This window comes from Micromonospora sp. NPDC003816, from assembly GCF_042874705.1.
Taxonomy (GTDB): Bacteria; Actinomycetota; Actinomycetes; order Mycobacteriales; family Micromonosporaceae; genus Micromonospora.
Window position 1 is genome coordinate 56,101 of sequence record NZ_JBIANP010000003.1, and the last position, 55,900, is coordinate 112,000.

Below are 55,900 nucleotides of genomic sequence, written 5' to 3' on the forward strand. Positions count from 1 at the left end.
GGGTTCGACCACTCCGACCCGGTGGTGTGCCGACTCTTTCCGGAGGTCTATCCGGAGGACGCGGCGGGGACGGCGGAGTTCCGCCGGTACACCGAGGGCGACCTCAAGACCGCCAAGATCGATCAGGCCGGGGCGATCCTGGCCGCGTTGCCCGACGACGGTGACGGCGGCGGTGAGGTACGCCTGGACGCCGAGGCGGCCGAGGCGTGGCTGCGGGCGCTGAACGACGCCCGGTTGGCGATGGGCGTACGGCTGGAGATCAAGGACGGGACCGATCTGGGGGCAGAACTGGACGATGCGGTCGCCGAGGACCCGTCCTCCAGCCGGGTGTTCCAGCTTTCGGTCTACGCGTATCTCGGTTATCTCCAGGAGTCCCTGCTCAACGCCTTGATCGAGTGACTGTGACCGGCGCGACCTCGCGGTCGTGGGCCGCCGGGCGCTAGTCTTGGCGACGTGCTGAGCATCGACCGGTCGATCGTTGACGCGATCGTCGCCCACGCCCGTCGGGACCACCCCGACGAGGCCTGCGGCGTGGTCGCCGGCCCGATCGGCGGCGACACTCCGACCCGGCACATCCCGATGGAGAACGCCGCCCGCTCGATGACGTTCTACGAGTTCGACTCGATGGAGCACCTGCGGGTGTGGCGCGAGATGGACGACCGCGACGAGGAACCGGTCGTGATCTACCACTCGCACACCGCCACCGAGGCGTACCCCTCGCGGACGGACATCTCCTTCGCCGGTGAGCCCGGCGCCCACTACCTGCTCGTCTCCACCCGCGAACCCGACACGGAGGAGATCCGTTCCTTCCGCATCGTGGACGGGGTGGTCACCGAGGAGCCGGTGCGGATCCTCGACGCCGGGGTGGACCCGCACGCCGTGCAGTCGTACATGTTCGGGCAGAGCCCGGCGACGGTCGACTACGAGTGTTCGGGTCGCTGATCCCCTTCAGCACCCGCACGCCCTTTCCCGTCACCGAGCACACCTGATCGAGGAGTACGACAGACATGGCCATCGAGGTTCGCATCCCCACCATCCTGCGCAGCTACACCGGCGGCGCGAAGGTCGTCGAGGGCAGCGGTGACACGCTGGCCGACCTGCTCACCGACCTGGACTCCCGGCACGCGGGGCTGCGGGGCCGGCTGGTCACCGAGGCCGGCGCGCTGCACCGCTTCGTCAACGTCTACGTCAACGACGAGGACGTCCGGTTCCTGGGCGCGCTGGACGCCAAGCTGAACGACGGCGACAGCGTCACCATCCTGCCCGCCGTGGCCGGTGGCGCGTTCGGCTTCGCGGCCGCTGCGGCGATCAGCCAGCACAGTGCGGCTGCTGCGGCGATCAGCCAGCACCGCGCGCCCGTGGCCGGGCTTCGCGCGCCCGTCGCCGCGAGCTGAGGCGGCCGCGATGACGCGGTACGACAGCCTGCTGGACGCCTGCGGCGGTACGCCCCTGGTGGGGCTGCCCCGACTGTCGCCGACGGTGCCCGACGGGGCACCGCCGGTGCGGCTGTGGGCGAAGCTCGAGGACCGCAACCCGACCGGCAGCGTCAAGGACCGGGCCGCGATGTTCATGGTGCGGGCCGCCGAGGAGTCCGGCAAACTCCGGCCCGGCGACACGATCCTTGAGCCGACCAGCGGCAACACCGGCATCTCGCTGGCCATGGTGGCGAAGCTGCGCGGCTACCGGCTGGTCTGCGTGATGCCGGAGAACGTCTCGACCGAGCGGGTGCAGCTGCTCCGGATGTACGGCGCGGAGATCATCTTCTCGCCGGCGGCGGGCGGCTCCAACCAGGCGGTGGCCACCGCGAAGCAGATCGCCGCCGAGCATCCGGACTGGGTCATGCTGTTCCAGTACGGCAACGAGGCGAACGCCCGGGCGCACTTCGAGACGACCGGCCCCGAGCTGCTGCACGACCTGCCCACGATCACCCACTTCGTGGCCGGGTTGGGCACCACCGGCACGTTGATGGGGACCGGGCGCTACCTGCGCGAGAAGGTCGAGGGCATCCAGATCGTCGCGGCCGAGCCGCGCTACGGCGAGCTGGTCTACGGCCTACGCAACATCGACGAGGGGTACGTCCCGGAGCTCTACGACGCGACCGTGCTCAACCGGCGGTTCTCCGTCGGCACCCGGGACGCGGTACTGCGTACCCGGCAGTTGGTGGAGGTGGAGGGTCTGTTCGTGGGCTTCTCCACCGGGGCGGTGCTGCACGCCGCCCTGGCCGTGGCGCACGAGGCGGTACGGGACGGCCGCCGTGCCGACGTGGCGTTCGTGGTCAGCGACGGCGGCTGGAAGTATCTCAGCACCGGGGCGTACGGCGGCACTCTCGCCGACGCGGAGGACGCCCTGGAGGGGCAGCTCTGGGCCTGAGCCCGGCGACATCGACGAGGGTCATCGGCGTGATGCCGGTGGCCCTCGTCGCGTCGGACGGTCCGGATCAGCCGGTCCGGTAACCCGGGCTCGATCGGATGGGCGGAACGGGTGTCACGTTGGTGACAACTTCCAGCGGATCATTCTTGCGTTCCGGCGCGCGGGCGTAGGCTGCGCAGCGTGGCGTACGCGTCGGTATTGATCATCTCCGGAGCGGCGACCGGCTCGATCGCTACCTATCGTGACAGCGAGACAACTCGATGCGACTGACCGTCCTGGGCTGTGCGGGCAGCTTCCCCGGACCCGAGTCCCCCTGCTCGGCCTATCTGGTCGAGGCCGAGGACTTCCGGCTCCTGGTGGACTTCGGCCCGGGCTCGTTGTCCACCCTCCAGCGGTACGCCGGGCTGCACGCGCCGGACGCCATCCTCCTGACCCACCTGCACTGCGACCACATCCTCGACGCCGCGTCGTACGTGGTGGTCCGGCGGTACGCCCCGGACGGCCCGTACCCGCCGCTGCCGGTGTACGCCCCGGCCGGTGCCCCGGACCGGCTCGCCACCGCGTACGGGCAGGAGGACAGCACGGTCGAGGACGTGTACCAGTTCTACGCGCTGGAACCCGGCACCTTCCCGATCGGCCCGTTCACCGTCACCGTCGACCGGGTGCTGCACCCGGTGGAGACGTACGGCGTGCGGTTGGAGCACGGCGGCCGGACGCTCTGCTACTCGTCGGACACCGCCCCCTGCGAGGCGTTGCTGCGGTTGGCCCAGAACGCCGACGCCTTCCTCTGCGAGGCCAGCTACCTGGACGGCGTGGACAATCCACCCGATCTGCACCTCACCGGACGGGAGGCGGGCGAGGCGGCGGCCAAGGCCAACGTGGGACGGCTGCTGCTGACCCACCTGGTGGCCGCCTGGGGCAGCGAGGCGCACACCGTCACCTCGGCGGCGGCCGCGTACAGCGGCCCGCTGGACGTGGTCCGACCGGGCGCCAGCTACGACATCTGAGCCTGCGCCGGGAGCGGGCAGCGGGGTCGTCGACCGGACTCTAGGATCGCCCGGTGACCGACCCCTCCGCCGGCCCACCCGATCCGCGTCCCGCCGACCGGCCGGCTTCTCCCGCGCCGGGCCGGCCGCCCGCAGGGCCGTACCCTCCGGCGTTCGTGCCGCACCCGCCGGGCGCCTGGGCACCCCCGCCGGGCCCCGGAGCGTACGGTCCTCCGCCACGCCCCGGACCGTTCCCACCGGCGCCGGCACCGCGTCAGCGGCCCCGCACCGGCCTGGTGGTGGGTCTCCTGATCGGTGTCGCCGCGTTGCTGCTCGCGCTCTGCTGCTGCGGCGTGTTCGCCTACCGGGGGTGGTACCAACCGCGTCAGCTTCAGGAACAGCGGGAGGAGTTGGTCGAGACGGCTGGCGTGCCGCCGGAGTCCACCGTGTCGACCGTTCGGCGAGCGACAGGCGGGTCGGCCTGGTGACCCTGGTCGTCGGTCGGCACGACCGAGTCGCCCCGACGGCACCCGGGGACGGTCCGATCGTGGCACCGCATAGGGTGCAGGCATGGCGCGACCTGACGGGCGGGAGCCCGACCGACTCCGACCGGTGACCCTGACCCGTGGCTGGAGCAGCCACCCGGAAGGCTCCGTGCTGGTGGAGTTCGGCGCAACCCGGGTGCTCTGCACGGCGAGCGTCACCGAGGGCGTGCCCCGCTGGCGCCGGGGCTCCGGGCTGGGTTGGGTCACCGCCGAGTACGCGATGCTGCCCCGTGCCACGAACACCCGTTCCGACCGGGAGAGCGTCAAGGGGCGGGTCGGTGGGCGTACCCACGAGATCTCCCGGCTGATCGGTCGGAGCCTGCGCGCGGGCATCGACCTCAAGGCGCTCGGCGAGAACTCGATCGTGCTGGACTGCGACGTCCTGCAGGCCGACGGCGGCACCCGGACCGCCGCGATCACCGGCGCGTACGTGGCGTTGCACGACGCGGTGAGCTGGCTCGCCGACCGCAAGGCCCTGGCCGGCAAGCCGGAGAAGGTGATGCACCGGTCGGTGTCGGCGGTCAGTGTCGGTGTGGTGTCCGGTGAGCCGCGCCTGGACCTGTGCTATGACGAGGACGTGGCCGCCGAGGTCGACATGAACGTGGTCTGCACCGGCACCGGGGACTTCGTCGAGGTGCAGGGCACCGGTGAGGCCGGCGTCTTCGCCCGCGAGCAACTGGACGCGCTGCTCGACCTGGCGGTCGCCGGCTGTCTGGACCTGGCCGAAGCCCAGCGCGCGGCTCTCCTGTGAGGGCCGTCGCGAGCGAACGTGAGCTTGCGAGCCCCACAGTCGCGAGCGAAGGAGAGGTCTATCCATGAACAAGGTCCTGCTCGCCACCCGGAACCGCAAGAAGCTCGTCGAGCTGCAGCGGATCCTCGACGGTGCGCTCGGCGCGCACCGGGTCGCCCTGATCGGGCTCGACGACGTCGAGGCGTACCCGGAGCTGCCGGAGACCGGGCTGACCTTCGGCGAGAACGCGCTGATCAAGGCGCGGGAGGGCTGTCGGCGTACGGGTCTGCCCACCGTCGCCGACGACTCCGGGCTGGCCGTGGACGCGCTCAACGGCATGCCGGGCGTGTTCAGCGCCCGCTGGGCCGGGCGGCACGGTGACGACCAGGCCAACCTCCAGCTCGTCCTGGACCAGATCGGCGACGTGCCGGACGAGCACCGGGGCGCCTCCTTCGTCTGCACGATCGCGTTGGTGCTGCCCGGTGGCAAGGAGCACCTCGTGGACGGCCGTCAGGCGGGTCGGGTGCTGCGTGCCCCGCGTGGTGAGGGCGGTTTCGGTTATGACCCGATCTTCCTGGGTGACGGTCAGGACCGCACCAACGCCGAGCTGACCCCGCAGGAGAAGGACGGGGTCAGCCACCGGGGCAAGGCCCTGCGCGAGCTGGCCGCCCTGATCGCGAAGGTCCTCCCCGCAACTCCCTGACCCACCACCAAGGTCGCCGCCCGGCCCGTCCGGGCCAGGGCCGGCTCTGCGCGGGCCAGCCGCACAGTCAGGTCAGGGGGCCGATCTCGGCCTCGATGGCGGTGCGCAGCGCGGGGCCGGACACCACGTCCCGGGCCGCCTCCATCAGCGGGGCGAGGAAGACGTCCGGGCCGGGTGGGCCGGCGACTCCGCCGAGGGCGGCGATCGCCGCCTGTCCGGCCGGGGACGGCGTCAGCGGGGCCCGGAGCTGGAGTCCGCGTACGGCGGCGAGCAGTTCCACCGCGAGCAGGCTGGTCAGGTTGTCCAGGACCGTCCGCAGCTTCTTGGTCGCCGCCCAGCCCATCGAGACATGGTCCTCCTGCATGCCGCTGGTGGGCAGCGAGTCCACCGAGGCGGGCGCGGCCAGCCGCCGGTTCTCCGCCACGATCCCGGCGGCGGTGTACTGGGCGATCATCAGCCCGGAGTTGACCCCCGCGTCGGGGGAGAGGAAGGCGGGCAGGTCCCGCGAGCGGGTCACGTCGAGCAGCCGGTCGACCCGACGTTCGGAGATCGCACCCACCTCGGACGCGGCGATGGCCAGGTAGTCCGCCGCGAAGCCCAGCGGGGCGCCGTGGAAGTTCCCGGTCGACTCGACCCGCCCGTCCGGCAGCACCACCGGGTTGTCCACCACGGACACCAGTTCCCGGCCGGCGACCGTCCGGACGAAGTCCAGCGTGTCCCGGGCCGCTCCGGCGACCTGAGGCGCGCACCGCATCGAGTAGGCGTCCTGCACCGCGTGGGCCAGGTCGTCGCGGTGCGAGTCCATCACCGCCGAGTTCTGCAACAAGCGGTGGATGTTGGCCGCCGAGACGGCCTGCCCGGGATGCGGGCGGATGGCGTGCAGCTCCGGGCGGAACGGCCGCTCGGAGCCGAGCATCGCCTCGATCGCCAGGGCGGCGGTCACGTCGGCCATGGTGAACAGGTGGGCGGCGTCGTGGATCGCCAGCAGCAGCATGCCGAGCATGCCGTCGGTGCCGTTGATCAGTGCCAGGCCCTCCTTGGCGGCCAGCTCCACCGGAGCGAGACCGGCCTGCCGTAACGCGTCGGCGGCGGGCCGCCGCTCCCCGGCCGGGCCGAGCACCCAACCCTCGCCGAGCAGCACCAGCGCGCAGTGCGCCAGCGGTGCCAGGTCGCCGGAGGCACCCAGCGAGCCGTGCTCCGGCACCCACGGCGTCACGTCGTGGTTGAGCAGGTCGACCAGGGCCTCGGCGACCAGCGGCCGTACCCCGGAGTGGCCCAGCGCCAGCGAACGGACCCGCAGCAGCATCATCGCCCGCACCACCTCGCGGGGCATCGCCGCGCCGACGCCCGCCGCGTGCGAGCGGATCAGCGCGTGCTGGAGTTCGGCACGTCGCTCGGGGGCGACGAACGTGTTGGCGAGCGCGCCGAAGCCGGTGGAGACGCCGTACACCGGACGACCGGCGGCCTCGATGCCGTCCACGATGGACCGGCTGGTCGCCATCGCGGCGATCGTGGCCGGGTCGAGCACGACGGTGGCGGCACCGCGCGCCACGGCGAGCACGTCGGCGGGACAGACCCCGGTGGGTTCGATGGTGACGGTCATCGTGGCACTCCGTTGCGCAGGACCTGGCGGATGAGGGGTACGCCCGGCCGGTAGGCCAGGTGCAGGTGGGACGGGGCGTCGAGGATCATCAGGTCGGCCCGTGCACCGGGCCGCAGCACGCCGACGTCGGTGCGGCGCAACGCCCGCGCGCCGCCTGCGGTGGCGGCCCACACCGCCTCCGCCGGGGTCATCCGCATCTCGCGGACGGCCAACGCGACACAGAACGGCATCGACGACGTGTACGACGAACCGGGGTTGCAGTCGGTGGCGAGGGCGACGGTGACCCCGGCGTCGAGCAGCCGACGCGCGTCCGGATACGGCGACCGGGTGGAGAACTCGGCACCCGGCAGCAGCGTGGCGACCGTGCTGCCCTCGCTGGCCGCCAGCGCGTCCACGTCGGCGTCGTCCAGGTGCGTGCAGTGGTCCACGCTGGCCGCGCCGAGTTCCACCCCCAGGCGTACCCCCGGGCCGGGGCCGAGTTGGTTGGCGTGCACCCGTACGCCGAGACCGGCCGCCTGTCCGCAGGTCAGGATCGCCCGCGCGTGGTCGGCGTCGAACGCGCCCCGCTCGCAGAACACGTCGATCCACCGGGCGTACGGCGCGGCGGCGGCCAACATCGGCCCACAGACCAGCCCCACGTACTCGTCGGGCCGGTCGGCGTACTCGGTCGGCACCACGTGCGCGCCGAGGAACGTGGTCTCCTCGGTCACCTCGGCGGCGATCCGCACCGAGCGGGCCTCGTCGGCGACGGTGAGGCCGTACCCACTCTTGATCTCGATCGTGGTGGTGCCCTGCCGCAACGCCTCGTCGTGCAGTCGGCGCACGGTGGCGCGGAGCTGCCCGTCGGTGGCCGACCGGGTGGCGCCCACGGTGGTCCGGATGCCACCACCGGTGTACGGCTGCCCGGCCATCCGGGCCGCGAACTCCGTCCCCCGGTCCCCGGCGAAGACCAGGTGCGCGTGACTGTCCACGAACCCGGGCAGCACCGCCGCGCCGTCGGCGTCGATCCGCCGGTCCGCAGCCGGCGCGTCGGCGGCCGGACCGACCCAGACCACCTCGCCCGCCTCGACCAGCAGGGCGACCCGCCGACGGAGGCCCAACGGCCCGCCCTCGCCCGCGCCGGCCTCGTTGGTGACCAGCTCGCCGATGTTGTCCACCAGCAGGCTGCCCGCGCGCCCCTTCGGCTCACTGGGCACCGGTCACCTCGGCGATGGCCGTGGCCAGCTCGCGGGGTACGTCGACCCGGACGTGCCGGCCGTCGCGGACCAGCACCCGGCCGTCGACCACCACCTGGGTCACGTCGGCGGCGCCGGCCGCGAACCACACACCCGCCGGGACCACCCCGGCCGTGCGTACGCTGTCCAGCCGCACCGTCACCAGGTCGGCGCGGTCACCGACGGCGAGCCGACCGGCGTCGGTCCAGCCCAGCGCGGCGTGCCCGGCCTCGGTGGCGGCGGTGAGCAGCTCGGCCGGGGCGAAGTGGCCGCGCCGACGGGTCCGCAGCCGCTCGTCGAGTTCCATCGCGCGGGCCTCCTCGAACGGGTCGATCACGGCGTGACTGTCGCTGCCCAGGCTCAACGGGATCCCCGCGTCGGCCATCCGGCGGGCCGGTCCGAGGCCGTCGGCGAGGTCGCGTTCGGTGGTCGGGCAGAGACACACCCCGGTCCGGCTCTCCCCGAGCAGGGTCACGTCGGCGCTGGTGGGGTGGGTGGCGTGCACCGCCGTGGTGGCCGGTCCCAGCACACCGTGCTCGGCCAGCAACCCGGTCGGCGTCAGCCCGTACACCGCCCGGCAGGCGTCGTTCTCGGCGGGCTGCTCCGACAGGTGCACGTGCAGCGGTGCGTCCCGCCGTCGCGCCCAGTCGGCCACGGTGGCGAGCTGGTCGGCCGGGACGGCCCGGACCGAGTGCACGGCCGCGCCGACGCGGGCGCGCTCCCGGTCCGTGGTGAACGCGGCGGCCCGTTCCGCCCACCGCTGCGCGTCACCGTCGCCGAAGCGCTCCTGCGGCCCGACCAACGGCGCACCGTCCACCCCGGCGGTCAGATAGCAGGTGTCCAGCAGCGTCAGCCGGATCCCGGCCTGTGCCGCCGCCTCGACCAGCGCCGCGCCCATCGCGTTCGGGTCCGCGTACGGGGTGCCGCCCGGACCGTGGTGCAGGTAGTGGAACTCGCCCACACAGGTGATCCCGGCCAGCGCCATCTCGGCGTACACCGCGCGGGCCAGCGCCAGGTACGTGTCCGGGTCCAGGCGACCGGTCACCGCGTACATCTGGTCGCGCCAGCTCCAGAAGTCGCCGCGCCCGCCGTGGGTGCGCCCGCGCAGCGCCCGGTGGAACGCGTGCGAGTGGGCGTCGGCCAACCCGGGCAGCGTCAACCCGGGCAGCCGCACCGCGTCGGCGAGCACGTCCACGCCCGCGTCCGGGTCGCCGCCGGGAGTCAGCGGCGTCACGCCGGTGATCCGGCCGTTGACCGTCTCGATCAGCACGTCCGGGGTCGGCGCGGCGTGGGCGGGCAGCCACGCGTACTCGGCGAGCCAGCGGGTGGCGGTCATCCGGCACGCTCCGCGTCGCGCCGGACCGCCCGCGTCAGCTCCGCCAGCACCGTGGCAAGGGCGGTCACCCCGGCCGCGCAGTCCGCGTCGGTGGCCGACTCGGCGGGGGAGTGCGACACACCGGTCGGGTTGCGGACGAAGAGCATCGCCGTCGGTACGTGTGCCGCCAGCACCCCCGCGTCGTGTCCGGCCCCGGTCGGCAGCACCGGCGCGGCCAGCAGCCCGGCCAGCCGGTCGGCCAACCCGCCGTCGAAGGAGACCAGCGGCGTCGCCGACTCCTCGGTCAGGGTCACCTCGGTGCCGTCGCGTCGGGCCCGTTCGGTGGCCTTGGCGCGTACCGCCTCGACCAGCCCGGTGAGGGCCTCCGGCTCGGCGGCCCGCGCGTCCAGCCAGCCGGTCACCCGGGACGGGATCGCGTTGGTGGCGTTCGGCTCCACGGTCACCCGACCCACGGTGGCGTGCGCGTCGCGCAGCCGGGCCTCCTTGTTCGCCGCGAGCACCGTGAACGCGTACGTCAACATGGGATCGCGGCGGTCGGCCATCCGGGTCGTACCGGCGTGGTTGCCCTCGCCCGTGACGTCGAAGCGCCAGCGGCCGTGCGGCCAGATGGCGCTGGCCACCGCCACCGGTGCGTCCCGGTCGACCAGCGCGCGGCCCTGCTCGACGTGCAGCTCCACGAAGGCCGCGAAGCGGCCCAGCAACGCCGGATCGGCCCCCGCCGGCGGGTGTCCCAGCGCCTCGGCGAAGCTCACCCCGGCCGCGTCCCGCAACGCGCCCGCCCGATCGGGACTGATCTGGCCGGTGAGCAGCCGCGAACCCAGGCAGGGTACGCCGAAGCGGGCGCCCTCCTCCTCGACGAAGGCGGCGACGACCAGGGGCCGGGCCGGAGTGACACCGGCCGCCCGCAGTTCGTCCACGGCGAGCCAGGCGCTGACGATGCCGAGCGGCCCGTCGTACGCCCCGCCGTGCGGCACCGAGTCGAAGTGGCTGCCGGTCAGCACCGCGCCACCGGCGTCCGGGTCACCCCACCAGGCGAAGAGGTTGCCGTTGCCGTCCTGCGCCACCGGCATGCCCCGGGCGTCGGCCTGCTCCCGGAACCACGCCCGCAGGCGCAGCTCCGGTGCGGTGAGCGCGTAGCGCAGGTAGCCGCCGCTGTCCGCGTCCCGCCCCACCGGCGCGATCTCGTCCCACAGTTCCCTGAACCTGAAAGGAAGGGACCCTTCCTCTACCGTATGCGTTAGCAAGGGACCCCTCCTCACTCGGACATCGGCACGCGGACGCCGGTGCGGGCGGCGACCTCGCGGGCCGCGTCGTAGCCGGCGTCGACGTGCCGGATCACCCCCATCGCCGGATCGTTGGTGAGCACCCGCTCGATCTTCTGCCCGGCCAGCGCGGTGCCGTCGGCCACGCACACCTGCCCGGCGTGCAGCGACCGGCCGATGCCCACCCCACCCCCGTGGTGGATCGACACCCAGGACGCCCCGCTGGCGGTGTTCACCAGCGCGTTCAGCAGCGGCCAGTCGGCGATCGCGTCGGAGCCGTCGGCCATCGCCTCGGTCTCCCGGTACGGACTCGCCACGCTGCCGCAGTCCAGATGGTCCCGCCCGATCACCACCGGGGCGCTCAGCTCACCGGCGGCGACCATCTCGTTGAACCGCACACCCGCGACGTCCCGCTCGCCGTAGCCGAGCCAGCAGATCCGCGCCGGCAGGCCCTGGAATGCGACCCGCTCACCGGCCATCCGGATCCAGCGGGCCAGCGGCTCGTTCTCCGGGAACAGCTCCAGGATCGCCCGGTCGGTGGCCGCGATGTCGGCCGGGTCGCCGGAGAGCGCCGCCCACCGGAACGGCCCCTTGCCCTCGCAGAACAACGGCCGGATGTACGCCGGCACGAAGCCGGGGAAGTCGAAGGCGCGCGGGTACCCGCCGAGCTGTGCCTCGCCCCGGATCGAGTTGCCGTAGTCGAAGACCTCCGCACCGGCGTCGAGGAAGCCCACCATCGCCTCGACGTGCTTCGCCATCGACGCCCGCGCCCGGTCGGTGAACTCGGCGGGCTTGGCCGTCGCGTAGTCCCGGGCGTCAGCCGGCTCCACCCCCTCCGGCAGGTACGACAGCGGATCGTGGGCGCTGGTCTGGTCGGTGACCACGTCGATCGGCACACCCCGGCGCAGCAGCTCGGGGAAGACCGTGGCGGCGTTGCCGACGACGCCGACGCTGAGCGCCCGCCGGTCCCGCTTCGCCGCCAGGACCCGCGCGACCGCGTCGTCCAGGTCGTCGCCGATCTCGTCCAGGTAGCGGTCGTGCACCCGCCGTTCGAGCCGGGTGCGGTCGACGTCCACGATCAGGCAGACGCCGCCGTTCATGGTGACCGCCAGCGGCTGGGCGCCACCCATCCCACCGCACCCGCCGGTGAGCGTCAGCGTGCCGGCGAGGGTGCCGCCGAACCGCTTCTCGGCGACGGCCGCGAAGGTCTCGTAGGTGCCCTGGAGGATGCCCTGGGTGCCGATGTAGATCCACGAGCCGGCGGTCATCTGGCCGTACATGGTCAGACCGAGCTGTTCCAGGCGGCGGAACTCCGGCCAGGTCGCCCAGTCACCGACCAGGTTGGAGTTGGCCAGCAGCACCCGGGGCGCCCACTCGTGGGTCCGCAGCACCCCGACGGGCCGACCCGACTGCACCAGCATCGTCTCGTCGTCGCGCAGGTCGGTCAGCGTACGCACCAGGGCGTGGTAGGACGGCCAGTCCCGCGCGGCCTTCCCGGTGCCGCCGTAGACGACCAGGTCGTCGGGGCGCTCGGCGACCTCCGGGTCGAGGTTGTTCATCAGCATCCGCAGCGCGGCCTCCTGCGGCCAGTTGCGCGCCGTACGCGTGGTGCCGCGCGCGGCCCGGATGTGTCCGGTGCCCGGCGCGGCCGGGATGGACTGCGTCATGTGCGGAACGCCTCCTAACCGAGGAACAACTGACGACGGGTGGCCGAGGCCTCGAACGCCTCCAGCCGCCGCTGGGTCTCGGCCGGCGCGGCGTCGCAGATCGCCTGGAGCAGCACCATGGCCAGGGTCATCGGAGCGGTGTGCAGGTCGAACACGAGCTGCGCGCCGACCGCGGCGGCGAGCACCACGTCGGCGTGCTCGGTCGCCGGGCTGACCGGGGAGTCGGTGATCGCGACCACGGTCAGCCCGGCGGCCCGGGCCTCGCCGAGCGCGTCCAGGGTCTCCCGGGGATAACGAGGCAGCACGAACGCCAGCAGCGCCCCGGCCCCGGCCTCGGCCGCCTGTTCCAACCGGTCGGTGAGCAGGCTGCCGCCGTCGTCGAGCACCCGCACGTCCGGGTGCACCTTGGCGGCGAAGTACGCGAAGTACGCGGCCAGCGGCGCGGCGGCGCGCAGCCCGAGCACGGGCAGAGGTCGACTGGCGGCCAGCAGTCGCCCGGTCTCGGCGATCCGGTCCCGGTCGGCGAGCTGCCCGGCCAGCCGGTCCAGGTTGCCCATCTCGGCGCGTACGGCCTGTTGAAGCTCGTTGCCGGCGGTGTCCGGACCCGGCGCGGCGGCGGTCAGCTCGCGCAACCGGCGGCGCAGCGCCGGATAACCGTCGTGTCCGAGCGCCACCGCGAACCGGGTGACCGACGGCTGGCTGACCCCGGCCAGCTCGGCGACCTCGGCGGCGGAGAGATAGCCGACGGAGGGCGCGTGCTGCACCAGGCAGTGCGCGATGCGCCGCTGCGTCGGGGTCAGTCGTACCCCGTCGAAGAGGCCGACCATTCGTTCGGTCGACGCGACGGTGGCTCCGTCATTCATTCGTCGACTCTATGCATGAAAACTTTCACGAGGCAACCCTTCCCGACCCCTGCCCGGTCGTGACCTGCGGGTTCGAATCGGCGAGGAAAGGCCCACGACCGGCGGAGAGGGCGAGGTGCGGCGGGTCGATAGGATCCGCACGGCGGTCGACTAGAGGAGTTGTCATGCAGCCGGACGGCCCCTACCGGTACACCCACCTGCTGGGCGGGTCACCGGTCGGCAAAGCGTGGGCAGCCATCGACGGGCAGGGCCGTTTCGTGACGGTGGCGGTGCTCGACGCCGCAGTGGCCGCTTCTCCGGGCTGGCGTGAGGCGTTCGCCGGGATCGTCAACCACCTGGCGCAGGCGCCCGGTGGACTGCCCTTCACCTACGCCGACTTCTCCGCCGCCGCGCCCTGGGTGGCCTATCCCGCCGAGACCGGACCGGCCGCGGAGAAACTCTTCCGGGCCCTCGGGGTCGACTACCAGCCCGTACCCACGCCGGCCCCGCCGCCGGTGTCGGGTCCGCCCGCTCCGGTGTCCGGTGCGCCCCACCCCACCTCCGGTCCGCCGCGCGCGGTGTCCGGTGCACCGCACCCGACCTCCGGGCCGCCGCTTCCGACCTCCGGTGCGCCCCACTCGGTCTCCGGGCCGCCGCGACCGGTCTCGGCTGCTTCGCAACCTGTCTCCGGCCTGCCCAGGCAGCCGATTTACGCCGATCCTGTCCCGGGCGCGCCAATCTCCCCGGGCCTCGGTCCGTCCCTCGACGATCCGCCGCAGCACGATCCGTTCACCGCCCCGGCGCGCCGGATCCAGCCATCCGCACCACCCAAGCGGCAGACCGGTCTGTGGGTCGCGGTCGCCGCGCTGCTCCTGGCTGCCGTCGCCGGTGGCGGCGCCGGCGTCTGGGCCATCTCGGCGAGCGGGTCCGACCCCTCGACGCCAGCTCCCGCCCCGACCGCCACTCCCCCCGCACCGGGGCTCAAGCCGTGGGCGGAGGCCACGCCGCGTAGCGCGGAGGAGCGCACCCTCGCCACCGCGGCGCCGTCGATGGTCTTCCTGGAGGCCGTCCTCACCGGCTTCATCCGCAACCGGCAGGACAACGCACTGCTGCACCCGGAGCCGTTCACCTTCAGCCGTCGGTGCACCGGGGTCGTGGTCAACAACGACGGTCACGTGCTCACCAACGGGCAGTGCGTGCAGCCCGCCCCGGACATCCTGCTCGAACATGCGCTCGGTTCGTTGGCCGACACCCGCGTGGCCGACGGCGAGCTGAAGGCCGCCGAGGTCAGCGGTTTCGTCCGGGCCCGGCTGGCAAGCAGCGTCTTCACCGGACCCGAGGCGGGCACGCCACCGGCGGCCACCCTGTACGGACAGCTGAACGTGGCGAAGGGTGACCTCAAGGACGGCGCGGCGATCCCCGGCACCGTGGTCCGCGCGCTCAGCCTCGACGAGGGCAATCTGGCGCTGGTGAAGCTGGACCAGGCGAACCTGCCCGCCGTGGAGCTGAACACCTCGGCCACCGTGACCGCCGGGACGGCGTTGCACGCGCTCGGCTACGGCACCACCGACACCGACTACCGCTCCGCCGCCTACCAGGTGCTGACCAAGCCGGTGCAGGTGACCGAGCTGGACGTCGAGTCGTCGACCTACCGCATCAACGAGGACATCGGCTCCTCGTCCCGAGGTGGCATCGTGGTCGACGGCGAGGGCCGGGTGGTGGGGATGCTCGACAACGACCTGTTGCAGCCCGACCGGCTGAACCGGCTCGTGGTCCCGGTCTCCCGGATGACCGGACTTCTCGACGCGGCCGGTGTCGCGCACGCGCTCGGCGAGCCTGACCGGATCTACCGCAGCGCCCTGGACGCGTACTTCGGTGACGACGAGGCCGAGGCCGCCGCCCGGTTTGCCGAGGCAGCGGAGGCGGCACCGATGAACGCGTTGGCGCAGGCGTACCGTGAGGCGTCCGTGGCCGCCGGTGGGGAGGTGCCGTCCTCCCGGCCCGGCTGGGCGGTACCGCTGCTGGTAGCGGCCGGAGTCGCACTGGTGGGTGGAATCGTGGTGGTGGTCCTGCTGCGACGGCGACCGAATGCACGGTGACGCCCGGGGCTAGTCGGTCGACGGCGGACCGAGGATCGGAATCAGCGCGTCGTCGAACAGCGGAGCCAACCGGCGGGCGTAGTCGGGCGTGACGTGGTTGCCGTCGCGTCGCACGATGACCCCGCCGATGAAGATGGGGCAGCGGCCGGAAAGACAGAACCAGTCCGTGGTGGGGATGTACCAGGAACCCTTACCACCCCAGACCCGCTGGTCGGCCTCGGCGTACGTCCGGTACTCCTCGGAGAGCGCCGAGATGCAGTCGCGGGGCGCGGAGAGCCGGGTGATGCAGGTCTTCGGGTCGGGGCCGAGCGGCGGCGGCTGCAGGGCCACCACCCGGCCCGCCGCACCGAGCCACCTCTCCTTGGCGGTGCGGGCGGCCTGCTCCCACTCGGCCAGCGACGGGTTCCCGCCGGTGTCGGCGAACCGCTGCCGGTAGGCGTTGCTGAGGATCACCAGATCGGGCCGGCTGTTCTCGACGACGGTACGTACCGCCCGCCGGTGACCGGGGCACGTCTCGGTGATGCTGGCGGTCGGTGACACCGTGTCCGAGGCGAGGAAGGGGCAGCCGGCGTAGGTCAGGTCCCGCACCTCCCACCCGTCCGGTTCGAGCACCCGCCGCACCAGGGGCAGCCAGGCACTGCCGATCGAGTCTCCGACGACGACCGCCAGCCTGCGGGGGCGTGGCGTGACGGTGCAGTCGTTGCCCTCCGGGACCGAGGGCCGGCAACCCTGGCCGTCCCCCCGTGTGAATCCCAGAGTGTCCAGTTCGCCTGGGGGAGGGGTCAGCACCGGCCAGTCGGCGGCGTCGAGTGCCGCCCCGATCTGCTGTGACAGCTCCCGCTGCGACGCGACCACCGTCACCTCCGGTCCAACCTGCGGCGACGACGAGGTCCGGACCGCTACCGTGCCCACCGTGACCGTCACTGCGGCCAGCGTCACCAGGACGGCGGTGCGGCGGATCCGGGCCACACCGCTGGGTTGTCGGGGCTTGCCCGGAGGCCGTCGTTCCAACCAGGACGATCGACGGACCGGATTCTCCACCAGGTGGTAGGAGAGCACCGAGAACACCGCCGTGCCGACGAGCGTGAGCAGCGCGACGACGTGTCCACCGGTCGGCAGGGCGGCCCCGATCAGGACGAGCAGCGGGAAGTGCCACAGGTACAGCGAGTAGGAGATGTCACCGACGTATCCGACCGCCCGGTTGGTCAGCGGGAACATATGCCGCTGGCCACCGACGCCACCGGCGATGACCAGGGCCGTCGAGATCACCGCCAGGAAGGCGCCCGGGACGGGGAAGGGCGACTGCGCGGTGATGACGAGCACCGAGACGACCAGGCCGGTCAGGCCGAGCCACTGGTATGCCGGGCGGGCCGGGGCCGGAATCCGGGCCAGCAGCGGTGCCGCCACCGCGAGCAGCGCACCCACCCCGAGTTCCCAGGCACGGGAGAAGGTCGAGAAGTACGCGACGGTCGGGCGGTGACCGACCTCCCACAGGGCGAACGCGATGGAGCCGACGACCACGGCCGCCAGCACCACGCCGACCGCCCACCGGGAGCCGCTACCGTACCTGCCCCGTCGGGCGGCCAGGCCGAGCACCGCCACCAGCAGCACCGGCCAGACCAGATAGAACTGCTCCTCGACGGAGAGCGACCAGTAGTGCCGCAACGGCGAGACCGGTCCGTCAATCTGCCAGTAGTCCGTGCCGGTGGACGCGAAGCGCCAGTTGGCCGCGAAGAGGCCGGCCCAGAGCGCGTCCCAGGCCGTCGCGCGGACCCGCTCGCCGAAGAACAGCAGCGACGACGCGAGGTACGTGCTCACCAGGACGAGCATCGCCAGCGGCAGGATTCGGCGGACCCGTCGACGGTAGAAGTCCGCGAAGGAGATCCGTCCTCTGCGGTCATGTTCGTCGAGCAACAGGCCGGTGATCAGGAAACCGGAGACGACGAAGAAGACGTCGACGCCGACGAACCCGCCGGCCGGCCACCCGAAGACGTGTTCGAGGATCACCACCACGACCGCGAACGCGCGCAGTCCCTGGATGTCCCGTCGGAAACCCGAACCGGGCGTCGACGGCCGCCGGGCGGCGGCCCGATGAACCGGCGCCGTGAGGGAGCCTGACGACATCGGGTCCTTCCTCACACCAGCGGACCTGCGGCCCGCGACGACTGTGGCGGAGACCGGTCCGGAGCCCGGTCAGTCACGCGCCTCGGTGGGCGTACGACCGACGGACGGCCGGCCGGTCCCGCGGCGGAGCCGGGCCAGCGCTCCCTGCCGGCGGTCGGCCGTCGCGTCGACCGGGACGGGGCCGGTCGATCCTAGCGCGGACTTCGTCAACACCATCAGGACGAAGATCCAGGTGAGTCCGTCGACCGAGAGCGGGTTCCAGACCACCTCGGTGAACGAGTAGATCACGAAGAGTGCCACCGGTGCCTTGGCGGAGAACGCGCGCCCGTCGACGACAGGCGCGCGCAGCAGCGTGGCCAACAACAGGCCCCACAGGGTCAGTGCGACGAAGCCGCCGGAGAAGATGGCGAGCACGTAACCCGAGTGGAAGAAGTGGTGTGGAGCCTCGCCGATGTCCCGCAGGTAGTACCACTTGGAGACGCCCACACCCGTGGCCTCCGCACCGGCGATGTACTCCCGCACGTGGATCCAGATGTTCCCCCGGTTGCTCAGGGTGGTCTTGGAGGCGCTCCAGGTCAGATAGGTGGCCACGGCTGCGGCGCCGACGACCAGCGACACGCAGAGGGCGAAGTGGATCCGCTGGTACGGCCGGTACCACTGGAGCACCCACGCGCCGAGCACCCAGACGCCGACGGCGGCCAGTGCCAGGTAGCTCGTCCGGGACCCGGTCGCCACGATGACCAGCAGGCAGAACGCCACCACCGCCCACCGCTCGGCCCGGCGCAACGCGCAGACGGCGGCGACCAGCGTGAACGAGGTGATCAGAGCGATGTAGTTCTCGGAGTCGTAGAAACTCTTGAACAGTCCGCCCGCCAGTGAGCACTTCTCCAACTGCCCATCGGTGCAGGCCCGCCATGCCTGTCCGTAGACGGCCGTCGGGATGGTGAGCAGAGCCAGGACGGCCAGCCCGGTGTAGGCCATCGCGCCCAGGCTCACCGGGGCCCCCGTCGCCAGCAACCAGGCCGCCACCAACAGCAGACCGGCGGCGGCATACGCCGGCAGTCGTGACCCGTACACGCCGTCCCCGGTGAGGACGTCGACGGCGACGCACCAGACGAGCACGGCCCCGGCCAACCCCAGGCAGATCCGTCGCCAGATCTCGGGCAGGCCGGCCAGCCGTCCGCGGCGTGCCACGAGCAGCCAGACGACCAGGGCGAACACCAGGACGCCGATGAGCGCCGACGAGTGGTCCCCGGCCAGTACGGGCGCGGCGTTCGCGAGCACCGCGAATCCGATGAGCGCGACGGCGGTCGACGCACCGCCGAAGCTGGCGGCGACCGCCTTACGCGCGTACACCAGCCAGCCGGCCACCGCGAGACCGGTGGCGCTCAGCAGGACACCGAAGAGTGTGGTCACCTCAGACCCTTTCCATGGAACGTGGCGCGGGGGGCGTGCCCGCCGGGTCGCGGCGGACGGCGACGGCGAGACATCCCCAGAGCAGTACGGCGAGCAGCGCGTCGCAGGCCAGACTGGAGTAGACGGCACCCTGCCAGCCGTACGCCGGAATGAGCCACAGGTTGAGCAGGACGTTCAGCACACCGACGCCGATCTGGCAGACCGTCCGTCGCCCCTGCATCCGGGCTCCGGACAAGGCATCTGCGGCAAGGTAGTGCAGAGACTTCAGCACGAGCAGCGCGCTCAGGCCCTGGAGCGCCGGCACGGCTGCCTCGAAGTCGGCACCGAACACCAGCGGCATCATCCACGAGAAGGCGACCAGCAGCAGGCTCACCGGCACGCTGAAGGCCAGGAATCGCGGCAACAGGCCCCGGGCCATCCGCAGGGCCGCCCGAGGGCCGTTGCGGCCCGCCTCGAAGAACCGGGGATAGGCGATCGCGCTCATCGACCGGGCCGGTGTGTACGCCAGGTCGACCACCCGGTAGGCCGCGGCGTAGATGGCGGCGCTCTCGGGGGTGCCCAGACGCGAGAGCATGACCTTGTCGACGTCGTTGTAGACCGACTGGGCCGACAGCCCGACGGCGAAGAGCATCCCGGTCCGAGCCTGTCCGAGGGAGCCCCGGACGCTGATCGCGTGCCGGCCTCCGCCGCGCAGCCCGCCCAGGATCACCGGCAGGCACACGACGACGGACAGCACCACGGACGTCACCGCCCACCCGTGCAACGTGATCGGTCCCGCCGCGACGGCCAGCACCACGGCGCCGGCCAGCCGACAGACGTGCAGCAGGGCCGGGATCAGCGCGGCGAGCAGGATCCGACCGCGTACCTGGATCGACGCCGCCACGGCCTCGATGAGCCGCCACGCGACCAGGTCGGCGAAGGCCAGACAGAGCAGGTCCACCACTCCGACGTCGGCGCCCCAGATGGCCAGCCCCGCGGCGGCGACCAGGACGGTTGCCGCGCAGCCGAAGACGGTGGACAGGAACAACCCACGCACGAGGTGGCGGGCCCACTCGCCCGGCGCGTCCGCGTAGTTCTGCATGATCAGGCTCGGCGCGCCGGCGGACGCGAAGGGCGAGACCACCGCGACCAGCGCGGTGACACCGACGAAGAGACCGTACGTGCTGATCGGCATCTCCCGCGCCAGCAGCACGAAGAGAGCTCCCTGGGCGAGGGTGCGCAGCAGGGTACCGGTGAAGAAGGTGCCGGACTTGCGCAGGAAACCGTCGCCTCGACCGGCGCGGAACGGCCTGCGTCGACCGGGTCGTGGACGACCATCGTCCGCGACGTCACCGGGCACCGCCGTCACGTCAACGCCTCCACCCACCGGCCCCCGACCGTCGCCGGGTCCAACTCGGTGCACCGGGCGTGCCACGCCCTCTCGAAGTCCGTGACGCCGGGGCGGCCGTCCCCGGCCAGCCGCACGATCGCGGCGGCGAGTGCCTCGGCCGAGGTGTCCGCCGCCAGCGTGCCCGGGACGAAGGTCGGGATCATCTCGTCCAGAGCGGGCACCGGCAGCGCGGCGACCGGCAACCCCGCCTCGGCGGCCTCCACGATGCTGAAGCCGAACGTCTCGGCACGGGACGGATGCACCAGCATGTCCGCCTCGGTCAGGAGACGGGCCACCGTCGGCACCCGGCCGAGGAAGGTCGTACGGTCCTGCAACCCGAGCCGGCGCGCCGTGTCGTGCAGCAGTTCACGCTCCTCCCCGTCCCCGGCGAGCGTCAGCTGGTAGTTCGTGGGCAGCAGGGCCAGCGCTTCGAGCGCGCAGGAGTGGTTCTTGTACGGCCGGAAGGCGGCCGTGGTGAGCAGGCGGATCCGCGCCCGGTCCGGCACCTCGCGTGGCGCGACGAACGGCTTGGCCGGCATCGGGTTGAGGATCGTCACCACCCGCTGCTCGGGAGCGAGTCGCCGGACGGTCCGCGCGACACCGTCGGAGACGGCGACGACGAGTCGGGGCCGCAGCGCGCGGGCCCGGGCTGCCCGGGCGAGCATCCGGACCCGGCCGTCGATGCGCAGCCGCTCCGGCAGCAGCGAGTGTTCCCAGGCGACGTACTCGCGACCGGTGCCGGTCAAGGCGGCACCGACCGGGACACTGCCCCAGAGTCCGCTCGCCACGATCTGCGTGTTCGCCGGGAGACGTGGCAACCGGCGTCGTAACGGTGGGACCGCCTCCATCAGGCGGGTGATCCGGGTGCCGAGACCGAGCGTGTCGATCGCCAGGTCGCCCAGGGAGGCCGGGACGGGCCCCGACACCACGGTCGCCGACACCTCGACGCCCTGGTCGTGAAGTCCTCGCATCAGCAGCGCGGCGGCGAGTTCCATGCCGTACAGCGGTTCCAGTTGGGGGAGCACGAAGTGCAGACGCATCACTGCTGCCCACCCGTGGGGACGCCGCCGGTGGTCCGGGACTTGCGCATCGCCACCCGTTCGAGCGCGGAGCGCGGCACGAGGCCGAGTGCCGCGAGAACGGCGTTGCTCGCCGACGGAACGGAGTTGCGTCGGATCGCCCGCACCATCTCGCGTACGCCCTCGCGGTCACGGGCCTGGAGCGCGTACCGCAGGGTCTGTGCGGTGACGAAGTCGGCGAAGGTCGCTGGTGCCCAGACGCCCTCCCAGCGTTGGGCCCAGGCCCATGAGGTACGCCAGTCGGCGCCCGCCGAGATCGAGCCGGGGCTGCCCACGGTGTAGACAGCGGTCGCCTCCTCGATCTGCACGATCCTCGCACCCGGCAGTCGGGCCGCCCGGACGAGCCAGTCCCAGTCCTGGTGGCGGGGCAGCGACTCGTCCCACGGGCATTTCGTGGCCACCGTGATGGTGGTCAGCAGCGTCGAGGTGGGCAGCGACTGGCGTGCGACCCCGAGCTGCCGTCGACGGAACAGGTAGTCCTCCGGTCGCTGGCCGTCGGCGATCAGCGTGCCCGGCACGGCGGAGGGAAGCGGATCGGCGCCCGCCTTGCGCTGCAGCGTCCGCGACGACACCACCGGCAACCAGCCCTCGCCGGCCAGCCGTTCCAGGACGGGCAGTTGGGCGGCGAGCTTGCCGGGCAACCACGCGTCGTCGTCGTCGAGGAACGCCACATGGCTACCTGGCGCTGCATGCCGTACGCCGAGATTGCGGGCGTGTGAGCCGCGTCGTCCGCCGCCGGTGCAGACGATCTCGTCGATCTGGCCGCGCAACTCGGACACGCTGGTCGGTACCTCGGCGAGATCGCATACGACGACCACGTGCACCGAGACACCGCGCTGCGCGCGGGCGGTGGCGACCGCCTCGGCGAGGCTGGGCCTGCCCGTCGTCGGGATGACTACCGAAACGTCCGGCATCGGGATTTCTCCAAGCGGTTCGGCTGCACGCGGTGAGGGCGTCGCCGGTGGGTTCAGGGGCACGTCGGTGAGGGCGTCGCCGGTCGCGAGCGGGCGATCAGGTCGCCGGTCCGGTCCGGACGACGGCACGGACTATGGCAGATCGGTCAGCGACCACCACCGCGGAACACCTCTGCCACCGTCCGCAGGAGCACCTTGGTGTCCAGCCACAGTGACCAGTTCTCGATGTAGTAGTTGTCGAAGCGGGCGCGATCGGAGATCGGCGTGTCACCTCGCAGGCCGCTGACCTGGGCGAGGCCGGTGAGTCCCACCGGCACCCGGTGACGCATGGCATAGCTGGGATATTCGGCGGAGAACTTCTCCACGAAGTACGGGCGCTCGGGGCGCGGCCCGACCACACTCATGTCGCCCTTGAGGATGTTCCAGAGCTGAGGCAGTTCGTCCAGGGACGTACGCCGGAGGAAACGTCCGATCGGGGAGACCCGCCGGTCGTGGGCGATCGACCAGTTGGTCTGTGACTCCTGCTCGTCGAGTGGCCGCATGGTGCGGAACTTGATGATGTCGAAAGGCTGACCGTGTCGACCGATGCGCTCCTGCCGGAAGAAGACGCCACGCCCTCCGTCGACGAAGACGAGCGAGGCACAGAGCAGCAGGAGCGGGCTGAGCAACAGCAGGGCCGAGCCGGCGAAGAGCGCGTCGGAGGCGCGCTTGAGTGCCCAGTGCGGCCCGGACAGGATGGTGTCGCTCACCTTGACGATCGGGATGGCGCCGATGTGGTCGCCGTGGGACCGGGAGCCCCAGAGCCGGGGGGCCGCCCACAGGTCGCAGGTGGCGACCGGGGGCTGCCGGAGGATCTCCATCAGCACCAGCTCGGGACAGTCCGGATCAGCGATGATCAAAACGTCGCACTCGGTCAGCCGTACCAGATGCCCGAGCTGGTCGAGCGTGCCGATGACGGGCACCGTGGACGAGGTCGCCGGTGACGGGCTGTCGACGTGCCCGACGAACCGCAGCCCGTAGCGGGGGTAGCGACGCAGCAACCGGGCCAGTTCCACGGCGGTGGGTCCACTGCCGATGATGATGGCGTTGTGCTCGACCCAGCGGCGACGGCGGGCCAGGGTGGCGATCTCTCGGGTGAGCAGCCGACCGGCCAGCACCAGGACGGCGGCGATGGCCATGCCGCGAATGAAGCCGACGAGGTACTGCGGGGAGTCGTGGCGCAGCGCCGCGAGGATCACGACGATCGCCGAGGAGGCCAGCAGCCGGCCGCAGAGGCTCGGCAACTCGTCGAGGATGCTCACGTGGCGGCGGGCGCGGTAGAGCCCTCCGGCGGCGAAGACGGCCACCGTCAGGGCGGTCATGACGAGGGTGCCACGCCAGTACTGCGGGGCGACGGCGAGCGGCGACAGCAGTGCGGCGACGTCGACCGGGGCGGTCAACATCCAGGCACGCAGACCACGGGTACGGGCCGAAGCGCGGGAACCGGCGTACGGCAGCACGGTGGTCACGTCGAGACCGGGCCGCGGGCCGGTTTCCGTTGCCGCCGATGCGGGTGGGGCCTCGGCGGCTTCGGTCACCTGCGGGTCGTGGCTCTCGTGCTCCGGCTCCGGAGGCTGCTGGTCCAGGATCGACATTCCCGCGTCGTCGGGCACGCTCGTGGCCGGACAGCCCACGACAGGTTGCCTCGACATGTCCAGTTCCTCTCCCCCGCGGAGTGAACGCCGTTGGCGTCGGAGCCACCGGAGCGAACGCAGGATACGGCGGCCCTGGTGACAGCCGCCAGACCCGGTGGGTCAATAGATGAGCTACTTTCCGCCTACCACCGGGGTCACGGGGTGGCCTGCCGACAGCGGCCCCTGTCGAGACACCGTGAACCTTCGTCCACCGTGCACCGTACGGTTGGGCACTCGTGGCGTTCGTTATCGTCACGATTGACGAGGCTGGTGAAAGGAAAGTCGTGTCCGCGCACACCCAGTTCCTCAAGACGGTGGGACCGGTACCGGCCCCGCGCTTCGACCCCGATCTCGGGGTGATCACACCTCCGTCCAACGGCATGCCCCGGTCGGTCTTCGGTCGTCCGGTCGCGCCCCGGGCGAAGTGGCGACGGCGGTACATGGCCTGGCTGATCGCGCTCGACTTCCTCGCCGCATGGGCCGCCAGCCAGACGGTCGTCATGGTGTTCGAGGAGGCGGACGCCGGCTTCTGGGACGAGCGGCTGCTCGGTGTCAGCACCTTCGAGTTGGTGGCCAACCTGATCGTGCCGTTGATGTGGTTGACCATCCTCGCCGGTGCCGGCGCGTACGACCGGCGGGCGCTCGGACGGGGCACCGAGGAACTCAAGCGGGTGGTCCGGGCCAACGTGGCGATGGCCGCCGCCGTCTCCTTCCTGGCCCTGGGCTTCAAGAAGGACCTGTCCCGGGCCACCGTCGCCGCGATCATCATCGGCCTGCTGGTGTACACCGTCTTCGTCCGGTTCGTGGCCCGGGTGGTGCTCCGCCGCATCCGTCGCAGCAGCCAGCGGGCCTCGCAGAAGGTGCTGCTGGTGGGGCGCCTCTCGGACGCCCTGGCGGTGCACGAGGTGGTGACCCGCAACGCGGGTGCCGGTCTGCGTCCGGTCGCCATCCACCTGCCCCGGTTCCCTCGGGCGGGTGAGCGGGTGGAGGCGCCGGTGCCGGTCTATGTCGGCTGGGATCTGGTGCCGCTGGTCCAGCAGTTGGGGGCCGACACCATCGCGGTCTGCGGTCCGGCCAGCCTCGAGTCGTACGAGTTGCGCAAGCTGGCCTGGCAGTTGGAGGGCACCGGCCTCGACCTGGTCGTGGTGCCGCAGGTGACCGACATCACCGGGCCACGGATCCACGTCCGCCCGATCGAGGGCCTGCCGCTGTTGAACGTCGAGGAACCGACGATCTCCGGCCTGTCCCTGCTGGCCAAGAGTGTGATGGACCGGCTCTCGGCGCTCGCCGGGCTGATCGTGCTGAGTCCGCTGCTGCTCGGGATCGCGGTGGCGATCAAGGTGACCGATCCCGGTCCGGTGATGTTTCGGCAGAGCCGGATCGGTCACCAGGGCAAGGCGTTCAAGGTGTGGAAGTTCCGCACCATGTACACCGACGCCGAGCAGCGGTTGGAGGCCCTGCGGGCGCACAACGAGAGCGACGGCCTGCTCTTCAAGATGAAGAACGATCCGCGGGTCACGCCGATCGGTCGGCATCTGCGTGCCCTGTCGCTCGACGAACTACCCCAGTTGATCAACGTGTTGGCGGGGCAGATGTCCCTGGTCGGCCCGCGCCCGTTGCCGACCGAGGACGACGACTATCGCGGCGACGTCCGGCGTCGACTGCTGGTCCGTCCGGGCATCACCGGCCTCTGGCAGATCTCCGGCCGATCCGACCTGACCTGGGAGGACGCCGTCCGGCTGGACCTGCACTACGTCGACAACTGGTCGCTCGTCTACGACCTCGGCATCCTCTGGCGCACGGTGCGGGTGGTGCTGGCCCGGCGCGGCGCCTACTGAGATCGGGCAGTGGTGGTGCGGCGCCCCAACCGGAGCGCCGCACCACCACCGGTCACTTCTTCTCGGCCCCGGCGATGATGTCCTGGACGGCGTCGCGGCGGACGGCCGCATAGAACGTGTCGACCCGCTCGTCGTCGGCGAAGACCACGCTCTCCGAGCCGACCCGTCCGGTGCCCCTGGTCGGGCTGGTCACGAACGTCAGACTCCGGCCGCGCAGGTTGCGGTTCTCGGTGGCCATGTCGAACAGGGAGAGATCCCTGTCCATCGAGAGCGAGCCGGAGGTGGCCTGGAGGAAGGAGTTCAGCCGCGCCGGGTTGGTGAGCAACCCGCCCGAGGTCGCCTTGTCCAGGATCGCCTTGATCACTTGCTGCTGGTGCCGGATGCGGGAGAAGTCGCCGTCGGCGAACTGCTTGCGCTGGCGGGAGTAGTCGAGAGCCGCCTCGCCGTCCATCTTCTGCGGACCGGCCTGGAACGTGCGGAACGGTGGATGGATCGAGGTGAACTGCTTCTCCGAGTTCACCTCGATGCCGCCGAGCGCGTCGATGATCTCCGTGAAACCGGCGAAGTCGACCATCACCACGTGGTCGATGCGGACCTTGGTGAACTGTTCCACGGTCTGCACCATGAGCGGCACCCCACCCCACGCGTACGCGGCATTGATCTTCGCGTCGCGACCGCCGCGTCCCTCCGTGGAGCGTGGCACGGCGACCCAGGTGTCGCGGGGGATGGAGATGAGCTGGGCGCTGGAGCGGTCCTTCGGCAGGTGGGCCAGGATGATGGTGTCCGTGCGAGAACCGCCGGTGCTCTCCGGATCGCGCGAGTCGCTGCCGAGCACCAGAATGTTGAGCGCGTCGGTGGCGACCACCTCGGGCCGGGTCTCCGCCGGTACGCCGTCGAAGGCGTCGACCCGCTCGATGTCCGACTCGACCGACTTCAGATAGAAGCCTGCGGCCACCATGCCCCCGGCACCGACCAGCACCAGCACCAGCACGCTGATCAGGGTGATCCGCAGCCATCGGCGACGCGGTCTGCCGGCGGTCGTCGGCTCCGGCCCGTCGGTGCCTCCCGCAGGCGGGTTCTCCGCCGGGGAGACGGTCCCGGCCTGCTCTCCACTCGACATGGCGGAGATGCTACTGATTTCACGTTCTCGGGGTATCCCCGGCCGGTGCCGAATTTCGCCTGGCCGTCCCGTCGTGTCCCCCACACGTTCCCGTCAGTCTGATACAACCCAGCCGTGGACGCCGTCAAGCTGCGTCGGGCCATCGCCCGTACCCGCCTCGCACCCGTTGCCGCCTTCCCGAAACGACTGGTCGCGGTCGCCCGTCATGACGCCCGGGTGCTCCGTACCTCGGTCCGCTGGTTGGTGGCCTCCCGGGAGCACCACAACTACACGTACGAGCTGACCAAGCTCAGCCGCAGCCACCTCGCCTGGTTCGTCAGCGTGGTCTGCGACCTGCCGGTGCGGCAGGTGCGCGGTTACCTGAAGGAGATCGAGTCGGACGACGCGCTGCGGCAGCACATCTCCTCGGCCACCGCCGGTGCGGCCCGTCGCGGGCTGGCCGACACGCAGGTCCGGTACGCCCGCCGGATCGGCTGGTACGCGATCGTCCGTGCCCGCAAGCCGACGCACATCGTGGAGACCGGCGTGGACAAGGGGCTGGGCAGTTGCGTACTCGCCGCCGCTCTGCTGCGCAACGCCGCCGAGGGCCACCCCGGCCGGGTCAGCTCGATCGACATCAACCCGGAGGCCGGCTACCTGGCCCGGGTCGCGCCCTGGTCGGAGGTGATCGACCTGGTCGTCGGCGACTCCGTCGAGTCGATCGGCGCCCTGGACCGGCCGGTCGACCTGTTCCTGCACGACAGCGACCACCGCCGCGCCTACGAGAAGCGCGAGTTCGACGCCGTCGAGTCGAAGCTGGCACCGGAGGCGATGCTGCTCACCGACAACGTCACGCACACCACCGTGCTGGCCGACCACGCCGAGCGGACCGGCCGCCGGTTCCTCGCCTACCGGGAGACGCCGGTCGACCACTGGTACCCCGGCGACGGCATCGGGGTGGCATGGTGACCGGGTGCGGTTGACCGAGATCAACACCTATCCGATCAAGGGCTGTCGGGGGATCGGCCACGCCGAGGTCGGGGTGGCGCCGTGGGGCCTCGACGGCGACCGGCGCTGGATGGTCGTGGACGCCGAGGGCGTCGGCGTCACCCAGCGCGAGGACACCTCGCTGGTCCGGGTGCACGCCCGGCCCGGACCCGATGGGCTGCTGCTGCGCGCCGAGGGGCAGCCCGACCTGTCGGTGCCCGAGCCGGTCGGCGGCGACCCGGTGCCGGTGCGCACCTTCCGCCGTCGGGTGCTGCGGGTCGACGCGCTTCCCGCCGGCCCGGCCGCCGACGCGTGGTGCAGCGCGGTGCTGGACCGGCCGGTCCGGCTGGTCTGGCTGGCCGAGCCGACCCGGCACATCGAACCGGGCCGCAAGAAGCACGACCCGGGCGGCCGGGTCAGCTTCGCCGACGCGTACCCGGTGCTGCTGACCAGCACCACGTCGCTGGCCGCGCTCGGCGACTGGCTGACCGAGGCGGGCGCGGAACCGGTGCCGATGACCCGGTTCCGTCCCAACCTGGTCGTCGACGGCGCACCCGCCTGGGCGGAGGACGGCTGGGAGGGGAGGCCGCTGCGGATCGGCGGTGTCGCGTTCCGCGCCGCCGGCCCGTCGGCCCGCTGCCTGGTCACCACCACCGACCAGGAGACCGGGGTACGCGGCCGGGAACCGTTGCGCACCCTCGCCCGGCACCGCAACATCGGCCGCCAGTTGCTGTTCGGGCTGAACGTCGTACCGGTGGAGTCCGGCCGGCTCACCGTCGGTGACCAGGTGGAACCGGCCGGTTGAGGCGTGTCGACCGGCCCCGCTGATCTTCGTCTTAGCTTTCGCTTAGGTGGCTTGTCCGATCCGGTGGCCGTCCGGCAACATCGGTCCGCGTGACCGACGGAACCGACGGCCCCGCCGACCGAGCCCGCACCCGGCGTCCGAAGCTGGGCCGTTGGCTGGCCGGTGGGGCCGTGGCGACACTCGCCACCGTTCTCGGCCTGACCCTCGCCCTGCGCTCGGGTGCCGCACCCGCCTGCGCCGCACCGCCCCGCGCCGCCGCCCCGGTCGCCGCCGCGCTGCTCGCCCCGCCCGCCGCCGGCACCCTCAACAAGGGGAAGTCGACCTTCTACGACTCCAAGGGCGAGGGCGGCAACTGCTCCTACCCGTCCGCCCCCGCCGACCGTCTCTACGTCGCCCTCGGCCCCAGCGAGTACGCCGGCGGCGCGGGCTGCGGCGGCTACCTCGACGTGACCGGGCCCAAGGGCAAGGTCCGTGTCATGATCATGGACCAGTGCCCGGAGTGCGCGCCCGGCCACATCGACCTGTCCCGGGAGGCGTTCGCCCGGATCGCCGACCCGGTGCAGGGCATCGTGAACGTCAGCTACCGCCTGGTGGTCGACCCGCCGCTGGCCGGCCCGCTCAGCTTCCGGATCAAGGAAGGCGCGTCGCAGTACTGGTTTGCCGTGCTGGTCGCCGGACACGGCAACCCGCTGCGCGCGGTCGAGGTGCGTCAGGGCAGCTCGGGCGGCTGGCGCACGGCCACTCGGGAGAGCTACAACTACTGGCTGATCGACTCCGGTGCCGGTCCCGGGCCGTACCAGATCCGGGTGACCGACACCCGTGGACACCGGGTGACCGCCACCGGCATCCGGATGGCTCCCGGCCAGGTCCAGCGCTCCACGGTCCGGATGTACGGCGGCACGAGCGGCGGTACGACCACCACCTCCCGGTCACCGTCGGCCAGTCCGAAACCGCGCGCCAGCGCCACTGGAAGCCCGACCCCGTCCGTCTCGACCACCCCGTCGGCCGAGACGGCGACCCCGGCCGCACCGACCAGCGACCCGGCCGCCCTGCCGCCCGTGCCGGTGGCCGCCACGTCGCCGGGCTGCGGCACCTGACGACCCGCTCGCCGGCAGCGCTAGCCGGTCGGGTCGGGCGTCAACCCGAGCCACATCAGGATCTCGTCGCGGTCGTCGCCGGGGCCGACCCGCAGCGCTGCGGGCCAGCGGCCCACCTCGCGGTAGCCGAGTCGCCGATAGAACCGGTCCAGTCCCAGCCCGTCCCGCACCGTCACGTGCAGGGCCGCCAGCCCCAGGACCCGGCCCACCCGCTCGGCCTCGCGCATCAGCGCCTCGCCGAGCCCGCGCCCCTGCGTGTCCGGGTGCACCATCACGCGGGTGAGCACCCGCAGGTGCGTCTTCAGGTGGAACCGGGGGTCGGTGAAGATGGCCATCGCGACCAGCCGGTCACCGTCGTACCCCACCAGCAGGCGGTCCGGCCCGTCCGCGATCCCGGCCAGCGTCGGGTCGGCGATGGTGCGGACCTGGTCGGCGGTGACCGGGGCGACGAAGCCGACCGCCCCGCCCGCGTTGGTGACGTCGACCCAGAGCGCGACGATCCGGGTACGCAGATCGGGGGTCAGCTCGGGATCCAGGACGAAGCGCAGACTCACGGTGCCCATCGTCATCGAACCGCACCCCGATCACCTGCGATCGTGACCAAGGCGACGGATCGGTCGGTGCGGGAGGGGGGATTCGAACCCCCACGTCCTTTCGGACACAGGTTCCTAAGACCTGCGCGGCTGCCCTTACGCCACTCCCGCCAGCGAGACAGAGTCTAGAGCGTCGCGCCGGGACCGTGTCGAGTCGGCGCAGCGTCAGTCCAGGCCGAGATCGCGGCGGAGCTTGGCGACGTGGCCGGTGGCCTTGACGTTGTAGAGCGCCCGCTCGATCTTGCCGCTCTCGTCGATGACGAACGTCGAGCGGATCACCCCGGTCACCGTACGGCCGTAGGACTGCTTCTCGCCGTACGCCCCGTACGCGGTCAGCACCGACTTGTCGGTGTCGGCGACCAGCGGGAAGGTGATCGCGTCGCGCTCGCGGAACGTGGCCAGCTTCTCCGGCTTGTCCGGCGAGATGCCGATCACCTCGTAGCCGGCGGCCTGGAGCGAGGCGAGCGAGTCACGGAAATCGCAGGCCTGCTTGGTGCAGCCGGGGGTCATCGCGGCCGGGTAGGCGTACAGGATGACCTTGCGGCCGCGCAGGTCGGCCAGGGTGAGCTGCCCTCCGGTGTCGGTGGGGAGGGTGAACTCAGGTGCCGCGTCACCGGCGGCGAGACGAGCGGGTGCGGTCATGGCACGACCCTACCGCCGTGCCGTGCCGACCCGGTCGGCACGCCGCACCCGTGATCACCCTCTTGCCAGGTATTGGCAACAGCCTATGTCGGGAAATACGCTCACCTCTGCCGGCGAGCGTGGGCCCGCCGTCACGTGGGAGGTCACGTGGAAACCCTGGCCATGCACATCTCCAACGGAATCATCAACGGCCCGGTGGCGGCGGCCTTCGGGGTGCTGGCGCTGGCGGCGATGGCGTTCTGCGTCCGGCGCGGACGACAGGACCTGGACGACCGCCTCGCGCCGATGGCCGGTCTGGTCGCCGCGTTCATCTTCGCCGTGCAGATGCTCAACTTCCCGATCTTCATCGGGGGAGTCAGCGGCCACCTGCTCGGCGGTGCGCTCGCCGCCATGCTGGTCGGTCCCTGGGTCGGCGCGCTCTGCGTGGCGGTGGTGCTGGCGGTGCAGGCACTGGTCTTCGGTGACGGCGGCGTGGCGATGCTCGGGCTCAACGTCACCAACATGGCGGTCGTCGGCATCGCGGTGGCGTACCTGACGATCGCGCTCCTGCTGCGGGTGCTGCCGCGTACGCCGACCGGGCTGCCGGTGGCGGCCTTCGTCGCCTCGGTGGTCAGTGTGCTGGTCGCGGCGATGGGCTTCGTGCTGCAGTACCAGCTCGGCGGCACCACCGACCTCGGCGGCAACCTGGCCGGTCTGGCCGGCACGATGGCCGTCTCCCACCTGCTCATCGGCGTCGGCGAGGGGCTGATCACGGCGACCACCGTGGTCACCGTGGCGAAGGTCCGACCCGACCTGGTGTACGCGCTGCGGGCCCTGTCGCCGACCGCGTCGAGGTCCGTCCCGGCTACCGGAGGTGTCCGATGAGTACCCGGTCCCGGTCCTTCCTCCTCGGCGGTCTGCTCGTCGCGCTGCTGCTGGCCGGGCTGGTCAGCAACGTCGCCTCGGCCCACCCCGACGGGCTGGACTCGTCGCTGCGGGAGGGCTGCGTCTTCGACGCCGACGACGAGATCGTCGGCGGGGACTGCCCGGCGCGGCAGGAGAAGGAGCACGAGATCGGCGGGCCGCTGGCCGACTACGGCATCGCCGGGCTGGACAACGACGTCGTCTCCACCGGTCTGGCCGGCGTGCTGGGCGTACTGCTCACCTTCGCCGTGGCCGGCGGCGCATTCTGGCTGGTCCGCCGTCGTGGCCCGGGGCCGGACGGCGAGGCGGACCGGAACGGCGTCACCGCGTCGGGCCGGGGGTAGCGGCGGGGATGGCTGCCGCGCACGTGCTGTACCGGGAGTCCGACTCACCGGTGCACCGGCTGCCGCCGGAGGTCAAGATCGCGGCGATGGTGGCGTTCACCGTCGCGGTCGTCGCGACGCCCCGCGTGGCGCTCTGGGCCTTCGGCGTGTACGCCCTGCTGGTCGCCGCCGTCGCCGCGCTGGCCCGGGTGCCCGCCGGTTGGCTGCTCCTGCGCTCGACGATCGAGCTGCCGTTCGTGCTGTTCGCGGTCGCGCTGCCGTTCCTCGGCACCGGGGAGCGGGTCGACGTGCTCGGGCTGGCGTTGTCGGTCGACGGGTTGTACGGCGCGGGGAACATCCTCGCCAAGGGCACCCTGGGCGTGTGGGCGTCGCTGCTGCTGGCCGCGACCACCACCACGCGGGATCTGATCGTCGGGCTGGACCGGCTGCGCTGCCCGCAGATCCTCACCCAGATCGCCACCTTCATGCTGCGCTACCTGGACGTGCTGGTGGGTGAGGCCCGCCGGATGCGGATCGCCCGGATCTCCCGGGGCGACGATCCGCGTTTCCTCTGGCAGGTGCGGGGGTTCGCGGTCGGGGTCGGTGCCTTGTTCCTGCGCGCCTTCGAGCGGGGGGAGCGGGTGTACCTGGCGATGCGTTCGCGCGGGTACACCGGCCGGATGCCGGTGGTGTGGTCGGGTCCGGGTGCGGCGACGACCGGTCAGTGGCTGCTCGCGGCCACCGTCCCGGTGCTGGCGGGCACCGTGGCGGCCACCGCCGCCGTGCTGACGTGACCGCCGGTGGGTCGCCGCCCAGCCTGCACGTGCACGGCGTCCGGTACGCCTACCCGGACGGGCACGTCGCGTTGCGCGGTGTCGACCTGACGGTGGCCCGGGGTGAACGGGTGGCCCTGCTCGGCCCGAACGGTGCCGGCAAGACCACGCTGGTGCTGCACCTCAACGGGATCCTGGTGCCCACCGAGGGCGGCGTCACCGTGGGCGGTCTGGCGGTCGGTCCGGACCGGGCCACGCTGGCGGAGATCCGCCGCCGGGTCGGCATCGTCTTCCAGGACCCGGACGACCAGCTCTTCCTGCCCACCGTGGCCGAGGACGTGGCCTTCGGACCGGCCAACCTCGGGCTGCGCGGCGCGGAACTCACCGCCCGGGTGGACGAGGCGCTGGCCGCCGTCGGCATGTCGGAGCACCGGGAGCGGACCCCGCACCACCTCTCGTTCGGTCAGCGCCGCCGGGTGGCGGTGGCCACCGTGCTGGCCATGCGTCCGGAGGTCCTGGTGTTGGACGAGCCCTCGTCCAACCTGGACCCGGCGGCCCGGCGGGAGCTGGCCGTCATCCTGCGGTCCCTGCCGGTGACGCTGCTGATGGTCACCCACGACCTGCCGTACGCCTACGAACTCTGCGACCGCTCGGTGATCCTGGACGCCGGCCGGATCGTCGCCGACGCTCCGACCCCGGCGCTCCTGGCCGACGCGGACCTGCTGGCGCGGCACCGGCTCGAACTGCCCTATCCGTTCCGCCCCGTCCCGCACCCGGTCAGCGAGTGACCGGTTCGGCCGGCTCGGTCGGTGTGGCGGGCTCGGTCGGCCCGGTCGGTGTGGTGGTCCGGCCGGTGGCGTGCAGGCGCAGCACCGCGGCGGCGAGTGCTCCGGCCCCGGCGACGAGGACCACCACGATCAGCATCCGGGTGGCGGTGGCCGACCAGGGCGCCGGTGGGACGGCCCGGGACAGCACGGCGGCGTTGGCGATCCCGGCGAAGAGGGCCAGGCAGGCCCCGGCCAGCGCCAGCACGAAGTCCACGCTGTCGCGCCGGGTCAGCGCCACGCCACCGGCGACGATCGCGCCGAGCCCGGTCACCAGCGTCCAGACCGGGCCGGAGAGCAGCCCGGCCAGCACGGCGCCGACTCCTTCGGCCCCGGCGTCGAGCACCCGTCCCACGGCGAGCACGACCGCCGCCACCCCGCCGACCGCCAGCAGCGCACCGAGGCCGGTCCGCGCCCGGCCGCCGGGGGAGGAGGCGGCCGGCAGCAGCCCGGCCGCGCCCACCGCGAGCGCGCCGAGCGTGATCGCCACCCACCAGGGGTACGCGTCCGGCGGCGGCACCCAGTCCAGGGTGCCCCGGATCTCGGTGCGCCCGTCCGCGTCGCGCAGCGGTACGGCCCAGTCGCGTACCCGGTGCTCGCGGTCGGGTGCGGCGCGGACCTGGGCGGGCGGACCCGCCTCGCGCCACAGCGCGCGCTGGTCGTGCCAGCGGGCGGTGGTGCCGGTGTCGACGCGTCGCCACTGCGGTGCGGCGGCCGGATCGACCTCGTCCGGCAGCGGGGTGTCGGCGAGGATGGTGCGGTTCAGGTACGTCGCCGGGGAGCGGGTGTTCTCGAAGACGCCGTCCGGCCCGACCCGCAGGTAGGGCTCGCCCGAGTAGCCGATCACCTCGACCGGCCGGTCACCGGTGTTGGTCAGTTCCAGTCTGGCGCCCGCCTCGACCACCCGGACCCGCAGGTCGGGTCGGGCCGCGACCGCGCCGACCGCCACCCGGTAGTCGGTGCCGTCGGGCGCGTCCGCGCCGTGTGCGGCGGCCGGGGCGGCGGTCACCAGCAGCGCGGCGACCACGGCGGTGAGCAGCAGCCCGACGCGGGCCGCCAGGGGCGACAGCCCGACGCGGGCCGACAGGGCACGGATCACTTTCCGGCCGCCTCCACCGCGGCGGTGATGTTCTCCGGCGTCCACTGCTGCACCGGCTCGCCGTCGACCAGCACGGTCGGGGTGCCGGTGACGTCGGCGCGGTTGGCCTCCTCGGTGACGTGCGCGGTCCACGACGTGTACCTGCCGTCCCGGACGCAGGTGCCGAAGGCGTCCCGGTCCAGCCCGACCTCGGCGCCGATGTCGATGAGCTGGTCGTTGCTGAGGCCGGCGCCGCCCTCCGGCGGCTGGCGCTCGAACAACGCCGCGCCGAACTCGCTGAACCTGCCGCCCTCGGCGGCGCACCCGGAGGCGGCGGACGCACGGGTCGAGTACTGGGTGCTGGAGAAGCGGTTCAGGTAGGCCACCGGGTGGTACACGACCCGGATCTTGCCGTCGTCGACGAGCTGTTTGAGGGTGGGGCCGCTGGTCTGCTCGAACTGCTTGCAGGCCGGGCAGATGTAGTCCTCGTACACGTCGACGGTGACCGGTCCGGTGCCGACCACCACGCCGGTGCCCGCGTCGTTGGCGCCCGGTGGCGGGGTGAAGTCGCCGGACCGCTGGCCCGACCAGACACTCCACCCGATCAGCCCGGCGATGACCAGCACCACCACCGCGCTGAGTGAGATCCACAGGGTCCGTTTGCGGCGCCGCTCGCGGGCCAGTTGCTCCCGGACGACCCTTGCCGCGTCCTTGCGTCCCTTGCGACTACTCATCTTCGTCCTCCACCGGTTCGCCCGTCAGGACGCCGTCGAGTGAGACGGCCGTCCGGGGCCAGATCAGCAGGAACCCGGCCATCGCCAGGAAGGCCACGTCCCGGAGGATCTCCGGGAGGTAGCTGGGGCGCTGCCCGGTCGGCAGCTCGCCGCCGGTCCCGAAGCAACCGCAGTCGATCGCCAGGCCACGGGCCCAGGCCGAGGCGATGCCCGCGACGAAGAGCAGCAGCAGGACCGCCGAGACCCCGGCGGTCAGCCGGGTGGCCAACCCGAGCAGCAGGAGTACGCCCAACGCCAGCTCGACGAAGGGCAGCGCCGCGCCGACCACCACCGCCAGGTCGTACGGCATCACCTGGTACGCGTGCACACTGCGGCCGGAGGCGGCCAGGTCACCGACCTTGGAGGCGCCGGCATAGAGCCAGACGGCGGCCAGCCCGAGCCGGAGGGCGAGCCCGAGCCAGGGCCGCCACCGCGTCCACCTCGACGTCGCGCTCCGCGCAGCCCCGTTCACCCGGCCAGCGCCTCACCGACCGCGTCCACGAGGTCGGCGCGGGCCCGGGCGACCCGGGACCGGATGGTGCCCACCGGCACGCCCTCCACGGTCGCCGCCTCGGCGTACGAGAGGCCGAGCAGTTGGGTCAGCACGAACGCGCCGCGCCGCTCGGCGGGCAGTCGGCGGACAAGGTCGGCCGTGCCGAGTTGCCCGGCCGGATCGGGGTGCGCCAGGTCGGTGTGCGCGTGGGCGGTGAGTCGCTGGTCGAGGCGTCGCCGCCGGACCACCGTCCGGAGGTGGTCGGCGCAGGCCCGCCGGGCGATGCCGAGCAGCCAGGTGCGGGCGGTGGACCGGCCCTCGAAGGTGGGCAGTGCCCGGAACGCCCGCAGGTAGGTTTCCTGGGTGAGGTCGTCCGCGCTGTCCCGGTCGAGCAGTGCCGCCGTGAACCGCCACACCTCGGCCTGGGTGGCCCGGACGAAGGCGGCCTGGGCGGCCGGGTCGCCGTCGCGGGCGGCGAGGGCCCATCCGGTGGCCGGGTCGGGGCCGGCGTGTCCGTCGACACCGCCGGTGTCGGCGGTGGCGCGGCTGTCGCGCGGAGCGGGGATCACGACAACCCAGGTTACGCGGCGGGACCGGCAGCAGCAGGGTCCTTCGGCCCTTCATGGCCTGCGCCACGCCGGGAACTTTCTCCGGGTTCCGGCCGACTACCCGCTCATGACCTCGGCTCGGCACCCGCGTGGGCGTACCCGATCGAGGACGATAGTCGTCAATCGATGGCCGCGACTCGCCGGAAGGGGGTCCGGTCGGAGACGATGTGGGTCATGACTGCCGTCCCTCGCCGCCGATCCGCCCGCTGGGCCGCCGCTGCCGGCCTGCTGGTCACCGTCGTCGCCCTGCTGCTCGTCCCCGCCGGACCGGCCGCCGCCCACGCCGTGCTCTCCAGCAGCAGCCCGGCCGCGTCGGCCGTGGTGCCCACGGTGCCGGCCGAGGTGGTCCTCACCTTCAGCGAGACGGTCCGCCGGGTGCCGGACCGGATCCGGGTCATCGCACCCGACGGCTCCCGCGTCGACCGGGGCGATCCGACCTTCACCGACAGCGTGGTCAACATCGCGGTCGACACCTCCGGCGGCAACGGCACCTACCTGGTGACCTACCGGGTGATCTCGGCGGACAGCCACCCGGTCTCCGGTGCGTTCACGTACTCCGTCGGCGCGCCCTCGGAGCCGCCGGTGGACAGCGGCGACGACGGCCGGGCCGATCCGCTGGTCACCAACGCGATCAAGACCGCGAAATTCGTCGGGTACGTCGGTCTGCTGCTGCTCGTGGGCCCCGCACTGGTGCTCGCGCTGCTCTGGCCACGTCGGCTCTCCCGGCAGGGACCGGCCCGCCTGGCCTGGACCGGCCTGGGGCTGGTGGCGGTGGCCACCGTCGCGGTGGCGTTGTTGCAGGTGCCGTACACCAGCGGAGGCGGGCCGTTCGACATCAGCGGCGAGGGGCTGGGCCTGGTGCTCGGCAGCACCTTCGGCGCCGCGCACCTGATCCGGCTGGGACTGCTCGCGGCGGCGGTGTTCCTGCTCCGGCCGCTGCTCGCCGGGCCGGTCGGCCGGGCCGATCTGATCATCCTCGGCCTGCTCGCCGGTGCGGCACTGCTCACCTGGCCGCTGGCCGGGCACCCGGCCGCGTCGCCCGCCCCGGCGGTGTCGGTGATCGTCGACGCGGTGCACCTGGGCAGCATGGCGGTCTGGCTGGGCGGTCTGGTGATGCTCGCCGCCTTCCTGCTGCCCCGGGCGGACGAGCGGGAGTTGGGCGCGATCCTGCCGATCTGGTCGCGCTGGGCCGCGCTGGCGGTCTCCGCGCTGCTGCTCGCCGGCATCGTCCAGGCGCTGATCGAGGTGGCCACCCCGGCAGCGCTGGTCGGCACCACGTACGGCCGTCTGGTGCTGGCCAAGGTCGGGCTCTTCGCCGTGGTGATCGTGTTGGCCGCGTACTCGCGGAACCTGATCCGCAAGCGGATCGCGGCCAGCCGTCCCGCGCCGGTTCGCCGGGCCGTCTGGGCGGAGCTGGCGGTCACCGCGGTCGTGCTCGGCGTCTCCGCCGTCCTGGTGCAGACCACTCCCGCGCGGACCGCCTCCTCGGACGTCGCCGCCGTCGACGCCGGCTACTTCACCACCCGGGTGGAGAGCACGCTCTACGCGCTGCAGATCGAGATGTCCCCGGCCCGGCGGGGCAACAACTCGGTGCACTTCTACGCGTACACGCTGGACAACCGGCCGCAGCCGGTCGTCGAGTGGAAGGCCACCATCGCGCTGCCGTCGGCCGGGATCGAGGCGATCGACATCCCGCTGCTGCCGCTGACCGACAACCACGCCACCGGCGAGATCACGCTGCCGGCTCCGGGGGAGTGGGAGCTGCGGATCACCGCCCGGACCACCGAGATCGACCAGGCCACGGTGACCGCCACCGTGCCCGTTGCCTAGAGAGGTTCCATACCGATGATCCGTCACCGGCGTACCGTGGGTACCGCCGCCGCCCTGGCGCTCGGCGCCGTCGCCACCGCCGTCCTCGGCTTCGCGACGCCCGCGTCGGCCCACGTCACGGTCGCTCCGGAGGTGGCCGAGCAGGGCGACTACACCCGGTTCGCGTTCCGGGTGCCGAACGAGAGCGATACGGCGTCGACCACCAAGTTGGAGATTTTCCTGCCGGAGAACGCCGCGATCGGCTCGGTCTCCACCACGCCGGTGCCGGGCTGGACGGTGGCGGTGGAGAAACGCCGGGTCGACCCGCCGGTGCTGGTGCACGGCGCGGAGGTCTCCGACGTGGTCGCGAAGGTCACCTGGACGGCGAGCGGCGATGACGGCATCGCCCCGGGCACCTTCCAGGAGTTCCCGGTCATGATGGGGCCGCTGCCCGAGGTGGACCAGATGGTCTTCAAGGCGTTGCAGACCTACTCCGACGGTGGGGTGGTGCGTTGGATCGACGAGCCGCAGCCGGGCGGTGAGGAGCCCGCCGCCCCGGCGGCGGTGCTCACTCTGACCGCCGCCGGTGCTCCGACGGAGGGGCCGGCCGGGGCGCCCGCGCCGGAGGCGGTGGCCGACGACGATGACGAGGACGGCTCCGGGTTGGCCGTCGGGCTGGGCGTCGCGGGGCTGGTCGCCGGGGTCGGTGGTCTGGTGCTGGGCGGGCTCGCGTTCTCGCGTACCCGCCGGGACGCCGGCCCGGCCGACCGCGACGGCGAGGCGACCACGACCTCCTGACCGGTCCCGCGTCGCGGGCCCGCCGGGTGTTCCCGGCGGGCCCGTCCGCTTTCGGACCCGCTGCCGTGGATATCCGCAGATCAGCCGTTCGGCGTGGGTAAGGTCTGCCGGGTATCTCGCTACGGAGGGGGACAAGGCGGATGCGTTTCGTGTGGGCGTTGGCCGGCATGGTGCTGCTGATCACCGGCACCACCGCGTTGCTCGGTGCCGCCGGACTCGGCCTGTTGACCAGTCACGCGGATCCGGGCGGGGGGTTCACCGCCCGCGTCGAGACCGTGCGGACACCCGGGCACGCGGTGGTGGTGGTCGACCTGGACGCGCTGCTGCGGCAGGAGGTGCCGTTCAGTCGGGTCGGGCAGGCGCGGCTGCGGCTGGAGGCCCGCACACCGGACGGCCCGGCGTTCGTCGGGTTGGCCCCGGCCGACGAGGCGCGTCGCTGGCTGGCCGGGGCACCGCACGCGGTGGTGCAGCGGACCGCCCTGGCCCGGGGCCCGCTGCCGGTCCGGCTGGAGCACCGCGCCCCGGAGGTCGGCACGCCGCCGACCGTGCCGGCCGCCCCGGCCGCACAGACCTTCTGGGTACGCGCGGGTGCCGGCGCCCTCGAATGGAGTCCCGGGGAACTGGCCGGTCAGCGACTGAGCCTGGTGCTGATGCACCCCGACGGCCGGGCCGACCTGGCCCTTGACCTGCGCGCCGAGTTGCGGGCCGGTTGGGTCGCGCCGGCCACCTGGGGCTCGCTGGCCGGCGGCATCCTGCTGGTGGTCCTCGCGGCGCTGGTGCTGCTGCGCCCGGTACGCCCGCGCGAGGTGGTCTTCGTGGTCGAACCCGACCAGGTGCCGGTGCTCGCCGGCAGGCTGGGCGTCAGCTCGCTCAGCGGCCTGGGCACCCCGCCGTCGCCGCGTGCGACGCCCGAGCGGCAACTGGTGTCGGTGGCCGCCGCACCCCGGGCGGCGATCGCCCCGGTGCCGCGTCCGGAGACCCTGGCCGACCTGCCCGCCCCGCACCACCCGCTGCGCCCGCCCGCCCCGCCGTCCTGACGGTCCCTCGGTGGGTGCCGGGGCAGCCGTCCTGACGGCACATCGGTGAGCACCGGTGCCGGGACGGGTGGGGCGGGCCCTCCGCGCTGCCGACGTGGAGGGCCCGCCCATCACCGGGGGATATCGGTGCCCATCGGAGGGATGATGCCTCTACGGGCAGATTACCGGTGAATGGTCGTCTCGGGAAGAGTGTCCGCTTCGTGCGACTCGGTCAGTGGCCGGTCCACCCGCGGACGCACCGGCAGCACGACCAGCAGCAGCAGGCAGAGCAGCACGTACGCGTTGCGGAGTACGAACTCCCACGGCGTCTGGGTGGGGGTCGGAGTGACGCCCCAGTCGTAGAACGACACCACGCCGTACACGATGATCATCGAGGTGCCGAGCGCGAGCCAACTCAGCCGGCGGCGCCGCCGCGCCCCCTCGGGCGTGCGGGGATCGGTCCGCAACGCCGCGTCGATCAGGATGATCACCGCCGGGACGAACCAGTAGATGTGGTGCGTCCAGGTGATCGGGCTGATCAGGGCGGCGACCAGGCCGGTCAGGGTCAGCGCGGTGAGTGCGTCGCCGGCCTGGGTGGCGCGTACCGCCCGCCAGAGGCCGTACGCGACGACGGCCGCGACCAGGGGCAGCCAGATCAACCGGCTCGGCTCCTCCGGCGCGGTCAGCCGGCTCAGCAGCCCGAACAGCGACTGGTTGCCGGTGTAGTCGGTGCGACCGACCCGGTCGGTGGCCCACAGCTCGTGCGTCCAGAAGCGCCACGAGTCGCCGGGTGCCACCGCCGCGGCGAGCAGGGTGGCTCCGGCAGCGGCCGCGCTCGCCACCACCGCCGCGCGCCAGCGCCGGGTGGCCAGCAGATAGACGATGAAGATGCCCGGGAAGAGCTTCAGCGCCGTGGCCAGCCCGATGCCGATCCCGGCCCACCGGCTGCCACGGGGTACGGCGAAGAGCAGGTCGGCGAGGATCAGCACCACCAGCAGCATGTTGATCTGTCCGAAGGTGATCGTCTCCCGGGTGCTCTCCACGCCGAGGACCAGCAGCGCGCCCACGGCCAGGGTGAACGCGTACGGCAGGCGGTGCCGGCGGATCACCGGGTCGAGCAGCCACTTGGTGGTGACCACCACGCCGAGCACGGTCAGGCCGGTGAAGATCGCCACCGTGGCGCCCAGCTTCAGCAGGGAGAACGGCAGCAGCAGCAACGCGGCGAACGGGGGATAGGTGAAGAAGAGCTCACCCTGCACCCGGTCGGGTTGGGCGTAGTCGTAGAGCGGATTGCCGGCGGCCCACCAGTCCATCGCCGCCATATAGATCTTGAGGTCGAAGAAGTCGTGCACGGTGCCCGGCAGGTAGAGCACCGGCAACACCGAGGCGAGCGCCAGTGCCCCGACGATCCGCCGTGCGGTGCGGCCACCAGGGTCTTCGAGGTCGACGCTGGACGGTGTGGCGGGTTCGGCGGGCACGGGAAAGACCCTAGCGGTCGGTCGGGCCGGCGGCGCGCAGCCACGGTGCGTGGGCTGCGCGTAGGCTGTGCCGATGGCTGATCTTCTCGTCTGGATCGACTGTGAGATGACCGGGCTCGACCTCGGTGGCGACAGGTTGATCGAGGTGGCCGCGCTGGTCACCGACCCCGATCTGCGCGTGCTCGGCGACGGCGTGGACGTGGTCATCCACGCCGACGACGCGGCGCTCGACGCCATGCCGGAGATCGTCCGCACGATGCACGGCAAGTCGGGGCTGACCGAGGAGGTTCGCCGCTCCACGGTGAGCCTGGCCGAGGCCGAGGAGCGGGTGCTCGACTACATCACCAGTCACGTGAAGGACCCACGGACGGCACCGCTCTGCGGCAACTCGATCGCCACCGACCGGGGATTCATCGCCCGGGACATGCCCCGTCTCGACGCGCACCTGCACTACCGGATGATCGACGTCTCCTCGATCAAGGAGCTGTGCCGCCGGTGGTACCCCCGGGTGTACTTCGGCCAGCCGCAGAAGGGCCTCGCCCACCGGGCGCTCGCGGACATCCGGGAGAGCATCCGCGAGCTGGAGTACTACCGGCGCACCATCTTCGTACCGCTGCCCGGTCCGGACGTGGAGAGCGCCAAGGCCATCGCCGCCGACCTCTGAGCGTCCCGGCAACCCGCTGGACGCGGTCGACCACGGTGGGGGTATGATTTCTCCGCACCCGCACGGGCGATGAGTTCGGGCGCGGCGGCATGGTGGCTGTAGCTCAGTTGGCAGAGCACCGGGTTGTGGTCCCGGTTGTCGTGGGTTCAATTCCCATCAGTCACCCCACACCTGCGAGGCCCGAACCTTTGGTTCGGGCCTCGTTCTTGTTCCGGTCGCCCCTCCCCTCGGGCCAGCACGCGCCCGTATCCGCTGTGGCCTTGCCCTCGACAGATATTTGAACGATAGTTCTAGTTGTACGTTCGTTCAAATATCTTGTGGAGGTGTCGTGTCGGAGGTCGCCGTCCGGCGTGCGGGCGGGCGCGAGTGGGCGGGCCTCGGGCTGCTGGCGCTGCCCACGCTGCTGCTGGGTCTGGACGTCACCGTGCTGTACCTGGTGCTGCCGAGCATGGCCGAGGCGCTCGACCCGTCGGCCACGCAGACCCTGTGGATCATGGATGCCTACGGGTTCCTCATCGCCGGGTTCCTCATCACCATGGGCACCCTGGGGGATCGCATCGGCCGGCGACGCCTGCTCCGGATCGGGATGGCCGCGTTCGCGCTCGTGTCGGTGCTCGCGGCCGTCGCGCCCAGCGCGGAACTGTTGATCGCGGCCCGTGCGCTGCTCGGGATCGCGGGCGCGACGTTGATGCCCTCGACGCTGTCGCTGATCTCCAACATGTTCGCCGACGCCCGACAGCGCGCGATGGCGATCGGGGCCTGGGCCACCATGTTCGCCCTGGGCATGGCGGCCGGTCCGGTCGTCGGCGGTGCCCTCGTCGACGCGTACTGGTGGGGCGCGGCCTTCCTGCTCGCCGTCCCCGTCGCGATCGTCGTCCTGATCGGGGCGAGGTCACTGCTGCCCGAGTACGCCAACCCGCAGGCCGGGCCGCTGGACCTGGTCAGCGTCGCGTTGTCCCTGGCGGCGATCCTGCCCGTCGTCTACGCCGTCAAGCAGGCCGCCTCCCACGGTGCCGGTGCGCGCACGCCGGTCCTCCTCGTCGTCGGCGCCATCGCCGGGGTGGCGTTCGTCCGCCGGCAACGGCACCTGACCGCGCCGCTGCTGGACGTGACCCTCTTCGCCGACCGGGCCTTCTCCGCAGCTCTCGCCGTCCTGCTGATCGGGCTCGTCGGTGTCGGCGGCACCATGTACATGGTCACGCAGTACCTCCAACTCGTGGAGGGCCTCACCCCGTTCACCGCGGGCCTGTGGATGGGTCCGCCGGCGCTGGCGATGTTCGCCGCCGCCGTCGGCGCGCCCCTGGTCGCCCGGCGGGTCCGGCCGGGCCTGGTCATGGCCGCCACGCTCGCGTCGTCGGTGTTCGGCTACGTCCTGCTGGCCACCGCCGCTCCCGGCGACACGGTGACCGTCGTGGCCGGGTTCGCCGCCGTCTACCTCGGTCTCGGGGCGATCGCCGCGCTCGGCACCGACATGGTCGTCGGCGCCGCACCGGCCACCGAGTCCGGATCGGCCGCCGCCATGTCCGAGACCGTCCAGGAACTCGGCATCGCCGTCGGCGTCGCGCTGCTCGGCAGCCTCAGCACCGCGCTCTACACCGCGCGGATGGTCGCGCCGGCCGACACCGCACCGGAGGTCGCCGACCGCCTCACCGGAAGTCTCGCGGGCGCGCTCGCCGTCGCCGACCAGGTGCCGACCGAGGCCGTACGGGCCGCCCGGGACGCCTTCACCACCGGGGTGAACGTCGCCTCCGCCGTGGCCGGCGTCGCGATCGTGGCGGCCACCCTCCTGTGCCTGGTGGCCCTGCGGCACGTCCCTCCCCTCGGCGCGGATCAGGACGCCGACGGTCACTGACCGCTCGACTACCCTGGGCGCCAGGGGAGGGAGCATGAGCGAGGAACCCGTCGACGGGCGACGCGCCAGGGGCGCCAAGCGCCGGTCCGAGATCATCGAGGCCACCCTCGCCGTCGTTCTCCGCGAGGGCGCAGCCGGTGTCACCCACCGTGCCGTCGCCACGCAGGCCGGCGTCGCCACCAGCCTGAGCATCTACTACTTCGCCACCCTGGACGACCTTCTCGTCGCCGCGCTGTCCAGCGTCGCCGACGGGTACACCGAACGGATCCGACGGATCATCGACGGCCCGGGTGACAAGCTGCGCGGCCTGGCCGCTCTGATCGTCGAGTCCGCCGGGCCGGGACGCGAGAAGGCGCTGGCCGAACGCGAACTGTCCACGCTCGCCGCCCGCAGACCCGCCCTCGCCCCGATCGCCCGGCACTGGCGCGAGAGCGTCGCCGCGCTCGCCGCCACCCTCACCGACGACCCCCACGCCGTGGACGCGGTGGTCGCCGCCTCCGACGGCCTGTGCACCGCCATCCTCATCGAGAACGTCCCCGCCGACACCGACCACGTGCACCGGATCCTGGCGCACGCGCTCGGCGTCGACCGATAGTGCGGTGTCCAGCCCGTCGACTCACTCGGTGGTGTCGGGGGAGGCGTCCGGCGCGGACTCGTCGCCCGCGGGCTCGTACGGCAGGGCGCTGCCCTTGACGTACTCGTCCCAGCTCACGTTCCAGTCCGTCCAGCCGTTGCCGTTCTGGAGCTTGCGCTCGGTGCCCTTGACCACGATCGGGTCGCCGACCTTCGTGTTCTCGAAGAGCCAGGCGCCGTTGACCATGGAGACGTTCACGCAGCCGTGCGAGACGTTGGTGGTGCCCTGCTGCCCCTCCGACCAGGGCGCGGCGTGGATGAACTCCCCGCCCCAGGTCAGCCGCTGGGCGTAGTCGATCTTCGTGCGGTAGCCCTCTTCGGGGCCCAACTCCTCCAACGTGTCGAAGACCGTCTTGCGCAGCTTCTCCATCACCACCATCGTGCCGCTGGAGGAGGGCGTGGTCTTCTTGCCGAGGCTCACAGGGATCGTCTTGATCGTCTCGCCGTCCCGGGTGACGACCATGCGTTTGTTGCTGTTGTCCACCGTCATGACCAGCTTCGGGCCCACGGTGATGTCCACGGTCAGGTCGGCCCGGCCGTACCAGCCGTCGCCCAGCGGCAGCCCGCCCGCCTGCACCCGGTAGGAGACCTTGCTGCCGGCCTTCCAGAACTCCTTCGGCCGGTAACGGACCTCGGTGGGGCTGACCCAGTGCCAGACGCCCTCCTGGGCGGGCGTGGACTTCACCGTCATCCGCCGCTGGAGGTCGGCGCGGTACTTCTCCGGGATCTCCCGGCCGAACTTCACGATCAGCGGCATCGCGACCCCGACCGTCTGGTCGTCGCCGAGGAAGCTGGTGACCCGGACCTGGTTGCTCGGCTGCTTCATCACGGTGAACGCGCTGGTCGCCGTCACCGGGACACCGTCGTCGCCCGTCGCGGTGACGGTCGCGGTGTACGACTCGCCGTACGCCAGCGCCTTCGACGGCAACCAGCTCTTACCGTCCGGGGCCAGCGTGCCCTTGACCGGCTCCCCGTCGGCGCCGGCCAGCTCGACAGTGGTCTCCTCGGACTGCTCGGCGGCGAAGGTGACCGCCGTCGAGGCGGGAACGTCCTTCGCGTCGGCGGCCGGTTCGCTGATGCTCACCGACGCCTTCGGCGCCGGCTGGTCGGCACCGTCCTGCCAGCCCGGCCCGTTGTCGCCGCCCTTGCCGCCGGTGCAGGCGGAGGTCAGCACCATCGCCACGGCGAGCATCCCCGCGGCGAGCACCCCCCGCCGGCGGTTGCGCTGGTCCCGAACTCGCATGGTGTCCTCACAGTCATGGTCCGCTGCCCGTCCACATCACAGACGCACCGGAACACGTACCCGTTGCGGAAGGTGAACCGAAACACGTGGAGCGGGATGTCCGGATAGTGACATATCTGGCACGGTCACAGGGCCGGACCCGCACCACCGTCCGGAACCGGCAGCGCGCTGCCCTTGACGAACTCCGACCAGCTCAGATCCCACGCCGTCCAACCGTTGCCGGCGGCCAGCTTCCGCTCGGTGCCCTTGATGGTGATCGGATCACCGACCTTGGTCCGTTCGAAGAGCCAGCGGGCGTTCGCCAGGGACACGTTCACGCAACCGTGTGACACATTCTGCCGTCCCTGGACGTGTTCCGACCAGGGCGCCGCGTGGATGTACTCGCCACCCCAGGTCAGCCGCTGGGCGAACTGGATGTCGGTGACGTAGCGGTTCTCCGGATCGGGATCGTCCATCGTGTCGAAGACCGTCGCCTCCTTCTTCTCCATCACCACCAGCGTGCCGCTGGACGACGGGGTCTTCTTCTTGCCCAGGCTCACCGGCAGGGTCTTGATCAGGTTGCCGTCCTCGTACACCCGCATCTGCTTGTCGGCATTGTCCACCTTCATCTCGAAGGTCGAGCCGATCTTCGCGGTGGCGCTCCGGTCGACGTTGCCGAACCGGCCGTTGCTCAGCGGAATGCCGGTCAACGCGATCCGTACGGACAGCTTCGTGCCGGCCTTCCAGTACTCCGGCGCCCGGTAGAACGCCTGAGTGCCGTTGCTCACCCAGTGCCAGGTGCCCGGCTGCGGCGGATCGGTCTGCACGAACATCCGCTTCTGCACGGCGGCCCGATCCTTCTTCGGGATGCCCGGGTGGAACTCCGCCACCACCGGCATCGCCACGCCGTACGTCCGGTCGTCGAAGAGGTAGAGCCCCGAGGTGATCATCGAGCCGGGCTTCGCCATCGTGGTGAACGTGCTGGTCCCCTCGCTGACCGAGCCGTCCGGCTGCTTCGCGGTCACCGTGGCCGTGTACTCGGTGGACCACTTCAACGGCGCGGACGGCACCCAGGACGAGCCGTCCGTACGCAGCTTGCCCTTGACCTCCTTGCCGTTGGCGGTCGTCAGACTGACCTTCGACACCGTCGCGCCGTCCGGCAACTCGGCACCGATCTCCACGCTCACCGGCCGCTTCTTCGCCCCGTCGGCCGGGCTCACCGCCAACGGCGGCCCACTCGACGGCGGTGTGTCCGGCGTCACCGCACCGCTGGTCGCGGGCCCCGGCACGAACTCGGCAGCCGAGCCCTCCTCGCGACAACCCGACAGTGCCAGCGACGCCACCAGACCCAGGGTGCCCACCAACGCCCCGGCCCGCGCGAACCTGCCCATCCCCACCCCTGTCTTAGCGACCTGGCGGACATCGTGCCCCATCCACGCCGCCCAACATGAACCCGTCCCATGCCTTGTGTGTGCTTGTTGCCAAATGTCCGGAAAGCTCGACCGAAGGGAGGACCCGGGTATCGGATTGGAACCCGCCTCAGGGTGCGTGCTAGGGTTTCCCCCGTTGCCACCGAGCGCCGCTAGCTCAACTGGCAGAGCAGCGGACTCTTAATCCGCGGGTTCGGGGTTCGAGTCCCTGGCGGCGCACCAAGCAGCAAGGCCCTGACATGGCAGATCTCTGCCGGTCGGGGCCTTTTTCGTGTTGTCGTGATGGCTGGTGGCTCGCCGGGTGCTCGGGGGTCGATGAACCGCTCCGGCGTCGGCGGGACGCGCGGCGCGGCGACCGTCGGCACCGATCATGGAGTTGTGGTCGCCGCAAAACGTCTCTTGGTGGACATAGAAGTGACCGCAACTCCATGATCGGCGCGGATTGGGGCAGCTCCTCGTCGAGGAGTTGGCTCTGGTGGACGGTGGTGGTGATGGCGGTGTCAATGGTGACGAGCCTGGCTCGGTGAGCAGCGCGATCTCCAGGTGGTCCGCCAACTGGCGGCATCGTTCGACGCGGGGTGGCGTGCCCACCCCGCGCCCGTACAGGTTGAGGAGACATGCGGGCGACGACCGTGGGTGACGTGACCCTTCTCCTGCCGGACCTCCATCCGGAGGACCTGGACCAGGTCACCGACCTCTCCGACGGTGACCTCCGCGACGGCCTCATCGATGGGGTCTCCTGGCGTGGCGAACAGCTTGTGGAGCAGAGCATTCGAGGCTGTCGGATCACCGGCGCGGACCTCGGTGAGGTCAGCTGGGAGGCGGGGGCTCTCTACGGGTGCGAGGTCGTGCGGACGGACCTGTCCGGCGCGACCCTCACCGGCATCAGCATCGAACGGTGCGCGTTCACGGGGTCCCGATTCACCGGCACCCGGCTCGTCGACGTCCGACTCGAAGACGTGCTGTTCGACAACTGCCGGTTCGACTACGCCACCCTGAACCGCGTCAGCGCCGCCGGCTCGGTGGCCTTCACCAATTGCACCTTCGGCCACGGCAACTGGTCGTCCTGCCGCCTGCCCGGCATCGCGCTGCGCTCGTGCGATCTCGGGCACCTGGAGTTGGAATCCTGCCGCCTCGACGGCGCGGAACTGCGGGGCAGCCGATTGCATGACCTGAGGACACCGTTGGACAACCTGAAAGGCGTCGTCCTCGGTGAAGATCAACTTCCTGATCTCACCCGCTTGGCTGTCGAGGCCCTGAACATCGTCACCCGCGCTGAGAACTGATCAAAGCTGAGTAACACGCCGCTACGCCTCCTGATAACACCACGGCACGATCAGCGGGTACCGCGCCCGGGTCTGTAGCACCGAGGTTCCGGAATACAGCAGGCCACTGAACGCGTCGCGGACCTGGCCGACACCCAACTCGTCCCGGCTCTCCGCGTCGCTGAACAGCTTGGGTAGATCACGCATGCGCTGCTGGTCGTGGCTGGCCATGTCAGCCGTCGGTGGATGTGATTGGACAATCCGTGAGGACGAGTCGGGTCACGGTCTCGAACGCAATCGTCCACGGGAAGGCCTGTTGCTGGGTTCTCCCCCTGCCGGGCGGGTGTGGTTTCCAGTGGTCTTCGGGGCCGAGGAGGATGCGAACCCCTTCGTCGCGGAGGCTGGCCACGGCGTGGCGGAAGGGTAGGCGGGCGGCGAGAGCGGCGTTGACGAACGGGACGATGACGGTTGGTACCTGCCGTCCGATCAGTTCGGCGACTGAGGTCATGGCGTAGTTGTCGGCAAGGCCGAGGGCGATCTTGTTGATTGAGTTGTACGTCGCGGGTGCGATGACCAGAGCATCGGCGGTGGGTAGCGGTCGGCGGTCGCCGGGGGAGGCGCGGTGGCTGGATCGCACCTCAGTGCCGGTCAACTCCTCGATCGCAGGTACGTCGATGAAGTCGATGCCGTTGGGCGTGGCGGTGACGGCGGTCGTCCAGGAGCGCTTCTGCGCGGCGTTGATCAGTTGGGTCACGTCGGCGGCGGGACCAGCAGCGCAGACGACGATCTGGAGGTGGCCGCCGGTCATAGCGGGATCCCGGCCCCTCGTGCAAAGTCGACGACGGCGGTGCGGGCCGAGCCCTTGGCGAGGAGCGCCAGGTCGGTGGCGATGCGCTGAACGGCTGGGCGGCAGCGGATCTCCTCGGGTGCCACCGCGTACGCGGTGCGGAGCGCGGCCAGGCCGTGCTCGTAGCGCCCCCACTGGGTGTAGGCGCGGGCGACATCGATGTACAGAGCGGCTTTGCGTTCGGCGAGCGTCACCTTGTCCAGCGGTACCGTGCGCGCGATGCCGATGGCCGTGCCGGCGTCGCCGAGGGTCAGGGCGACGTTGACCCGGTGAAGCAGAACGTTGGTGGCACCGAAGCCGGTCCATCGGTCGTTGCCGTCGTAACCGAGCCGGGCGGCAGCACGGTCTGCCTCATCGAGCATCGATTGCGCCGTATCACGGTTCTCGCTGCGGGCGGCGGCAACCGCACCTCGGAGGACGAGGGCACCGTAGGTGGCTACCGCGTCAGCCGACATGAGGCGAGTGTCCCGGTCGAGCACGCCGGCCGCCTCGCCAGCAACGGTCAACGCCTGTTCGTCGTGACTATTGCTCATCAGGGCGTGGGCCATGATCCGGGCACTCGTGGCGACGGCCACCGGGTCCGCACTTGCCGCAGCGGCTCGGGTGCTCCGTTCGGCTGCGATCAGGGCTGTCCCTCGGTCGCCGACCTTGAGCAGGACGCTGCCGACGACGTGATAGAGGTCCGCTGCCAGGACTTCGACGTGCCTTCTCTGTTCGCCCTGCGCACTGGCCCTGACGGGTTCGAGTGCGGGCAGCAGCGTCACGAGCTGGTCAAGAGCGCGTTCGTACCGGCAGGCTTGATAGTCGATCTTTACTGCGGCCACGGCGCGGGAGAACTGTCGAGCGGACAGCGTCACCCCGTCCGGATGACGCGGCGAGACGAGCGCGTCGAGAAGTGGCGCGAGATTCGGCACAGTGGCAACGCCGATCGTCGCCCCGCGTATGAGATCTCTTCGTCGCACGTGACCACCCGAGCCCGAGTCGCCTTGTCCGCCATCGCCAGTATCCGTAACCAGGTGGGCATCCGGCAGCGTGGTGTCCACGATTGCACCGCTGGTGCCCGTCGCCAGCAGTGCCCCGAAGCGTTCCCGTGCCTCGGGGGTGGCTCGGGTCAGCACGGTGTCCAGCGCAGCCTGCATGTCGGCGCGCAGGAGAATTCTGTCGCCCTGGCTGCTCCACTTGGCCACGGTTCGTCGGGCCGCGCCCAGGTGTTCGGCGAAGGCGGTCACGCTCATGCGCAGCGCGTTGCGCAGCGCGTTCGCTTCCCGGCCGGTCCAGGTCGTCACCGGAGCCATCGCACGTCCTTCCGAAACGGACAGTCCTCGGCCTGGCGATCGTACCGGCACACCGGGTGACGGCAGGTGCACCGCCAGTGCACCGGTCGGACATTACGTCCAACTGCCCCCGGGGCCAGGCTGAGTGTGCCGGTACGCCGCTTCCCCAGGCGCTCCGGCAGGTCAGCGGCGAACTCACATCAGGGAGAGCCAGATGGACGTGCCCCACGGCGGCAGGTCGGAATGCGACCCGACGCACCGGCAAGTGCTCGCGCCGGGCACTCCGTCGACCGTGCGGGTGACTCCTCGTTCGCGTACCGCCATCGGGGCTGCGTGGGCGGGTGACCGGCGGTCTGCTCCCCGCCGCTGGCCGATGGCGGTGGGCTTGCCGGTAGGTCGGCAAGCCCACCGCCAACCAGCGGCGGGTCCCAGTGGGGGTCGGCGGTGAGTGTGTACGTCTCGCGCAACGCAAAGATGGGCGACCTGCCGCGAGACCAGTCACCTTCGGCTCCACCGGTACAGCCGGGACCGGCCGACCCGCCGCTGCTGACGCACGTTTGGCGGATCGTGTTCGAGCGGCAGGCACGGAAGCGCGGTCCGCGATGAACAGCGACGAATACCGTCCCGTCGGCGCTGAATCGCCCGCGCCATCGGAGCAACCGCCGTTACGGTCGCTGGCGCTGCCAGGGCGGCCGGTCGAGGCAGTCCCCGCCGAACCATCCCGACCGCATCTACCCATGCGGCCGCTGTGGCTGTGTCGGCGGTGCGGCCAGCCGTGGCCGTGCGGCGCAGCGAAGGTCGGCCTCCTGGCGGAGTACCGGCACAGCCCGGTCAGCCTCTTTCTCTACCTGGCCAGTTGCCTGCACGACGCGATCGACGATCTGCATCAGCTCCACCCCCACAACACCGGTAGCACCGCCGATGTCTTCGACCGGTTCCTCGGCTGGCCCACCCGGCACCGCAGCCACCGCCTGCCTACGGACGACCCGCAGACACCGGCGGAGACATGAGGGTGGGCGCCATCGAGGTCATCACCGCCCTGAGGGATTCGCTCCGGGACAGGGCTGATCCTTCGATGTCGACGTTCGGCAGTGCCCGGTCGAGCCAGGCCGGTAGCCACCAGGCGCGGTCGCCGAGAAGGTGCATCAGTGCCGGGACCAGGACCAGCCGGACGACGAATGCGTCGAAGAGGACTCCGGCCGCGAGGCCGAAGCCGAGTGGCCGGATCATCGTGAGGTGGGAGAAGACGAATCCTCCGAAGACGGCGACCATGATGATGGCTGCGGCGGTCACGACGACGCGTCCTCGGCGGTGCCCGATGGTCACGGACAGCCGGGCGGGTCGGCCGTGTACGAAGGCTTCGCGCATGCCGGAGACCAGGAAGATCTGGTAGTCCATTGCCAGGCCGAACAGGATGCCCATGATGACGATCGGCGCGAAGCTGAGCACGGGCCCCGGTCTGTGCACGCCGAACAGGTCGGCCAGCCAACCCCACTGGTAGATGGCAGTCACCGCGCCCAGGGCGGCGCCGAGGGAGAGGACGTACCCGGCGGTGGCGACGATGGGCACGAGCAGGGACCGGAACACCGCGATCATGATCAGGAGCGACAGCCCGATCACGACGAGCAGATAGACCGGTAGGGCGTCGGCGAGCTTCCGGGAGATGTCGATGTTGCCGGAGGCCTGGCCGGCCACGCCGACGGTCATGTCCGCCGCGAGTGGTGGTAGGGCGCGGAGGTCGTTGACGAGTTGTTCGGTCGTCGTGCTGTTCGGTCCTTCGGCCGGTACGACCTGGAAGGCGAAGGTCTTGCCGTCGGCGGCGACCGCGACGGGTGCGGCGGCGGCGACGTTCGGCTGTCGCAGGATCGTCGTGACGATCTCGGCCTGGGTAGCGACCTGGTCGGCTTCGGCGACCGGCGTGGGAGATTCCGCGACGACGAGCAGTGGGCCGTTGGTTCCCTCGCCGAAGCCCTGAGCGACTGCGGCGAACGCGCGGTACTGGGGGCTGTCCGGAGGTTCCGAGGAACCGTCCGGCAGGCCGAGACGCAGCGACATGACGGGTACGGCGATGACCGTCAGGGCGGTGACGACGAGTGCCGCCGCAGCGACGGCCCGGCCCGTGCGCATGGGCTGTGGCGGTTTCTGCCGCCGGGCGGTGGCCCGGAGTCGTCCGGGCAGCACTCGCGTGCCCATGAGGCCCAGCAGTGCCGGGGTGAGGGTGATCGACACCAGGACCGCCACCATGACACAGAACGCGGCGACCGCGCCCATGACCGTGAGGAACGGGATGCCGGTGACCGCGAGGGCGACCAGGGCGACGACCACCGTGGAGCCGGCGAAGACGACCGCCGTTCCCGCCGTGCCGTTGGCGACACCGATCGACTCGTGCACCGGCATGCCGTCGCGGACCTGACGGCGGTGCCGGTCGAGGATGAACAGGGAGTAGTCGATGCCGACGGCGAGTCCGAGCATGACGCCGAGGATCGGTGTCCCCGACGTCATGTCCACGACGTCGCTGAACGCCATCGACCCCACCACACCGACCCCCACGCCCACGATCGAGGTCAGCAGCGGGGTGAGGGCGGGTATCAGCGCACGCAGCAGGACGAGCAGGACGATCAGCGCCACGGCGAGCCCGATCACCTCGCCGATGCCGAACGGGCTGCCGGCCGTGGCGACGATGGTCGAGGAGTAGTCGACCGCGACTCCGGGGATCTCCGCCTCGTCCAGCGCCGTGGCGATGTCGCGTTGCAGGTCCGGTGACAGGTTGAAGATGCCGTCGCGGAACATGACGGCGGCTACCGCGACGGTCCGGTCCTCGCTGACCGTCCGGATCGACGAGGCGGCACCGCTCAGCGTGGTGGCGTCCTCCATCTGGCGGAGTTGGGCCTCCTGCTCGGCCGTCAGCGGCCGAGGGGCGCTCTCCAGGGCGGCGAGACCGGCATCGAGCCGCCTGGACTGTTCGGCGCGCTGCTGCGCGGCGGTGAACGGGTCGATGACCGCGGCCACGCCGTCGCGTTGCCCGACGCCCGCCAGCACCTCGCCGATCCGTGCCTGCTGCGCGGGGGTGAACGCCCCTTCGGTACTGGTGAACACCACCGAGCCGGTGGCGCCGGTCAGTTCGGGAAACGCCTCGACGAGCCGTTCGTTGACCTTCTCGGTCGGGGTGCCCGGGATCGAGAAACCGGTGGCGAGCGGGCCTCCGAAGGTCACCAGCCCGCCGACGGCGAGGGCCAGCACGGCCAGCCATCCGACGATCACCATCCCGGACCGGCGAGCGCCGAAACGCCCCAGACGGTACAGAAGTATTGCCACGAAGTCCTCCCCTGACAGCGGCTCCGGGTGGGCGACCTGCCCGGCCACCAAACAGTAAACCAACACTCGTTGGTTATCCAACACCTGTTGGATAAGTCGCTCCCGAGGAGGACGTGACAGGATCGAGCCATGGATCCACGGGTGGCGCGAACACGGACGAGCCTGCAGGAAGCGCTACTGGCCCTCGCCCGCGAACGCCCCCTGGACGAGATCGCAGTCGGAGACATCACCGGCCGGGCGGGCATCAACCGCAGCACCTTCTATCAGCACTACGACGACAAGGAACAACTCCTGACGGCCGCACTCAAGAGCGCCGTCGACCGGGCCTCCGCCGGAATCCACACCACCAGGCGGGACCCTCTCGTCCCGGGTACCGCACCCGAGATGAGGCTCTATCTCGAACACATCGCCGCCAACGCGACCGTCTACCGGCAGGTCCTGCAGAGCAACAGATCCTCGATCGTCGCCGCAGCCCTCCGCGAGCGGATCGAGGAACTGATCACCAGCGGCCTCGACGCGCCGACCGCCCTCGACGAGGACGACCTGCCCCGCGATGTCCTTGCCGCCGCACTGTCGGGCATGACGATCGGCATCATCACCGCCTGGCTCCGGCGCGACCCGCTCCCCGATGCGGCCGTCGCGGCACGATGGCTCTGGCGCAGCCTCACCCGCCCGGCGGCCCCGCAGACCTGACCGACAGGGTCCGTTCCCGATCCGCCGTGGTTCAGCAGCGTCACAATTCACCTCGACGCACGGTCGTGTGTGGAGGCCCGGAACAGAACCCAGGCTCCGGCTGACGGATCCCGCCCATTTTGGAGGAACGATGAGACGACGTGAGCTGTCCGATGGATCGGGCGTTCAGGTCAGCCAACTCTGTCTCGGTGCCATGTCGTTCGGGACGGTGATCGACGAGGCGACCTCGTTCGCGATCCTGGACCGGTTCGTCGAGGCCGGCGGCACCACGATCGACACCGCGAACTGCTACTCGTTCTGGGTGCCCGGTGGGTCCGGTGGCGAGAGCGAGGCGGTGCTGGGGCGCTGGCTGGCCAGCCGGGGCAATCGGGACGACCTGGTGCTCGCGTCGAAGGTCGGCTCCGGCCTGTCGGCCGAGGGCGGGGCCGAAGGGCTCGGCGCGTCGGTGATCCGGGAGCAGCTCGCCGGCTCGCTGGAGCGGCTCGGCGTCGACCGTCTCGACGTCTACTACGCCCACCGGGAGGACCGCGAGACCTCGGACGAGGAGACGCTGGGCACGTTCCACGAGGCGGTGGCCGAGGGCAGGGTGCGGGCGCTGGGGGCCAGCAACCACGCCGCCTGGCGGCTGGCCGAGACGCGGGCGTTGGCCTCGGCCCGGGGGTGGACGCCGTACACGGTGGTCCAGCAGCGCTATTCGTACCTGCTGCCGCGTCCGGCGACCGTGCTACCTGAGGGTGGGCACGTGCACGCGAGTGACGAACTGCTGGACCTGGTACGCAGTCGCGATCTGACCATGTTCGCGTACAGCACGCTGTTGTGGGGGACCTACACCCGCG

Annotated in this window: 53 protein-coding genes, 3 tRNA genes and 1 pseudogene (2 of these 57 running past the window's edge); 30 read left to right on the forward strand and 27 right to left on the reverse strand. The window is 71.7% G+C overall.

What is annotated here, in order from left to right:
* The 8 genes from ACFYTT_RS11135 to rdgB all read left to right on the forward strand — a co-directional run.
* On the forward strand, positions 1 to 399 hold the 3' portion of the coding sequence (locus ACFYTT_RS11135; protein ID WP_176095674.1) for a DUF2017 domain-containing protein. The gene continues 102 nt to the left of window position 1, outside the view; only the last 399 of its 501 coding nucleotides appear in the window; the start codon falls outside the window, past its left edge; the stop codon is at positions 397 to 399.
* Positions 400 to 453: 54 nt separating this feature from the next.
* On the forward strand, positions 454 to 942 hold the full coding sequence (locus ACFYTT_RS11140; RefSeq protein ID WP_131052084.1) for a Mov34/MPN/PAD-1 family protein: 489 nt from the start codon (positions 454 to 456) through the stop codon (positions 940 to 942).
* A gap of 65 nt (positions 943 to 1,007) precedes the next feature.
* Positions 1,008 to 1,394, forward strand: a complete 387-nt coding sequence (locus ACFYTT_RS11145; protein ID WP_387258730.1) for a MoaD/ThiS family protein — start codon at positions 1,008 to 1,010, stop codon at positions 1,392 to 1,394.
* A gap of 10 nt (positions 1,395 to 1,404) precedes the next feature.
* The gene (locus ACFYTT_RS11150; protein ID WP_131052086.1) at positions 1,405 to 2,370 is read left to right on the forward strand and encodes a PLP-dependent cysteine synthase family protein; all 966 of its coding nucleotides are present in this window, start codon (positions 1,405 to 1,407) and stop codon (positions 2,368 to 2,370) included.
* Positions 2,371 to 2,630: 260 nt separating this feature from the next.
* The gene (locus ACFYTT_RS11155; RefSeq protein ID WP_131052087.1) at positions 2,631 to 3,377 is read left to right on the forward strand and encodes an MBL fold metallo-hydrolase; all 747 of its coding nucleotides are present in this window, start codon (positions 2,631 to 2,633) and stop codon (positions 3,375 to 3,377) included.
* A 53-nt stretch (positions 3,378 to 3,430) separates the two neighbouring features.
* On the forward strand, positions 3,431 to 3,844 hold the full coding sequence (locus ACFYTT_RS11160; protein WP_387258732.1) for a hypothetical protein: 414 nt from the start codon (positions 3,431 to 3,433) through the stop codon (positions 3,842 to 3,844).
* An 82-nt stretch (positions 3,845 to 3,926) separates the two neighbouring features.
* On the forward strand, positions 3,927 to 4,652 hold the full coding sequence (gene rph / locus ACFYTT_RS11165; RefSeq protein WP_176092854.1) for a ribonuclease PH: 726 nt from the start codon (positions 3,927 to 3,929) through the stop codon (positions 4,650 to 4,652).
* A 64-nt stretch (positions 4,653 to 4,716) separates the two neighbouring features.
* Entirely contained in the window at positions 4,717 to 5,334 is a 618-nt protein-coding gene (gene rdgB, locus ACFYTT_RS11170) for an RdgB/HAM1 family non-canonical purine NTP pyrophosphatase (RefSeq protein ID WP_131056644.1), read from the forward strand.
* A 67-nt stretch (positions 5,335 to 5,401) separates the two neighbouring features.
* Here rdgB and hutH read toward each other — a convergent pair whose 3' ends face one another.
* Genes hutH through ACFYTT_RS11200 form a run of 6 tightly spaced genes read right to left on the reverse strand, consistent with a single transcriptional unit; the run spans position 5,402 to position 13,279 of the window.
* On the reverse strand, positions 5,402 to 6,937 hold the full coding sequence (hutH, locus tag ACFYTT_RS11175; RefSeq protein ID WP_387258735.1) for a histidine ammonia-lyase: 1,536 nt from the start codon (positions 6,935 to 6,937) through the stop codon (positions 5,402 to 5,404).
* Positions 6,934 to 8,133, reverse strand: a complete 1,200-nt coding sequence (gene hutI, locus ACFYTT_RS11180; protein ID WP_387258737.1) for an imidazolonepropionase — start codon at positions 8,131 to 8,133, stop codon at positions 6,934 to 6,936. Before hutI ends, hutH begins: the two co-directional genes overlap by 4 nt.
* On the reverse strand, positions 8,123 to 9,487 hold the full coding sequence (locus ACFYTT_RS11185) for a formimidoylglutamate deiminase (protein WP_387258739.1): 1,365 nt from the start codon (positions 9,485 to 9,487) through the stop codon (positions 8,123 to 8,125). Before ACFYTT_RS11185 ends, hutI begins: the two co-directional genes overlap by 11 nt.
* The gene (locus ACFYTT_RS11190; RefSeq protein ID WP_387258742.1) at positions 9,484 to 10,731 is read right to left on the reverse strand and encodes an allantoate amidohydrolase; all 1,248 of its coding nucleotides are present in this window, start codon (positions 10,729 to 10,731) and stop codon (positions 9,484 to 9,486) included. The genes ACFYTT_RS11185 and ACFYTT_RS11190 overlap by 4 nt, the downstream gene beginning before the upstream one ends.
* An 11-nt stretch (positions 10,732 to 10,742) precedes the next feature.
* On the reverse strand, positions 10,743 to 12,416 hold the full coding sequence (gene hutU, locus ACFYTT_RS11195) for a urocanate hydratase (RefSeq protein WP_131052680.1): 1,674 nt from the start codon (positions 12,414 to 12,416) through the stop codon (positions 10,743 to 10,745).
* A gap of 14 nt (positions 12,417 to 12,430) precedes the next feature.
* Positions 12,431 to 13,279, reverse strand: coding sequence for a MurR/RpiR family transcriptional regulator (locus tag ACFYTT_RS11200; RefSeq protein WP_131052681.1), 849 nt, complete (start codon positions 13,277 to 13,279; stop codon positions 12,431 to 12,433).
* A gap of 164 nt (positions 13,280 to 13,443) precedes the next feature.
* Between ACFYTT_RS11200 and ACFYTT_RS11205 the strand changes: the two genes are divergently transcribed.
* Complete coding sequence (locus ACFYTT_RS11205) at positions 13,444 to 15,357, forward strand: trypsin-like peptidase domain-containing protein (protein WP_387258746.1); 1,914 nt, start codon at positions 13,444 to 13,446, stop codon at positions 15,355 to 15,357.
* A 9-nt stretch (positions 15,358 to 15,366) separates the two neighbouring features.
* On the opposite strand, the gene ACFYTT_RS11210 is transcribed toward ACFYTT_RS11205, so the two are convergent.
* The 6 genes from ACFYTT_RS11210 to ACFYTT_RS11235 form a co-directional block, all read right to left on the reverse strand.
* Positions 15,367 to 17,481, reverse strand: coding sequence for an acyltransferase family protein (locus tag ACFYTT_RS11210; protein WP_387258748.1), 2,115 nt, complete (start codon positions 17,479 to 17,481; stop codon positions 15,367 to 15,369).
* A 69-nt stretch (positions 17,482 to 17,550) separates the two neighbouring features.
* Positions 17,551 to 18,897, reverse strand: a complete 1,347-nt coding sequence (locus ACFYTT_RS11215; RefSeq protein ID WP_176092861.1) for an O-antigen ligase — start codon at positions 18,895 to 18,897, stop codon at positions 17,551 to 17,553.
* 1 nt (position 18,898) lies between these two features.
* Entirely contained in the window at positions 18,899 to 20,245 is a 1,347-nt protein-coding gene (locus tag ACFYTT_RS11220) for a lipopolysaccharide biosynthesis protein (protein WP_387258751.1), read from the reverse strand.
* Positions 20,242 to 21,306 carry a glycosyltransferase gene (locus ACFYTT_RS11225; protein ID WP_176092863.1) on the reverse strand — a complete coding sequence of 355 codons (1,065 nt, stop codon included), beginning with the start codon at positions 21,304 to 21,306 and terminating at the stop codon, positions 20,242 to 20,244. Before ACFYTT_RS11225 ends, ACFYTT_RS11220 begins: the two co-directional genes overlap by 4 nt.
* Entirely contained in the window at positions 21,306 to 22,259 is a 954-nt protein-coding gene (locus ACFYTT_RS11230) for a glycosyltransferase (protein ID WP_387258753.1), read from the reverse strand. The genes ACFYTT_RS11225 and ACFYTT_RS11230 overlap by 1 nt, the downstream gene beginning before the upstream one ends.
* Before the next feature lie 146 nt (positions 22,260 to 22,405).
* The gene (locus ACFYTT_RS11235) at positions 22,406 to 23,950 is read right to left on the reverse strand and encodes a sugar transferase (protein WP_387258755.1); all 1,545 of its coding nucleotides are present in this window, start codon (positions 23,948 to 23,950) and stop codon (positions 22,406 to 22,408) included.
* 362 nt (positions 23,951 to 24,312) lie between these two features.
* On the opposite strand from ACFYTT_RS11235, the gene ACFYTT_RS11240 reads away from it, so the two are divergent.
* A complete protein-coding gene (locus tag ACFYTT_RS11240) occupies positions 24,313 to 25,770 on the forward strand; it encodes a sugar transferase (RefSeq protein ID WP_387259705.1) in 1,458 nt (485 codons plus the stop codon).
* 52 nt (positions 25,771 to 25,822) lie between these two features.
* Here the strand turns inward: ACFYTT_RS11240 and ACFYTT_RS11245 are convergent, their stop codons facing one another.
* Complete coding sequence (locus ACFYTT_RS11245; protein ID WP_387258757.1) at positions 25,823 to 26,890, reverse strand: LCP family protein; 1,068 nt, start codon at positions 26,888 to 26,890, stop codon at positions 25,823 to 25,825.
* Between the two features lie 114 nt (positions 26,891 to 27,004).
* Here ACFYTT_RS11245 and ACFYTT_RS11250 point away from each other — a divergent pair, with 114 nt between their 5' ends.
* The 3 genes from ACFYTT_RS11250 (at position 27,005) to ACFYTT_RS11260 (ending at position 29,758) form a co-directional block, all read left to right on the forward strand.
* Positions 27,005 to 27,838 (forward strand): class I SAM-dependent methyltransferase, encoded by an 834-nt coding sequence (locus ACFYTT_RS11250; protein ID WP_176092866.1) that lies wholly within the window; start codon positions 27,005 to 27,007, stop codon positions 27,836 to 27,838.
* Between the two features lie 4 nt (positions 27,839 to 27,842).
* Positions 27,843 to 28,661 (forward strand): MOSC domain-containing protein, encoded by an 819-nt coding sequence (locus tag ACFYTT_RS11255; protein WP_387258760.1) that lies wholly within the window; start codon positions 27,843 to 27,845, stop codon positions 28,659 to 28,661.
* Positions 28,662 to 28,750: 89 nt separating this feature from the next.
* Positions 28,751 to 29,758: an expansin EXLX1 family cellulose-binding protein gene (locus ACFYTT_RS11260; RefSeq protein WP_387258762.1), complete on the forward strand. Its 1,008-nt coding sequence runs from the start codon at positions 28,751 to 28,753 to the stop codon at positions 29,756 to 29,758.
* A gap of 20 nt (positions 29,759 to 29,778) precedes the next feature.
* Here ACFYTT_RS11260 and ACFYTT_RS11265 read toward each other — a convergent pair whose 3' ends face one another.
* The 3 genes from ACFYTT_RS11265 to bcp all read right to left on the reverse strand — a co-directional run bounded on the left by ACFYTT_RS11265 (position 29,779) and on the right by bcp (position 30,993).
* Positions 29,779 to 30,312, reverse strand: a complete 534-nt coding sequence (locus ACFYTT_RS11265; protein ID WP_387259708.1) for a GNAT family N-acetyltransferase — start codon at positions 30,310 to 30,312, stop codon at positions 29,779 to 29,781.
* Positions 30,313 to 30,379: 67 nt separating this feature from the next.
* Positions 30,380 to 30,462 (reverse strand) — tRNA-Leu (locus ACFYTT_RS11270).
* Positions 30,463 to 30,516: 54 nt separating this feature from the next.
* Complete coding sequence (gene bcp / locus ACFYTT_RS11275) at positions 30,517 to 30,993, reverse strand: thioredoxin-dependent thiol peroxidase (RefSeq protein ID WP_387258764.1); 477 nt, start codon at positions 30,991 to 30,993, stop codon at positions 30,517 to 30,519.
* 147 nt (positions 30,994 to 31,140) lie between these two features.
* Here bcp and ACFYTT_RS11280 point away from each other — a divergent pair, with 147 nt between their 5' ends.
* From ACFYTT_RS11280 to ACFYTT_RS11295, 4 genes are read left to right on the forward strand one after another with little or no spacing between them, the layout of a single operon-like run.
* Entirely contained in the window at positions 31,141 to 31,857 is a 717-nt protein-coding gene (locus ACFYTT_RS11280) for an energy-coupling factor ABC transporter permease (RefSeq protein ID WP_387258766.1), read from the forward strand.
* Complete coding sequence (locus ACFYTT_RS11285; protein ID WP_387258768.1) at positions 31,854 to 32,240, forward strand: PDGLE domain-containing protein; 387 nt, start codon at positions 31,854 to 31,856, stop codon at positions 32,238 to 32,240. Before ACFYTT_RS11280 ends, ACFYTT_RS11285 begins: the two co-directional genes overlap by 4 nt.
* 8 nt (positions 32,241 to 32,248) lie before the next feature.
* Entirely contained in the window at positions 32,249 to 33,013 is a 765-nt protein-coding gene (gene cbiQ / locus ACFYTT_RS11290) for a cobalt ECF transporter T component CbiQ (protein ID WP_176092869.1), read from the forward strand.
* The gene (locus ACFYTT_RS11295; RefSeq protein ID WP_387258770.1) at positions 33,010 to 33,780 is read left to right on the forward strand and encodes an energy-coupling factor ABC transporter ATP-binding protein; all 771 of its coding nucleotides are present in this window, start codon (positions 33,010 to 33,012) and stop codon (positions 33,778 to 33,780) included. Before cbiQ ends, ACFYTT_RS11295 begins: the two co-directional genes overlap by 4 nt.
* On the opposite strand, the gene ACFYTT_RS11300 is transcribed toward ACFYTT_RS11295, so the two are convergent.
* The 4 genes from ACFYTT_RS11300 to ACFYTT_RS11315 are packed head-to-tail and all read right to left on the reverse strand — an operon-like array spanning position 33,770 to position 36,729.
* Positions 33,770 to 34,915 carry a hypothetical protein gene (locus ACFYTT_RS11300; protein ID WP_387258772.1) on the reverse strand — a complete coding sequence of 382 codons (1,146 nt, stop codon included), beginning with the start codon at positions 34,913 to 34,915 and terminating at the stop codon, positions 33,770 to 33,772. The two genes, ACFYTT_RS11295 and ACFYTT_RS11300, sit on opposite strands and share 11 nt — an antisense overlap.
* Positions 34,912 to 35,628, reverse strand: coding sequence for a thioredoxin domain-containing protein (locus tag ACFYTT_RS11305; RefSeq protein WP_176092871.1), 717 nt, complete (start codon positions 35,626 to 35,628; stop codon positions 34,912 to 34,914). Before ACFYTT_RS11305 ends, ACFYTT_RS11300 begins: the two co-directional genes overlap by 4 nt.
* Positions 35,621 to 36,139, reverse strand: a complete 519-nt coding sequence (locus ACFYTT_RS11310) for a MauE/DoxX family redox-associated membrane protein (protein ID WP_176092872.1) — start codon at positions 36,137 to 36,139, stop codon at positions 35,621 to 35,623. Before ACFYTT_RS11310 ends, ACFYTT_RS11305 begins: the two co-directional genes overlap by 8 nt.
* On the reverse strand, positions 36,136 to 36,729 hold the full coding sequence (locus ACFYTT_RS11315) for a sigma-70 family RNA polymerase sigma factor (protein WP_357212858.1): 594 nt from the start codon (positions 36,727 to 36,729) through the stop codon (positions 36,136 to 36,138). Before ACFYTT_RS11315 ends, ACFYTT_RS11310 begins: the two co-directional genes overlap by 4 nt.
* A 213-nt stretch (positions 36,730 to 36,942) precedes the next feature.
* Between ACFYTT_RS11315 and ACFYTT_RS11320 the strand changes: the two genes are divergently transcribed.
* From ACFYTT_RS11320 to ACFYTT_RS11330, 3 genes and pseudogenes are all read left to right on the forward strand, one after another.
* Positions 36,943 to 38,598 carry a copper resistance CopC/CopD family protein gene (locus ACFYTT_RS11320; protein WP_387258775.1) on the forward strand — a complete coding sequence of 552 codons (1,656 nt, stop codon included), beginning with the start codon at positions 36,943 to 36,945 and terminating at the stop codon, positions 38,596 to 38,598.
* Positions 38,599 to 38,613: 15 nt separating this feature from the next.
* Positions 38,614 to 39,375 carry a YcnI family protein gene (locus tag ACFYTT_RS11325; RefSeq protein ID WP_176092875.1) on the forward strand — a complete coding sequence of 254 codons (762 nt, stop codon included), beginning with the start codon at positions 38,614 to 38,616 and terminating at the stop codon, positions 39,373 to 39,375.
* A gap of 668 nt (positions 39,376 to 40,043) precedes the next feature.
* Positions 40,044 to 40,412 (forward strand): annotated as a pseudogene (locus ACFYTT_RS11330) (hypothetical protein); the annotation flags it as partial.
* A gap of 161 nt (positions 40,413 to 40,573) precedes the next feature.
* Here the strand turns inward: ACFYTT_RS11330 and ACFYTT_RS11335 are convergent.
* Positions 40,574 to 41,869 (reverse strand): glycosyltransferase family 87 protein, encoded by a 1,296-nt coding sequence (locus ACFYTT_RS11335; RefSeq protein ID WP_131051244.1) that lies wholly within the window; start codon positions 41,867 to 41,869, stop codon positions 40,574 to 40,576.
* A gap of 67 nt (positions 41,870 to 41,936) precedes the next feature.
* Between ACFYTT_RS11335 and orn the strand changes: the two genes are divergently transcribed.
* The 4 genes from orn (at position 41,937) to ACFYTT_RS11355 (ending at position 44,980) form a co-directional block, all read left to right on the forward strand.
* The gene (orn, locus tag ACFYTT_RS11340) at positions 41,937 to 42,533 is read left to right on the forward strand and encodes an oligoribonuclease (protein ID WP_201272270.1); all 597 of its coding nucleotides are present in this window, start codon (positions 41,937 to 41,939) and stop codon (positions 42,531 to 42,533) included.
* Positions 42,534 to 42,625: 92 nt separating this feature from the next.
* Positions 42,626 to 42,701: transfer RNA gene (locus ACFYTT_RS11345), tRNA-His, on the forward strand.
* A gap of 160 nt (positions 42,702 to 42,861) precedes the next feature.
* The gene (locus ACFYTT_RS11350; RefSeq protein WP_387258778.1) at positions 42,862 to 44,385 is read left to right on the forward strand and encodes an MFS transporter; all 1,524 of its coding nucleotides are present in this window, start codon (positions 42,862 to 42,864) and stop codon (positions 44,383 to 44,385) included.
* Between the two features lie 34 nt (positions 44,386 to 44,419).
* Positions 44,420 to 44,980 (forward strand): TetR/AcrR family transcriptional regulator, encoded by a 561-nt coding sequence (locus ACFYTT_RS11355; protein WP_387258780.1) that lies wholly within the window; start codon positions 44,420 to 44,422, stop codon positions 44,978 to 44,980.
* 21 nt (positions 44,981 to 45,001) lie between these two features.
* Here ACFYTT_RS11355 and ACFYTT_RS11360 read toward each other — a convergent pair whose 3' ends face one another.
* Together ACFYTT_RS11360 and ACFYTT_RS11365 are read right to left on the reverse strand one after the other, a co-directional pair.
* Positions 45,002 to 46,261, reverse strand: coding sequence for an Ig-like domain-containing protein (locus ACFYTT_RS11360; RefSeq protein WP_176092879.1), 1,260 nt, complete (start codon positions 46,259 to 46,261; stop codon positions 45,002 to 45,004).
* 125 nt (positions 46,262 to 46,386) lie between these two features.
* Positions 46,387 to 47,631, reverse strand: a complete 1,245-nt coding sequence (locus ACFYTT_RS11365) for an Ig-like domain-containing protein (RefSeq protein ID WP_387258782.1) — start codon at positions 47,629 to 47,631, stop codon at positions 46,387 to 46,389.
* A gap of 185 nt (positions 47,632 to 47,816) precedes the next feature.
* On the opposite strand from ACFYTT_RS11365, the gene ACFYTT_RS11370 reads away from it, so the two are divergent.
* Positions 47,817 to 47,892 (forward strand) — tRNA-Lys (locus ACFYTT_RS11370).
* A 395-nt stretch (positions 47,893 to 48,287) separates the two neighbouring features.
* The gene (locus tag ACFYTT_RS11375; RefSeq protein WP_387258783.1) at positions 48,288 to 48,956 is read left to right on the forward strand and encodes a pentapeptide repeat-containing protein; all 669 of its coding nucleotides are present in this window, start codon (positions 48,288 to 48,290) and stop codon (positions 48,954 to 48,956) included.
* Positions 48,957 to 48,977: 21 nt separating this feature from the next.
* On the opposite strand, the gene ACFYTT_RS11380 is transcribed toward ACFYTT_RS11375, so the two are convergent.
* Genes ACFYTT_RS11380 through ACFYTT_RS11390 form a run of 3 tightly spaced genes read right to left on the reverse strand, consistent with a single transcriptional unit; the run spans position 48,978 to position 51,077 of the window.
* Positions 48,978 to 49,166 (reverse strand): DUF6361 family protein, encoded by a 189-nt coding sequence (locus ACFYTT_RS11380; RefSeq protein ID WP_387258785.1) that lies wholly within the window; start codon positions 49,164 to 49,166, stop codon positions 48,978 to 48,980.
* A 1-nt stretch (position 49,167) separates the two neighbouring features.
* Positions 49,168 to 49,743 carry a flavoprotein gene (locus ACFYTT_RS11385; RefSeq protein ID WP_387258787.1) on the reverse strand — a complete coding sequence of 192 codons (576 nt, stop codon included), beginning with the start codon at positions 49,741 to 49,743 and terminating at the stop codon, positions 49,168 to 49,170.
* A complete protein-coding gene (locus tag ACFYTT_RS11390) occupies positions 49,740 to 51,077 on the reverse strand; it encodes a hypothetical protein (protein WP_387258789.1) in 1,338 nt (445 codons plus the stop codon). Before ACFYTT_RS11390 ends, ACFYTT_RS11385 begins: the two co-directional genes overlap by 4 nt.
* Before the next feature lie 429 nt (positions 51,078 to 51,506).
* Here ACFYTT_RS11390 and amcA point away from each other — a divergent pair, with 429 nt between their 5' ends.
* A complete protein-coding gene (amcA, locus tag ACFYTT_RS11395; protein WP_387259711.1) occupies positions 51,507 to 51,662 on the forward strand; it encodes a multiple cyclophane-containing RiPP AmcA in 156 nt (51 codons plus the stop codon).
* A gap of 131 nt (positions 51,663 to 51,793) precedes the next feature.
* A complete protein-coding gene (locus ACFYTT_RS11400; protein WP_387258792.1) occupies positions 51,794 to 52,066 on the forward strand; it encodes a hypothetical protein in 273 nt (90 codons plus the stop codon).
* Here the strand turns inward: ACFYTT_RS11400 and ACFYTT_RS11405 are convergent.
* Positions 52,032 to 54,371, reverse strand: coding sequence for an MMPL family transporter (locus tag ACFYTT_RS11405; protein ID WP_387258794.1), 2,340 nt, complete (start codon positions 54,369 to 54,371; stop codon positions 52,032 to 52,034). The two genes, ACFYTT_RS11400 and ACFYTT_RS11405, sit on opposite strands and share 35 nt — an antisense overlap.
* A gap of 129 nt (positions 54,372 to 54,500) precedes the next feature.
* Here ACFYTT_RS11405 and ACFYTT_RS11410 point away from each other — a divergent pair, with 129 nt between their 5' ends.
* Both ACFYTT_RS11410 and ACFYTT_RS11415 read left to right on the forward strand, forming a co-directional pair.
* Positions 54,501 to 55,064, forward strand: a complete 564-nt coding sequence (locus tag ACFYTT_RS11410) for a TetR/AcrR family transcriptional regulator (RefSeq protein WP_387258796.1) — start codon at positions 54,501 to 54,503, stop codon at positions 55,062 to 55,064.
* Positions 55,065 to 55,194: 130 nt separating this feature from the next.
* Positions 55,195 to 55,900, forward strand: partial view of an aldo/keto reductase gene (locus tag ACFYTT_RS11415; protein WP_387258797.1) — the 5' portion only. Its footprint extends 248 nt past the window's final position; the window shows 706 of its 954 coding nt (coding positions 1-706); the start codon lies at positions 55,195 to 55,197; the stop codon falls past the right edge of the window.

Bases quoted from the DNA above. Each gene is read 5' to 3' on its own strand.
- ACFYTT_RS11145 (WP_387258730.1), top strand. From the start codon at position 1,008: ATGGCCATCGAGGTTCGCATCCCCACCATCCTGCGCAGCTACACCGGC.
- ACFYTT_RS11150 (WP_131052086.1), top strand. From the start codon at position 1,405: ATGACGCGGTACGACAGCCTGCTGGACGCCTGCGGCGGTACGCCCCTG.
- ACFYTT_RS11155 (WP_131052087.1), top strand. From the start codon at position 2,631: ATGCGACTGACCGTCCTGGGCTGTGCGGGCAGCTTCCCCGGACCCGAG.
- rph (WP_176092854.1), top strand. From the start codon at position 3,927: ATGGCGCGACCTGACGGGCGGGAGCCCGACCGACTCCGACCGGTGACC.
- rdgB (WP_131056644.1), top strand. From the start codon at position 4,717: ATGAACAAGGTCCTGCTCGCCACCCGGAACCGCAAGAAGCTCGTCGAG.
- hutH (WP_387258735.1), bottom strand. From the start codon at position 6,937: ATGACCGTCACCATCGAACCCACCGGGGTCTGTCCCGCCGACGTGCTC.
- ACFYTT_RS11185 (WP_387258739.1), bottom strand. From the start codon at position 9,487: ATGACCGCCACCCGCTGGCTCGCCGAGTACGCGTGGCTGCCCGCCCAC.
- hutU (WP_131052680.1), bottom strand. From the start codon at position 12,416: ATGACGCAGTCCATCCCGGCCGCGCCGGGCACCGGACACATCCGGGCC.
- ACFYTT_RS11200 (WP_131052681.1), bottom strand. From the start codon at position 13,279: ATGAATGACGGAGCCACCGTCGCGTCGACCGAACGAATGGTCGGCCTC.
- ACFYTT_RS11205 (WP_387258746.1), top strand. From the start codon at position 13,444: ATGCAGCCGGACGGCCCCTACCGGTACACCCACCTGCTGGGCGGGTCA.
- ACFYTT_RS11210 (WP_387258748.1), bottom strand. From the start codon at position 17,481: ATGTCGTCAGGCTCCCTCACGGCGCCGGTTCATCGGGCCGCCGCCCGG.
- ACFYTT_RS11225 (WP_176092863.1), bottom strand. From the start codon at position 21,306: ATGCGTCTGCACTTCGTGCTCCCCCAACTGGAACCGCTGTACGGCATG.
- ACFYTT_RS11230 (WP_387258753.1), bottom strand. From the start codon at position 22,259: ATGCCGGACGTTTCGGTAGTCATCCCGACGACGGGCAGGCCCAGCCTC.
- ACFYTT_RS11235 (WP_387258755.1), bottom strand. From the start codon at position 23,950: ATGTCGAGGCAACCTGTCGTGGGCTGTCCGGCCACGAGCGTGCCCGAC.
- ACFYTT_RS11240 (WP_387259705.1), top strand. From the start codon at position 24,313: ATGCCCCGGTCGGTCTTCGGTCGTCCGGTCGCGCCCCGGGCGAAGTGG.
- ACFYTT_RS11245 (WP_387258757.1), bottom strand. From the start codon at position 26,890: ATGTCGAGTGGAGAGCAGGCCGGGACCGTCTCCCCGGCGGAGAACCCG.
- bcp (WP_387258764.1), bottom strand. From the start codon at position 30,993: ATGACCGCACCCGCTCGTCTCGCCGCCGGTGACGCGGCACCTGAGTTC.
- ACFYTT_RS11285 (WP_387258768.1), top strand. From the start codon at position 31,854: ATGAGTACCCGGTCCCGGTCCTTCCTCCTCGGCGGTCTGCTCGTCGCG.
- cbiQ (WP_176092869.1), top strand. From the start codon at position 32,249: ATGGCTGCCGCGCACGTGCTGTACCGGGAGTCCGACTCACCGGTGCAC.
- ACFYTT_RS11305 (WP_176092871.1), bottom strand. From the start codon at position 35,628: ATGAGTAGTCGCAAGGGACGCAAGGACGCGGCAAGGGTCGTCCGGGAG.
- ACFYTT_RS11320 (WP_387258775.1), top strand. From the start codon at position 36,943: ATGACTGCCGTCCCTCGCCGCCGATCCGCCCGCTGGGCCGCCGCTGCC.
- ACFYTT_RS11325 (WP_176092875.1), top strand. From the start codon at position 38,614: ATGATCCGTCACCGGCGTACCGTGGGTACCGCCGCCGCCCTGGCGCTC.
- ACFYTT_RS11355 (WP_387258780.1), top strand. From the start codon at position 44,420: ATGAGCGAGGAACCCGTCGACGGGCGACGCGCCAGGGGCGCCAAGCGC.
- ACFYTT_RS11360 (WP_176092879.1), bottom strand. From the start codon at position 46,261: ATGCGAGTTCGGGACCAGCGCAACCGCCGGCGGGGGGTGCTCGCCGCG.
- ACFYTT_RS11365 (WP_387258782.1), bottom strand. From the start codon at position 47,631: ATGGGCAGGTTCGCGCGGGCCGGGGCGTTGGTGGGCACCCTGGGTCTG.
- ACFYTT_RS11375 (WP_387258783.1), top strand. From the start codon at position 48,288: ATGCGGGCGACGACCGTGGGTGACGTGACCCTTCTCCTGCCGGACCTC.
- ACFYTT_RS11380 (WP_387258785.1), bottom strand. From the start codon at position 49,166: ATGGCCAGCCACGACCAGCAGCGCATGCGTGATCTACCCAAGCTGTTC.
- ACFYTT_RS11385 (WP_387258787.1), bottom strand. From the start codon at position 49,743: ATGACCGGCGGCCACCTCCAGATCGTCGTCTGCGCTGCTGGTCCCGCC.
- ACFYTT_RS11390 (WP_387258789.1), bottom strand. From the start codon at position 51,077: ATGGCTCCGGTGACGACCTGGACCGGCCGGGAAGCGAACGCGCTGCGC.
- ACFYTT_RS11400 (WP_387258792.1), top strand. From the start codon at position 51,794: ATGCGGCCGCTGTGGCTGTGTCGGCGGTGCGGCCAGCCGTGGCCGTGC.
- ACFYTT_RS11410 (WP_387258796.1), top strand. From the start codon at position 54,501: ATGGATCCACGGGTGGCGCGAACACGGACGAGCCTGCAGGAAGCGCTA.